We start from the raw sequence: 56613 nt of genomic DNA, 5'->3' as shown, positions 1-56613 counted from the left end.
CACCTGGCGAAGCTGCTGCAGGTGGGCGGTAACGTGCTGCTGCTCGATGAACCAACAAACGACCTGGACATTGAAACCCTGCGCGCGCTGGAAAACGCCCTGCTGGAGTTCCCGGGCTGCGCGATGGTTATCTCGCACGACCGCTGGTTCCTGGACCGTATCGCGACCCACATCCTGGACTACCAGGATGAAGGTAAGGTGGAGTTCTTCGAAGGTAACTTCACCGAATACGAAGAGTACAAGAAACGCACGCTGGGCGCCGACGCGCTGGAGCCGAAGCGTATTAAGTACAAGCGTATTTCGAAATAAAAGCAAAACGGCAACTTCGGTTGCCGTTTTTTATGTTTGTTCCCTCTCCCCGTGGGCTGGGGAATCCCCAGTAATTTTTTACCTGAAGCGATTAACGTTTCTTATGCAAAATTAATGACTTACAGCGACGCCCTGGTCCGGCTGTAAATCGCCGAAGCGTTTCCGGAAGGCCGGGGCGAGGCGCATGGATGCGCCGAGAGGGCGGGCTTTACAGGGACGTTACCTCCGCCCGTCCCCGATAAGCCGGGAGGAATAAGCTGAGGGCACCGCGAAGCGGCGATTTACCGCCGGGAGCCCGGGTCGCCAGGGTGGTGGCGATTGAGCCACCCTGGCACGTTCACCGGTCATGTTGTCACAGAGTAGCAAGGAACATGAAGTGAACGGAATGACCCCCACAGCCGTATGTTCCCCCTCACCCCAGCCCTCTCCCTCAAGGGAGAGGGGGGTCGTCCGTGCAGGTATTATTTTGTGGGGATCCCTCAGCCCCGTGGGAGAGGGCATCAGGCCGCACATAATCACCGCCCCACGTAATACCGCTTCACCTCGTCAAACTGCATCGCAAACTCGATATAGCTCATCAGCGCGGGCGAGTTCAGCTTGCGGCTCGGGTAGGCCAGCCACAGGTCGTTCCCTTCAACGTTCCACTCCGGCAGCACCTGCACCAGCGCGCCCTTTTCAACCTTATCTTCCAGCATAAAGGCGGGCAGCAGCGTGATCCCCGCCCCGGCCATCGCGCACTCGCGGGCGTACACCAGATTATCGGTCATGTGCGCGTTATCAGGCAGGTAGCGGTAATCCTCATTTTCGCTTCGCAGAAGCCACTCCGACCAGGCTCTGTGCGTAATGCTGCGGTGCTCCACCAGCTGACGGGGGTGCGTGAGCGGCGCCCGACGCGCCAGATAGTCCGGCGAGGCCAGCATGTAGCGCGGACAATGCCCGATCATTCGGCCAATCAGGGAGGAGTCCTGCGGCTTGCCGGTACGCAGCGCCACGTCAAAGCCGGACTCGACCAGGTCCACAACGTCATCGGAGATCGACACATCCAGCGATACGTCGGGATAGCGAAGCTGGAACGCGGCATTCATATGCGCCAGCAGCGTCGCCCCAATCCCCGCCGGGCAGGTGATGCGCAGCCGTCCGCTCGGGTTTTCGCGCAGACGCTGAATGGCATACTCCGCCCGCTCGCTGGCCGCCAGCATTTCGCGACAGTGCACCAGATAGTGCTCGCCTGCAAACGTCAGGCTGATTCTGCGGGTCGTGCGGTTGAGCAGGCGTATCCCCACCTGCTGCTCCAGCTGGCTGATGCGCTGGCTTACGCTGGATTTCGGCAGTTCGGCCTTCTGAGCGGCAGCGGTAAAGCTGCCCATCTCTGCCACCAGCGCGAACAGCGCCATATCCTGCAGCTGTTTAAACATGATTGTTCACCCTGTACGAACGCTGAGTTCTTGATTGTCCATCTTATCACGCAGCTGGCCACTTAATAGACTAGCCTCAATAAAACGCATGCCATTGAGGAGCACACCATGTCAGTTAAAGCCATTGCCGTTAATCCTGCGAATCCCAGCACCTTTATTGAAATCACCCCGCCAATGCCGCAGCCCGGCGAGCGCGATCTGCTGGTAGAGGTGAAGGCCGCCTCCGTTAACCCGGTCGATACCAAAGTCCACGCGGGCATTGCTAAAAGCGGTCTGAGCGAGCCGCGCGTGCTCGGGTGGGATGCCAGCGGGATTGTGAAAGCCGTTGGGGCTGGCGTCACCGGATTCAAACCAGGGGATGAAGTGTGGTACGCGGGCGACATCACCCGTCCGGGCAGCAACACCACCCACCAGCTGATCGACGCGCGCATTGTCGGGCACAAGCCTGCCAGCCTCGGCTGGGCGGCGGCGGCGGCGCTGCCGTTGACCGCGCTCACCGCGTGGGAAGGTCTGTTTGAACGGCTGAACATTCAGGATGCCGGGGCGGAGAAGACGCTGCTGATTATCGGCGGCGCGGGCGGCGTGGGTTCGCTGGCGATCCCCTTTGCGAAGCACAACAGCAAGGTGAAGATCGTCGCGACGGCGTCCCGCGAAGATTCCGCGCAGTGGTGCCGCGATCGCGGGGCTGATGTGGTGGTAAATTACCGCGATCTGAAAGGCGAGCTGGCGAAACACGGGCTGACCTTTGTGGATTACATTTTCATCCTCAACGATACCGACGGCCACTGGGATGCGGTCAGCGAGCTGATTGCGCCGCAGGGGCATATCTGCTCCATCGTTGAGAATGAACGTCCGCTGAACCAGGACAAGCTGAAGTCTAAATCCGCCGCCCTGCACTGGGAATTTATGTACACCCGGAGCATGTACCAGACCGCCGACATGGCGCGTCAGGGCGAGATCCTCAATGAGGTGGCGAAGCTGGTGGATAACGGCGTGGTAGAAAGTTCGCTGAGTGAAACCCTGCACGGACTGAGCGTGGAAAGTATTACCGAGGCGCACCGTAAGGTGCTGGACGGGCATATGCGGGGGAAAGTGGTGGTTGCGTTCTGAGTGGCTTGTTCCCCTCACCCTAACCCTCTCCCCATAGGGGAGAGGGGATCGCACGGAGCCGTCTTTAACCCTGCTCCCCCATCATCTCCTTCACCAGCTCGACGCAGCGCAGGAAACGGGAGTCGTAGTCCGACTCTTCCACGTGCATAAACTCCACGTTGTTCTCATTGAGCATATCCACCAGCATGGTCTGGAATTCCCGCCTGTCCACGGAGCTGCCGAGGCTGCGCATGCCGTCGGCCACCCACGGGGTGTTGTTCTCCAGCAGGATCACCAGGTCAAAGCGGTATTCGTCAATCAGCGCCTGCACGAACGGGTGTTCGCGCCCCTCGTATTTCTTACAAAACGCCTGCGTGGTGACGAAATCGGTATCGATAAACGCCACTTTGTTGGCGTACTTCACGGCGAAATCAATGTACTGGGCGTGACCGAGGGCGATTTTGTCGTAGTCGGAATACTGCAGCGCCATCTCGTCGCCGCCGAGGTGCGAGAAGACGTAATCGCGGCCATACTCCCACGCGCTGGTGGTATTGAAGATATTCGCCAGCTTGTTGACCAGCGTGGATTTACCGCTCGACTCGCCGCCCAGGATCGCGACGGTGCGCACGAAGAACGGCTTTACCTCGGTCGGGATGTAATCCCAGTAGCGGAACGGGTTTTCACGGATCTGCGCTCCGCTGATGTTCATAAAGGTACGTTTCGGATCGATCAGCACCGTCTCAATGCCCAGATGCTCGCGGAACTGCGGCGCGTCGGACTCTTCAGAGGTGTAGATCCAGTTGGGCGCTATGCCCTTCTCTTCCATAAACGCTTTGATGCCGTTGCTCCACACGTCCCAGCCGTGCGGATACGGCTCCATGCCCTCTTCGTTAAAGGCATGAATGCGAATATTTTTCTGGTATTTAAAGGTCTGAAGCAGCCAGCGCAGGCGGTCCGGCACGGTCGGCTGCTGCGACATGGCGCTGTCTTCAAACAGCTGACGATCGCGGGTTTCGTCGTAGCCCATGATGATGTGCAGCTCGTCAACCTGGCTACAGGCGCGCTGAATCAGGTAGATGTGTCCGGTATGCAGCGGGTAAAACTTGCCGAACACCACGCCGATGTTCTTTTGCATACGCGGGAACTCCAGCCCCAGAAAGCGGTGCAGCGCTTCAAGCTTTTGCGCGCTGGGGCTTTTGATTTTGGCGTTCAGCAGCTGGCTCAGGTAGCCTTTGGTCATACCGCTGGCGTCCGCCACCTGCTGCAGCGTGCAGCCCTTCTGGCGGATTGCGGTCTTGATGTAGTCAAATGATGACATAAATTACGGTGCCTCCTGCAAAATCCAATACGTAATTATAAGTCGTCAAAGACATTTAACGCATCAGCGAGTTTCTTCACGCCGAAAACCTGCATCCCTTCCGGGATTTTTTTCGGCACGTTGGCCGCGGGCACGATCGCCCGGCGGAAGCCGTGTTTTGCCGCCTCGGAGATACGCTCCTGCCCGCTCGGCACCGGACGGATCTCCCCGGCCAGCCCCACTTCGCCGAAGACGACCAGATCCTGCGGCAGCGGCCTGTCGCGCAGGCTGGAGACCATCGCCAGCAGCAGCGCCAGGTCTGCGCTGGTCTCGGTGACCTTGACGCCGCCGACCACGTTCACGAAGACGTCCTGATCCGCCATCTGCAGTCCGCCGTGGCGGTGCAGCACCGCCAGCAGGATTGCCAGCCGGTTCTGTTCCAGACCGACCGCCACGCGCCGCGGGTTGCCCATCATCGACACGTCCACCAGCGCCTGAATTTCGACAAGCAGGGGGCGCGTCCCTTCCCACAGCACCATCACCGAACTGCCGGAGGTGATCTCATCGCCACGGCTCAGGAAGATGGCCGACGGGTTGCTGACTTCGCGTAGCCCCTGCTCGGTCATGGCGAAAACGCCCAGCTCATTCACCGCACCAAAACGGTTTTTATGGCTGCGCAGGGTGCGGAAGCGCGAGTCCGCGTCGCCGTCGAGCATCACGGAGCAGTCGATACAGTGTTCCAGCACCTTCGGCCCCGCCAGCGAGCCGTCTTTGGTGACGTGGCCGACCATCACAATCGCCACGCCGCGCGTTTTGGCAAAGCGCGTCAGGTAGGCCGCGGTTTCACGCACCTGCGCAACGCTGCCCGGCGAGGACTGGATGTCCGCCATGTGCATCACCTGGATGGAGTCGATCACCATCAGCTTCGGCTGCTCTTCTTCGGCGATCATGCAGATCTGCTCGATGCTGGTTTCGGAGAGCATGTTCAGGTTGCCGGTCGGCAGGCCCAGGCGGTGCGCGCGCATCGCCACCTGCTGGAGTGATTCTTCGCCCGTGACGTACAGGGTTTTCATCTGTTCAGCGAGCCTGCAGAGCGTTTGCAGCAGCAGAGTCGATTTACCCGCCCCCGGGTTACCGCCGATCAGGATCGCGCTGCCCGGCACCACGCCGCCGCCGAGCACGCGGTCAAACTCTTTGAACCCGGTGGAGAAGCGCGGCAGCTCTTCAAGGCTGATGTCTGAAAGCTTTTGCACCTTCGCCACGCCCGCGTTACCGGCATAGCCGCTCAGGCGTTCATTACGGGCCACGCTCGGCGAAGCCGCCACGCCACGCACTTCGGTGATGGTGTTCCAGGCATGACAGGCGCTGCATTGCCCCTGCCAGCGCGGATAGTCCGCACCACATTCATTACAGACAAATGCGCGTTTTGGAGCTTTCGCCACGGTTTACCTCGTTATTTCTGTGCGGCCTGCGTGCCGGGTGCCGCTTACGCTTACCCGGGCTACAAGGCAGACCGTTATTTCTGATTAAGGCTGCCGGAGAGAATGCAGAACACCCCCATCAGGTCAGCGTGACGGATAGTCACTTCCGTCTTTTCATTCACTTTTGGCTTAGCGTGGTAGGCAATGCCCAGCCCGGCTACTTTGATCATCGGCAGGTCGTTCGCGCCGTCCCCGATGGCGACGGTCTGCACGACCGGGATTTCATATTTTTCTGCCAGACGGGTCAGCGTATTGGCTTTGTACTGGGCATCAACGATGTCGCCAATCACCTGTCCGGTCAGCTTGCCGTCCATGATCTCCAGCTCGTTGGCGACCACGGTAGTCAGATGCAGCTTCTCGCGCAGATAATCCGCGAAGAAGGTGAAGCCGCCGGAGGCGATCGCCACCTTCCAGCCGAGGGACTGCAGCTTTAGCACTAGCTGCGTCAGCCCCGGCATCAGCGGCAGCACGTCGCGCACCTGGCGCAGAATGTTGGCATCGGCCCCTTTCAGGGTCGCTACGCGCTGTCTCAGGCTGGCGGTGAAGTCCAGCTCGCCGCGCATCGCACGCTCGGTGACTTCCGCCACCAGCTCGCCGCTGCCCGCCAGTTTCGCAATCTCGTCAATACACTCGATCTGAATGGCGGTTGAGTCCATGTCCATCACCAGCAGGCCCGGCGTTTTCAGGTGCGGAATTTTCCCCAGCGGCGCAACGTCCAGCCCGGCGTCATGCGCCAGGCGCGTGGCGCGCTGCGTCAGGGAGCCCGCCAGGCGGATAACCTGATAGTCTTCCACGCACCAGGCGGCGACGATGACCATCGCCGCGCCCAGCTTGCTTTGATACTGGGTCAGGCGTTGCTTATCCAGGCCGCGTCCGTAGAGGAGCCAGCCGCTACGACCGGCGTGGTAATCCAGAGGCATCACCTCATCGCCACTTAACGAGAGCGGCAATCCTGGCCATAAAGAGACATCCGTTGGCAGGTCACACCAGGTAATGTTCGGCATTAAAGCTCCTGTAATTTCGTTCGCGCCGGAAGGTTGCAGAGGGAAAATAACGCATCAGGCTACCCTGTAACCATCACTTCTGGCAACATTAAGCCGTAAATTTTCAGCAGGTGGAATATGGCTCGCGCAAAACTGAAATTCCGGCTCCATCGCGCCGTGATTGTCCTTTCCTGTCTCGCACTATTAGTGGTGCTGATGCAAGGGGCATCGTGGTTTAGCCAGAATCACCAACGGCAACGCAACCCGCAGTTTGAAGAGCTGGCCCGCACGCTGGCACGCCAGGTGACGCTCAACGTCGCGCCGTCCATGCGTACCGAAACGCCGGACGATAAGCGTATAGGCCAGGTTTTACGCCTGCTTACGGAGAACAGCCGCATACTTGATGCCGGCGTCTATGATGAGCAAGGCAACCTGATTGCCCGCGCGGGTGAGCACGTCGACGTGCGCGACAGGCTGGCGCTGGACGGCAAAAAAGCTGGCGGCTATTTTAACCAGCAGATCGTCGAACCTATTCAGGGTAAAAATGGCCCGCTGGGCTATCTGCGCCTCACCCTCGATACCCACACCCTGCCAACCGAGGCCAAACAGGTTGATAATACCACCAACATTCTGCGCCTGATGCTGCTGCTTTCGCTCGCCATCGGCGTGGTGCTGGCGCGCACCCTGCTTCGCGGCAAGCGCTCGCGCTGGCAGCAATCCCCGTTCCTGCTGACCGCCAGCCGGTCGGTCCCGGAAGACGAAGAGAGCGAGAAGAAAGAATAGTGATAAAGTAGGCGAACGATTCGGAAAAGGAACTTTGCCATGACGACGTTACGCCTGCTTATCTCTGACTCTTACGATCCCTGGTTTAATCTCGCGGTAGAAGAGTGCATTTTCCGCCAGATGCCCGCCACCCAGCGCGTCCTCTTTCTCTGGCGTAACGCCGATACGGTGGTGATTGGCCGCGCGCAAAACCCGTGGAAAGAGTGCAATACGCGGCGCATGGAGGAGGACAACGTCCGCCTCGCGCGCCGGAGCAGCGGCGGCGGCGCGGTGTTTCACGATCTGGGCAATACCTGCTTTACCTTTATGGCAGGCAAACCGGAATACGACAAAACCATCTCCACCTCAATTGTGCTCAACGCGCTGAATTCGCTCGGCGTGACGGCAGAAGCGTCCGGACGTAACGATCTGGTGGTGAAAACCCCCGAGGGCGACCGGAAGGTCTCCGGCTCCGCCTATCGCGAAACGATGGATCGCGGATTCCATCACGGTACCCTGCTGCTGAACGCCGATCTGAGCCGTCTGGCGAACTACCTGAATCCCGATAAGAAAAAGCTCCAGGCTAAGGGCATTACCTCCGTACGCGGACGCGTGGCAAATCTGGTGGAGCTGCTGCCGGGGATTACTCACGAGCAGATCTGCGATGCGATCCGTGATGCTTTCTTTGCACATTACGGCGAGCGCGTGGAAGCAGAAGTCATCTCCCCTGACCAAACCCCGGACCTGCCCAACTTTGCGGAAACCTTCGCCCGCCAGAGCAGCTGGGAGTGGAACTTCGGTCAGGCTCCGGCGTTTTCTCATCTGCTGGACGAGCGTTTTACCTGGGGCGGCGTGGAGCTGCACTTTGACGTGGAGAAAGGGCATATCACCCGCACGCAAATTTTTACGGATAGTCTCAACCCGGCACCGCTGGAAGCGTTGGCGTCACGCCTGCAGGGCTGCGTCTATCGCTCCGATATATTGCAACAGGCGTGTGAGACGTTGCTGGACCGTTTCCCTGAACAAGCGCGGGAATTGCGTGAATTATCGGCGTGGATCGCCCGATCGACAAAATAATCATCGCCCCAGATTAATAAGGGGAAATAGTTTATTCTGCTCTCAGTCTGCTGAAATGTGTAAATACACCAATGAATGTATTTACACATTTTAATAAAACTCAATTCAGAGATTAGAAATACTCATTACAGTAATAACGATAACCATTAATAGAATCCCTGCACTTGCATTTCAGCAAGTTAATGACTTCACAATATTTTATTCATTTCATTTATTAATGGTTAAGGAATAACAATGAAAAAGCTTCTTCTCGCAACGCTGATTGCGATGACCTCTTCGGCTGCCTTCGCAGACGGCAGCATCGTAATGAAAGTTCAGGGCAAGATGAACCATGCATCCTGCACGCCGGAATTAAGCAACGGCGGATCGATTGATTTTGGCACTATCGCGCTGGATCAGCTTTCGCCAACCCAGACCAACCAGATGGGCCATAAGGAAATGTCCCTGACCATCAACTGCCCGTCAGCGACCAAAGTGGCCTGGAGTATTGCCGATAACAAAGAAGATTCCAATGCGGCGAACAACCTGAGCTCCAGCGAGTTTTACATTCGCGACGCGACCGACACCGGTGGGGATGTTTACGGTGCAGGTACCACCTACGGCGTAGGCACCACCGCGGCTGGGGATAAAATTGGCGCCTATGCGATCAGCACCCGCGTCAATGAAATCACCGCTAACGGCATTCCTGCTCAGGCTATTTTTGCGCCAAACTTCGTCAACAGCAAAGGCGAATATCTGTGGCGTAACCTGGGCACCGGCGTGATTGCCAACGGTAACGCCGAGATCATGACCGCGACCAGACCGGGTTATACCGCACCGCTGGCCATCACCAACGTTGTTTTCCCGTTCAAGGTTTCTCTGGCAATTGTTAACACCAACCGTCTGTCCACCACAGACGAAGCACAGCTGAGCGGCGAAACCACCATCACTCTGGTTTATCTGTAATAGATATAAATGTATTACTCAACGGCGGATTTATCCGCCGTTTTTCCCTGAAACATACGTTCAGAAATGTGTAATCGACATTATTAAATCTCAATATTGTCGTAAGAAAAACTAACTACTTAATGCGTTGATTCGTTAATAGAATCGCCCCCGAGTCCTACGCCAAAAATTATCTATTGGCAAGATTCATTTAAACCGAAAATATCTGAATTATCTCTTTCTATGGTTAAGGAATAACAATGAAAAAGAGCCTTCTCGCCTCCGTTCTGATGATGGCGGCGACCGCAGTTTATGCAGAACCGACGGCAATGTTAAAAGTCCACGGTACGCTGACCAGCGCGGGCTGCGTTCCTGAAATTAGCAATGGCGGCGTGGCCGATTTTGGCGAAGTGGGTCTGGACTCACTCTCCTCCGCCGTGGCCTATCAGGCCGGACATAAAGATGTCACTCTGACCATCAAATGCCAGTCCGCAACGCGTGTTGGCTGGACAATTACCGATGACCGCAGAGACTCCAACGCGGGTGCGCATAAATCATCAAGCGAGTTTCACGTGGATAACGGAACCGCAAGCGGCTCGGCGGCATACGGCGATTACCAGCTCAACGGTGTAGGTAAAACCAGCGCTGGCGAAAACATCGGCGCCTACTCGGTTGCAACTTATATGAACGCGGTCACCGCGGATGGCGCAACCGTTCAGCCTATCGCTGCAACCATGTATACCGGGGGCACCATCAGCAGCAGAAGTTGGATCAACCTCTGGGCTACCGGCATCCTCACTAACGACGGTACAGACGTGCTGACCGTTGCCAAAACCGGCGAACGCGCTCCACTGGCCTTCACGACTGCGGCCTTCCCTCTGAAAATCGCGCTGGCAATTGCGCCAAGCAAAAACCTGACCCTGACTGACAGAACCGACCTGGACGGTCAGTCCACAATCACGCTGGTTTATCTGTAACCCGCATTCGCGACGCCAAACTCCCCATGCAGGTGGGGAGTTTTCAACCCACTGTTAAATATAAATATTCATGGAAAGAATTGTGAAAGCTTCCGCTTTGGTGACCGCTCTTTTTCTTACCCTTCCAGCGACAGTCTATGCCGCAGGGATGGTGCCAGAAACCACGCTGCTGATGATTGATGAAGCCAACCGCGGCGGTGTCATGAGCGTGAAAAACACCGACTCCATTCCCACCCTGCTTTATACCTCCATTAACGACATCGAAGGGGAAAACGGGGTCAAGCTTAACGTCACTCAACCGGTGGTACGCCTTGAGCCGGGGCAGGAGCAGCAGGTACGTTTTATTCTTGAAACAAAAGAACCGCTGACCGTGGAGCATTACAAACGCGTAATCTTTGAGGGTATTCCGCCTAAAACCAAAGATAAGAACGTCAAAGTCGGTATCAACCTGCGTCAGGATTTACCGGTATTGATCCACCCTAAAAATCTGCCTGTTGTCACGGATGCATGGAAATTACTGACCTGGTCAGTACAGGGGAAAGAGGTCCAGGTCCGCAATACCTCGGCTTATGTCGTCCGTTTTTCCACGTCGGTGACGCTGCTGCCTTCTCGCACCGAAGGTCTGGTTAATAAAACCTTTATCCTTCCGGGTGAAACCATGAAGGTGCAGACACGTTCACCGATCGGTAGCACCGACAATGCCGTTGAGTTCAGTCCTGCCAGCCGCTACGGGATTGAAGTAGACAAATACACCGCCGCGCTTACTCGCTGATATCACAGGAATACTTTCGGTGATAGAGCTCTCTTTGCGTAACTGGATACGTCGAACGGCAGTGATGGTCGCCTGTCTGCCTTCGTCGGCGCTGCATGCATCCGATCTGGATTTCGATACCGATATCCTGGCCTCGCGGGGTATCAGTACGAACCTCGCCCATTACTTCTCAGATGCACAACGCTATCTGCCCGGCCAGCATGCCGTGCAGGTCAAAATTAACGGCGTTGAAAAGGGAAGCCTGGCCATTCGGGTCGGAGAGGAGGGCCAGCTTTGCATTGATGATGACTTCATCCGCGCGGCGGGTCTTCTGCCGTTAAATATCAGCGAAAAAGAGCAATGTCATAACCTGCTGAAAGATTACCCGTCGGCGACGGTAACCCTTTTACCGAACACCGAATCGCTGGAGATTTTCGTTCCCGCAGAGGCGATGGACAACGGATTTTATGCCGCGAAATATTACGCCCACGGCGGCGCTGCAGGCTTAATCAACTATAGCGCCTTCAGCAATTACAACGAGTACGGCGCGGGCGGGAGCAGTCGTTATACCCAGGGAAATTTAGGGGCAGGCATTAACCTTGCGAACTGGACGCTGCGCAGCAATTACATTTTGACGGATGACAATGGGACTCGCAGTACGGAGAACCTTTACACCTACGCTGAACATGTTTTCGAAGAGCAAAAAATGCGGGCGCAGGTTGGGCAGATCAACGTCAACTCGGCCTTGTTCAGCGGCGCGCAAATTACCGGCCTTCAGCTGATGCCTGAAATCGGCCTTCAGCCCAATATTCAGGCCACTGAGGTGTCGGGGATTGCCCGCACCAATCAGGCTCGCGTTGAGGTTCGCCAGTCGGGACAGATGATCTACTCCTCTCTGGTCAACGCGGGCCCTTTCACCCTGACGGACGTGCCCGTCGTGCGCGGAAATGTCGATCTTGATATCAGCGTGGTCGAAACCGACGGTTCAACTACGCGTTTCACCGTCCCCTCTTCCGCCCTCATCGTACAGGGGAGCAACCGTGCAGAAGGGTTAAACCTCGCTCTCGGGCAGGTTCGCGACAGCGGGGATGTGTCAAGCTCTCCGTGGGTATTTACGCTCTCTGACGGAACCCTGCTTAACACGCACACCTCTGCCGTAGCCGCCGGCGTTCTGGCAGAAAAATATCAGGCTACCGGTGCCAAACTCGACGTTTCCATCAACGAAAACTGGACGATCTCGCCGAGCTTTTTACTGAGCCAGTCCCGCTTTTACGATCCACTGAAGGGCAGCAAGGCTGAACTCAGCAGCAATATCTTGCTGCCCGCCCAGCTTACGCTGGGGGCAAGCGCGTCCCAGTTTAGCGGCGGCTTCCGCGAGCTCACGGAAGCCATGGATAAAGAAGCGCAAACCTATGAAAACAACTGGAACGCCAGCCTCACCTGGAACAATGAGTACATTGGCGCGATCTCGATGCAATACAGCGTGAATTCCGGTGATGAAAGCAGCGGTGATTCACGCTATCTGATGGCCTCATGGAGTAAAAGCCTCGGGCGTACCTCGCTGTCAGCTAACTGGCAGCATGCCATGAGCAATAGCGATACCCAAAACCAGAGCAGCACCAGCCGCAATGACGATCTCTTTTATGTCAGCCTGATCGTTCCTTTTGGCGAGGATCGCGTCAGTACCTACATGCGCGCTCAGGGACAAAAGCAAAACTATGGCATTCAGGACAGCGGCTCTGTTGGGCAAAACCTTAGCTACAACGTCTCTGCCGATCGCGATAATCAGGACAAGAGTAACGCCTTCAATGGCAATATCACCACCAATCTGCACTACACGCAGCTCGGTTTATCGGCCGGACTGAATGACGGTAACCAGCATAACTACAGCGCATCCTTAAACGGGGGGGTGGCGCTGCATCGTCATGGCATCACGTTTTCGCCCTATCCGGTAAAAGAGACCTTCGGCATTGCCAGGTTAAGCGAACCGGAAAGCGGTATTGAAATCACGACCCCCGATGGAACCGTCTGGACAGATCGCTGGGGCCAGGCCGTGGTCTCCGGACTGCGGGAGTGGCAAAAATCGCAAATTGTGATCAATGCCAGCTCGCTTCCTCAAGGGATGGATTTATCGAACGGTATTCAAACCGTCTCCGCCGCATACGGCTCTTTTGCACTGATCGATTTCAACGTGCTGAATACGCGTCGCGTCATGCTGGACGTCAAACGCGCCAACGGGTCCTGGCTGGAAAAAGGACTGAGCGTGGTGGATCGGGACGGTAATTATATTGTCAGCGTGATGGATAACGGCAGCGTATTTATTCCCGATGCGTCAAATTCGCCGGCGCTTTACGTGGTGGATGACAATTTAACCCGACTCTGTCAGATCGCTTACACCCTGAAAGAGGAAAAAGATAAAGACGCGTATTACGAAAAAGCAGAAGGAGTTTGCCAGTGAAAATAGTTAATTCAGCGCTCATCGGTGTGGCATTACTTTTCTCCTCATATGTCGTGGCCGAAGAGTGTCAGATTGCGCTGTCGCAGCCGAACGTCTCGTTTGGCCGATTCAAACAGGATGACATTGTCGCCTCGCGCAAAAACTGGAATCGCATGCCAGCCAAAGAGGTCGCGGTCACCGTTTTTTGCCCGCAGCCAAAGGTGATGGCGCTTTTTCTGCAATCCGCGTCTGGCAGCAACGGGGGCATTCTGTTTGGTCAGAAGAGCCGACTGGTGCTGGCTGCGAATAACGTGACGGTAGATGGCCACCCCTACAACCTGGCGAGAACGACCGACCGGGTCGCGTTCAGCGCGTCGGAAACCCCAAAGGACAAAGCTATTCTCAGGAATAACGAGGGGATCCTTGCGTATCAAAATGGCCTGCCGGTGCGCGGTAAACAAATGAGCGTGACGATAAAAATTATGCCTGTCATTAATGACGATCAGCTGCGCGGTATTTCCGATAATACCGATCTGGAAAGCGCGCTCGCCTGGGAGCTATTAACGACAGAGTAAAGCATTCACAGCCGGATATATTATTCGGGTGAATAGAGAGAAAAATAAACGTAAAACGCGTGGATTCGTCCATTTATTTTAACGACCATTATATCTATGTTAAGGAATAACCATGAAAAAGAGTCTCCTTGCCGCTGCGCTGGCGCTGGCAACGACCTGTGCTCATGCGGGAGATACGGCAGTGCTGAAAGTGAAAGCCTCACTGACCAGCAACTCCTGTACGCCGGAACTCAGCAACAACGGCGTGATTGACTTCGGTACCGTTCAGGTTGGCGATCTCTCGCAAACCCAGACCACGCAGCTGGGCGAAAAGAGTCTTACGCTGACCATCACCTGCCCAACCCCAACCAAGGTGGGCTGGAGTATTGCCGATAACCGCGCGGACTCCAATGCCAGCACCGGCACCAACTCAAACCTGAAGGTCATGAACGCCACCTCAAACGGCGGCGAACTGCGCGGCAGCATGACCACCTTTGGCCTGGGCAAAACGCACGATGGCAAGAATATTGGGGCCTATTCCATCTATACCAGCACGGGTGAAGTGACGGCGAACGGCGCAACGGTTGAACCGATTCGTACGGCGGTTACGGCAGGCGCGGGCATGAGCCGCTGGCAGAAAGCCAATGGCGGCACTATCGCCAATAAAGACCTGGGCCTGATGAGCGTCTCCTCTGCGGGCAAGACCGATCCTATGGCAGTGACCAGCGTCTCTTTCCCGCTGAACATCTCGCTGGCAGTGGAAAACCTGAAGAAACTGTCTCTGAAGGAAGATACCGAGTTTGACGGTCAGGCCACCATCAGCGTGGTGTACCTGTAAGTCACAGAAACCGGGCGGCGAATGCCGCCCGGCAGCACAGCATTACGCTTTATCGCCCAGCAGAACGGATTCCAGCGCGATTTTGATCATGTCGTTGAACGTGGTCTGACGTTCAGCCGCGGTGGTCTGCTCGTGGGTACGGATGTGGTCAGAGACGGTGCAGATGGTCAGCGCCTTCGCACCAAACTCAGCCGCCACGCCGTAGATACCCGCCGCTTCCATTTCCACGCCCAGGATGCCGTATTTTTCCATCACGTCGAACATCTCGCCGCCGTCCGGTGCATAGAACAGGTCAGCAGAGAAGATGTTGCCCACGCGCGCTTCAACGCCCAGCGCTTTTGCTGCGTCAACCGCGTCACGCACCATGCCGAAGTCAGCAATCGCCGCGAAGTCATGGTCTTTAAAACGCATGCGGTTAACTTTTGAGTCGGTGCAGGCACCCATACCGATAACGATGTCGCGCAGCTTAACGTCCATACGCACCGCGCCGCAGGAGCCCACGCGGATGATTTTCTTCACGCCGAAATCGGTGATCAGCTCTTTGGTGTAGATAGAGCAGGATGGGATACCCATACCGTGGCCCATCACGGAGATTTTGCGGCCTTTATAGGTACCGGTGAAGCCCAGCATGCCGCGCACGTTGTTCACTTCACGCACGTCTTCGAGGAAGGTTTCTGCAATGTGCTTCGCGCGCAGCGGGTCGCCCGGCATCAATACGACGTCAGCGAAATCACCCATTTCTGCGTTAATGTGAGGAGTTGCCATCTTCAGTTCCTTTTCATTTGAATTTTTTTGCCCGGTGGCGCTTCGCTTACCGGGCCTACATTCTGTGCTCCCTCTCCCTGTGGGAGAGGGCCGGGGTGAGGGCATCAGACCGCACCCAACATGATTTAGAACATGGCCTTGCCATATTCCATGTCGGACGTACCAAAGTATTTCGCGATAGTCTGCCCGATGTCCGCGAAGGTTTCACGGTGTCCCAGTGAACCTGGTTTGACTTTCGGGCCGTACACCAGCACCGGAATGTGCTCACGGGTGTGGTCAGTACCGGTCCAGGTTGGGTCACAGCCGTGGTCCGCGGTCAGGATCAGAATATCATCTTCACCCACCAGCTCCATCAGCTCCGGCAGACGGCGGTCGAACAGTTCCAGGCCGGCCGCATAGCCCGCCACGTCGCGACGGTGGCCCCAGGAGGAGTCGAAGTCCACGAAGTTGGTGAAGACAATCGTCTTGTCGCCCGCTTCTTTCATCTCTTTGATGGTGGCATCGAACAGCGCATCCAGACCGGTGGCTTTCACTTTTTTGGTGATGCCGCAGTTGGCGTAGATATCCGCGATTTTACCCACGGACACCACGTGACCGTCTTTCTCGTCAACCAGCTTCTGCAGCACGGTCGGTGCCGGTGGCTCAACGGCCAGGTCGTGACGGTTACCGGTACGCTGGAAGTTACCCGCTTTATCGCCGATAAACGGACGCGCGATAACGCGGCCAATGTTGTAGCCGCCTTCGGTCAGCTCTTCACGGGCGATTTCGCACAGCTCGTAGAGTTTATCCAGGCCAAACGTCTCTTCGTGGCAGGCAATCTGGAACACGGAGTCGGCGGAGGTGTAGAAAATCGGCTTTCCGGTTTTCATATGCTCTTCGCCGAGCTGGTCCAGAATCACGGTACCGGAAGAGTGGCAGTTACCGAGGTAGCCCGGCAGGTTGGCACGCTTGACCAGCTTATCGAGCAGCTCCTGCGGGAAGCTGTTTTCATGATCGGAGAAATAACCCCAGTCGAACAGGACCGGTACGCCGGCGATTTCCCAGTGTCCAGACGGGGTGTCTTTACCGGAAGAAAGCTCGTGCGCCCAGCCGTAGGCGCCCACCACTTCCGCGTTGCCGTCCATACCGGCTGCGATTTTACCGGTAGAACCTTCATGCGCTTTCACCAGCCCGAGGCGGGTCAGGTTAGGTAGAGTCAGAGGGCCTTTACGACCGTTGTCCGCTTCGCCTTTCGCACAGGCTTCCGCGATGTGACCCATGGTATCGGAACCCACGTCACCAAAACGTTCTGCATCTTCGGTTGCGCCGATGCCGAATGAGTCCAGCACCATAATAAATGCACGTTTCATAATTGTTCTCCGTACGTAGTGCTTCAAAAATTATCGATCGGATCAGTATACCGCTATTCGGTGATACGGCGATAGACGGTCGGTGTGGTTTCCGGCGCTTTATCGTCAAGCGTGATGGCCGCTTTCACCGCTTTTGCCGCTTCCTGCCAGCTGGCTTCGTCTTTCGCGTGGATCACTGCCAGCGGACGTTGACCGTCAACGCTGTCGCCCAGACGGGCCATATCGGTAAAGCCGACGCTGTAATCAATGGTGTCTGACGCCTGACGACGGCCGCCGCCCATCGAAACCACCGCCATACCCAGCGCACGGGTGTCCATCGCCGAGACAAACCCTTCTCTATCGGCATACACCGCTTTGCTGAGCGTCGCGGTGGGCAGGTATTTCGCGTAGTTTTCGACGAAGTCGGTCGGGCCTTTTTGCGCCGCGACCATACGGCCAAAGATCTCCGCCGCTTTACCGTTGTCCAGCACCGCCTGCAGCTTCGCGCGCGCGTCGGCGTCGTCTTTTGCCAGCTTGCCGGAAATCAGCATCTCCACGCACAGCGCCATGGTGACGTCGAACAGGCGCGGGTTGCGGTATTCGCCCGTCAGGAACTGCACGGCCTCGCGCACTTCGACCGCGTTACCGGCGCTGGAGGCCAGCACCTGGTTCATGTCGGTGAGCAGCGCGGTGGTGCGCACGCCCGCGCCGTTGGAGACGCCAACGATCGCTTCGGCCAGTGCCTCAGAGAGTTCATAGGTTGGCATAAACGCGCCGCTGCCCACCTTCACGTCCATCACCAGCGCGTCCAGCCCTTCTGCCAGCTTCTTCGCCAGGATAGAAGCGGTGATCAGCGGGATAGAGTCAACGGTGGCGGTGATGTCGCGGGTCGCGTAGAAACGCTTGTCTGCCGGAGCAAGAGAGCTGGTCTGGCCGATAATCGCCACACCAACGTCTTTAATAATGTCGCGGAAGCGGTTGTCATCCGGGAAGATATCGAAGCCCGGAATGGCTTCCAGCTTGTCGAGCGTGCCGCCGGTGTGGCCCAGGCCGCGCCCGGAAATCATCGGGATGTAACCGCCGCAGGCGGCCACCATTGGGCCAAGCATCAGGGAGGTCACGTCGCCCACGCCGCCGGTGGAGTGCTTATCGACAATCGGGCCGTTAAGGTTGAGGCTTTTCCAGTCCAGAACGGTTCCTGAATCTCGCATCGCCATGGTCAGCGACACGCGCTCGGGCATCGACATATCGTGGAAGAAAATGGTCATCGCCAGAGCCGCAATCTGCCCTTCAGAGACGGTGTTATCACGAATGCCGTTGATGAAGAAGCGGATCTCTTCGTCGCTTAATGCATGACCATCACGTTTTTTACGAATAATTTCTTGTGCGAGAAACACGGTAACCTCCATGCGGAATCGGGGGAGTTGTGGCGGGTAGCGCGATGCTTACCCGCCCTACGATCCTGTAGGCCGGATAAGCGAAGCGTCATCCGGCGTTGTCTGGCAATCAGTAGCTGCTTGCGCTCTTACCGTCGCCGTGGCCCAGCGCTTTCAGCAGGCTGGCCAGCAGGCTGGACGCACCGAAGCGGTAGTGACGGGAATCAGCCCAGTCGGCGCCGAACAGCTCGTCGGCAATCGCCAGGAACTGCTGCGCGTCTTCGGCAGTACGTACACCGCCCGCAGGTTTGAAACCAACGGTTTTGGACACGCCCATGTCGCGGATCACTTCCATCATGATGCGCGCGCTTTCCGGGGTCGCGTTCACCGGCACTTTACCGGTTGAGGTTTTAATGAAATCCGCACCGGCTTTGATGGAGATTTCAGAGGCTTTACGAATCAGCGCTTCTTCTTTCAGCTCGCCGGTTTCGATAATCACTTTCAGCAGCACGTTTGCCGCCGCGCACGCGTCTTTACAGGCCTTCACCAGGTCGAAGCCAACCTGCTCGTTGCCGGCGATCAGCGCGCGGTACGGGAATACCACGTCAACTTCGTCCGCGCCGTACGCAATGGCCGCGCGGGTTTCTGCCAGCGCAATCTCGATATCGTCGTTGCCGTGCGGGAAGTTAGTTACGGTTGCAATGCGCACGTCCGGCGTGCCCTGCTCGTTCAGCGTTTTACGGGCAATCGGGATAAAGCGCGGGTAGATACAGACGGCTGCGGTGTTACCCACTGGCGTTTTCGCCTGATGGCACAGGGCGATGACTTTCTCATTGGTGTCGTCATCGTTCAGGGTGGTCAGGTCCATCAGCTTCAACGCGCGCAGGCTGCTTGCAGTTAAATCGGTCATAACATTCTCCAACGGCAGTGCCGTATAAATTTTACCTTGCGGGTCTGTGAGTATTTTAACATCCACCCGCATCCACACCTCGACATTCATCACAGTTAATGAAAACTGCGTACAAATTTGCATTACTGTAATGAGATCTTCTTCAAATTTTAGCGCGCTTATTGCCGACTAAAGCCGCGATACCCCCTGCGGGATCAAAAGCCCCACCAGGCTGGCTTTCTACAATTCGTTCATCATCCGCAGAACACTCAAGGAAGCGAACATGCCCCATGCCCTGCAGCAACGTTGCCAGCACATTGTGACAAGCCCGGTGTTAACCCCGGAACAAAAGCGTCATTTTCTGGCGCTGGAAGCGGAAAACAACCTTCCTTATCCGGCACTTCCTGAGGCCGCCCGCGCCGCGCTGGACGAGGGGTTCATCTGCGACATGTTCGAAGGCCATGCGCCTTACAAACCGCGCTACGTCCTGCCGGATTACGCAAAATTCCTCGCTAACGGCTCAGAATGGCTGGAGCTGGAAGGGGCAAACGATCTCGACGACGCCCTCTCGCTGTTAACCATCCTGTACCATCATGTTCCGTCCGTCACATCGATGCCGGTCTATCTGGGGCACCTTGATGCGATATTAACCCCATATGTTAGAATTCTAACACAAGAAGAAATCGATAGCCGAATAAAACGTTTCTGGCGCTACCTTGACCGTACGCTGCCGGATGCGTTTATGCACGCCAACATCGGGCCCGCTGATGGCCCCATCACCCGCGCCATTCTGCGCGCCGATGCCGAGCTGAAGCAGGTCGCGCCGAATCTGACCTTTATTTACGATCCTGAAATTACCCCGGACGATTTGCTGCTTGAGGTGGCGAAAAACATATGTGAATGCAGCAAACCGCATATTTCTAACGGTCCGGTGAATGATAAAATTTTCACAAAAGGCCGTTTTGGGGTGGTGAGCTGTTACAACTCCCTGCCGCTGGCCGGCGGTGGCAGCACTCTGGTGCGCCTGAACCTCAAAGCCGTTGCTGAACACAGCACCTCCATTGACGACTTCTTCACCCGCACGCTTCCGCACTACTGCCAGCAGCAAATCGCCATCATTGATGCCCGCTGCGATTTCCTCTATCAACAATCAGGCTTCTTTGAGAATAGCTTCCTGGTAAAAGAAGGGCTGATTGATGCCGATCGGTTTGTGCCGATGTTTGGCATGTACGGCCTGGCGGAAGCGGTAAACGCGCTCCGCGAGAAAGCAGGCATCGCGGGACGTTACGGCAAAGATGAGCAGGCCAACGCGCTGGGTTATCGCATCAGCGAACAGCTTGCGGCGTTCGTGGAAAACACGCCGGTGAAGCACGGCTGGAAGCATCGCGCGATGCTCCACGCGCAGTCTGGCATCAGCTCTGATTCAGGCACCACGCCGGGAGCGCGTCTGCCCTACGGCGACGAGCCGGATCCCATCAGCCATCTGCTGGCCGTTGCGCCACACCACAGACACTATCACTCCGGTATCAGCGATATTTTAACGCTGGATGAGACGGTAAAACGCAATCCGCAGGCGGTGGTGCAGCTTTGCCTGGGCGCGTTCCGGGCGGGCATGCGTGAATTTACCGCCAACGTGGCGGGTAACGATCTGGTCCGCGTCACGGGTTACATGGTGCGCCTGTCGGATCTGGAAAAATACCGCGAAGCCGGATCGCGCACCAATACCACGTGGCTGGGTGAAGAAGCCGCACGTAATACCCGGATTCTGGAACGTCAGCCGCGCGTGATTAGCCATGAACAGCAGATGCGCTTTAGTTAGTCAGGTTATTCCGTTCTCCTGCGTCGACGGGCCGGGCAGCCGCCTGGCCCTGTTCCTGCAGGGCTGCAACCTGCGCTGTAAAACCTGCCACAATCCGTGGACGATTGGCCGCTGCAACGACTGCGGAGACTGCGTGCCCCGCTGCCCGCACGACGCGCTGACCCTCCAGGCCGGACGCGTCTGGTGGCAGGAGAGCGACTGCCGGCAGTGCGACACCTGCCTGCAGCTGTGCCCGCAGCAGGCAACGCCCATGGCGCACCGCCTGAGCGTGGAAGAGATCCTCGCGCAGGTCCGCAAATCCGCACCGTTTATCGAAGGGATCACGGTGAGCGGCGGCGAGGCCACGACGCAGCTGCCGTTTTTGATCGCTCTTTTTCGCGCGATCAAAGCCGATCCCGAGCTGCAGCATTTATCCTGCCTCGTAGACAGCAACGGGCTGCTAGGCGAAACCGGGTGGAAGAAGCTGCTGCCGGTACTGGATGGCGCGATGCTTGATCTGAAGGCGTGGGGGAACACGCATCATCGTTTTCTGACCGGGCGCGACAACCCGCAGATCAAGCAGAGCATCCGCTGGCTGGCCGATCGTCGCCGTTTAACGGAGCTCCGCCTGCTGGTGATTCCGGAGCAGTGTGACTATCTGGAACATCTCAAGCCGCTCACGACGTTTATCCACGGGCTGGGAAATGTGCCGGTGCGCATCAACGCGTTTCATGCGCAGGGGGTTTACGGCGAGGCGGCGTCATGGCGCAGCGCCACGCCGGAAGACGTTGAACCGCTGGCGCGGGCGCTGGAAAAACAGAAGATAACGGTGATCCGTCCGGCGCTTTACCTATAGCGTGATGCCAAATACCGCACGGGTATTTTCGAGTAACGCATCGGCAATCGCCTCTTCAGGCTCCGTTCGCAGCTCACACAGGGTGGTAAACACGCGCGCCGCCTGCTCCGGACGATTCGGCTGCCCCTGAAAACCGTTCAGCGGCATATCCGGGGCGTCGGTTTCCAGCAGGAGCGCCGACAGCGGCAGCTGCGCCATTACGTCCCGGGTTTTACTGGCGCGCGGATAGGTAATGGTGCCACCGACCCCGATCTTATAGCCCAGCTCGATAAAACGCTGCGCCTGCTGCAGGCTGCCGGAAAAACCGTGCACCACGCCTCTACGCGGCAGATCGATGCGTTTCAGGTGCATCGCCAGCTTATCGTGCGTGCGTCTTGAATGGAGGATCACAGGCAGATCGTGGCGCTTCGCCAGCCTGAGCTGCGCGTCGAGGATCGTCTGCTGGCGCTCGAACTGGGGATCCTCACGATAGAGATCGAGGCCGATCTCGCCGATGGCGACAAGCTTCTCGCCTGCGGTCTGCAGGACCTCATCCAGCCTCTCAATATGCTCATCACGATGCCGCTCAATCACAATCGGATGCAGGCCGAGCGCGGCATAGATCGCGGGGTGCCGTGCTGAAAGCGCCAGCACGCGGGAAAAGTAAGCCGCTTCCACTGACGGCACGATGATGGCCTGAACGCCCGCGCTGGCCGCTTTCGCGATGCTTTGCGCTTCGTCCCCGGTAAACGGCGGGAAATCAAAGTGGCAGTGGGTATCAACAAAGCGGTGCGTCACGCCAGATCCTCGTTATCCAGTAAAGCATCATTCGCCTGCGGAATATCCACCAGCGGCACCGTCAGGGCGTCGTTGGCGACAACGGCAGGCGGCGTAATAATGCGCTTATGCCGATGAAGCGGCGGTTGCTCCGCCAGCATTTTCCCCACCGTCGCCAGGAAGTAGCGACCGCAAAGCCGCCCCGTTTTGTAATCCATGCGCAGCGCAGGGACGCGGCTGCCCAGCGCCATGCTCAGCAGCGGCTTAGGCGGATAGATTTCAAAAATACGCAGCTTGCCCGGGGGTTTTTCAATAAAGCGCTGCATCGCGCCGTAGGTGGTTTCATGCTGCTTCGCGATGTTCACCAGCGGCTGCAGGCTGCTGTCGCCCAGCCAGCGCTCCATCCGTTTGAACCACTGCGGGGTGTAATACATCTGCGACGGTACGGTACGGATCACCACAATGGTTTTCGCCCCGCGCCGGGCGGCTTCCTGCACCGGCACCGCGTCACTGATCCCGCCGTCCAGATAGCTGATACCGTCCAGCAGAGCGCCGGTACGATAAAAGCCTGGGATCGCGCTGGAGGCGCGAATGATGTCCAGCCAGTTCTCCTTCTGCGGAGAAAAATAGCCCGGCGAATAGTCATCGCCCCGGCTGGCGCACATCCAGAATTCTTTACCGCTATCAAACAGACGGGCGGCGGTGTCCATGGCCAGCGGCATCTGGCTGGAGGTCGACTCCAGCAGCCAGTCGAGATCGATCAGGTTGCCGCCGCGCACAAAGCGCACCGGGTTAAAAAATTCTTTCGCCGTGGTGTAGCGCATGATGACCTTGCGCGCGTAGCCGGGCTGGTTGCAAACGTAGGCGGAGAGGTTCTGCGCCCCGGCGGACGTGCCGAAGTAAAGGTCAAACGGGTTAAACTGCGCGCGCATAAATTCGTCCAGCACGCCAGCGGTGAAAATGCCGCGCTGTCCGCCACCCTCGCAAACCAGCGCGAGTTGACCTGCGCGAAACGGTTTTAACGTCAGCGGCGCAATATTGCCGAGCGTAACGGGAATTCGTTGCCCCACCTCTGCTTTCCTGTTTTGATTATTTTATAACACCACAGTAACGCACCCGGCCTGCAACGCAAATAAGAAAAAAGCCAGTCGCTATGACTGGCTTTTTTTTGTTGAAGGAATATTGCGTTTGCTATGGACGTCGACGCCCCGTAAACAGGCTGACCAGGAACAGAATAATACCCACAACGAAGACAATTTTAGCTGCCCATGCTGCAGTACCTGCCAGTCCACCAAAGCCCAATGCGGCGGCAATTAACGCGATAACCAGAAATATAATGCCCCAACGAAACATAAGCTTCTCCTTTACCATAGTTAATGTCGGCCGCTAAACGTGAGCGCTCAGGCCACTCACCGGCGTTTTTCCAGAATCGTTCTTATATCGCCCGCCGGTATTAACCAGACGGGCGAAGGGTCCAGACTTACTTCGTTTTCAGATCGTTTTTAACGCTTTTCACACCATCAATCGCTTTCGCGATGGACTCGGCACGTTCACTTTGCGCCTGGGAATCTACCGTACCGGAAAGCTGAACCACGCCATCGGTGGTTTCCACCTTCACCTTACGGGACGGCACGATGTCATCTGCTAAGAGTTTAGCTTTGATTTCGCTGGTCGTAGCGGCATCACCGGCATAACCTTTCACCGACGCGTTTTTGCCGTCACGCACGTGCAGTTTGTCGCTAACGGAGGCGACGCCTTCGACGCCTTTCGCCACTTTCACCGCCTGTTCAGCCTGAGCCTGACTTTCAACAAACCCGCTCAGGGTGACCACTTTCTTGTCGGTCTTAACGGAAATATCGGTGCTCTTGATGGCTTCATCATCCACCAGTGCGGCTTTCACTTTTGCTGTGATTGAGCTGTCATCCATAAAATTGCCGACTTTATTCATAGAGCTATCGATTTTTTGCCCTGCGCTATCGGCCGTGGACTGTGCTTTATCCATGGTGCTGCTTTCCGCAAGGGCGGAGCCGCTCACCAGAACGCTACCCAGAGTGACTGCCAGCAGAGTTTTCGAAATCTTCAGTCTTGTCATATTCATCGATCTATTCCTGTGTTGACCCGTTATTCGGGCTACATACTTCCTTAGTAGTTATATATATTGCGAATAAACACGCGGGCGAAATGGATAACCTAAAGCCATGCATTGAACAGTTAATTTATCCACGCCCGGTGTTAAACACTGAGTTAAATATAGATCACTCTGACAGAGCCGCTTTCAGAATTGGGTAAAAAACGCGCGAATAGCGTGAAATTGCGTTGAATTAAGAACATTCCGCAAGGGATTAATAAGACAGGAATTAAAGAAGAGCACGGCGACAGCCGTGCTCTGAGAGGGGATTAGTGCTCGCGCGTTTTGCGGAACTGAACGTCAGGATAGCGTTCCTGGGTCAGGTTCAGGTTCACCATGGTTGGGGCGATATAGGTCAGGTTATCGCCACCGTCCAGCGCCAGCTGAATTTCGTTCTTGCGCTTAAATTCTTCGAATTTCTTCACGTCAGAACACTCAACCCAGCGCGCGGTCGCGACGTTCACAGACTCGTAAATCGCTTCCACGTTGTATTCGCTCTTCAGACGCGCGACGACCACGTCAAACTGCAGCACGCCGACCGCGCCCACGATCAGATCGTTGTTCGCGATTGGACGGAACACCTGCACGGCGCCCTCTTCGGAAAGCTGAACCAGGCCTTTCAGCAGCTGTTTCTGCTTCAGCGGATCGCGCAGACGAATGCGGCGGAACAGCTCCGGCGCGAAGTTCGGAATACCGGTGAACTTCATCATTTCGCCCTGGGTGAAGGTATCGCCGATCTGGATCGTGCCGTGGTTGTGCAGACCGATGATGTCGCCCGGATAGGCTTCTTCAACGTGCGAACGGTCGCCCGCCATAAAGGTCAGCGCGTCGGAGATCACCACGTCTTTGCCGATACGCACCTGGCGCAGCTTCATGCCCTTTTCATATTTACCGGACACCACGCGCATAAAGGCCACGCGGTCACGGTGTTTCGGGTCCATGTTGGCCTGAATTTTGAACACGAAGCCGGTGAACTTCTCTTCCTGCGCTTCCACTTCACGGGTGTCGGTTTTACGCGGCATCGGACGCGGCGCCCACTCCACCAGACCGTCCAGCATATGGTCAACGCCGAAGTTACCCAGCGCGGTACCGAAGAAGACCGGGGTGATTTCACCGCTCAGGAACAGCTCTTTGTCGAACTCGTGAGACGCGCCCTTCACCAGCTCCAGCTCGTCGCGCAGCTGCGCGGCCAGCTCTTCGCCGACGGCGACGTCCAGATCCGGGTTGTCCAGACCTTTAACAATGCGCACTTCCTGAATGGTGTGGCCTTTACCGGTCTGATACAGGTAGGTTTCGTCTTTATAGAGGTGGTAAACGCCTTTGAACAGCTTACCGCAGCCAATCGGCCAGGTGATGGGCGCACAGGCGATCTTCAGCTCGTTTTCCACTTCATCCATCAGCTCCATCGGATCGCGGATGTCACGGTCGAGTTTGTTCATAAAGGTGAGGATCGGCGTATCGCGCAGACGGGTCACTTCCATCAGCTTACGGGTACGATCTTCTACCCCTTTCGCGGCGTCGATCACCATCAGGCAGCAGTCCACCGCCGTCAGGGTACGATAGGTATCTTCGGAGAAGTCTTCGTGGCCCGGGGTGTCCAGCAGGTTCACCAGGCAGTCATGATACGGGAACTGCATCACGGAGGTGGTAATCGAAATACCACGCTGCTTTTCCATTTCCATCCAGTCAGATTTTGCATGCTGGCTGGAGCCACGGCCTTTTACGGTACCCGCAGTCTGGATCGCCTGTCCGAACAGCAGCACCTTCTCGGTGATGGTCGTTTTACCGGCATCCGGGTGCGAGATAATGGCAAAAGTGCGGCGCTTGGCCACCTCTTGCAGATAAGGAGACAACGTCATAATTAAATCTTCTTTTATAAGCGCGGCAGCACGCCACGCATCATGGAATACAAAATTGCGGCTATTTTACCCATCAATGGGGGGCAGGCAATCATTGTTTACACAGGAGTTGCTCCAGTTCGTTCAACGACGTCACGGTCCAGGTCGGCTCGATGCCTTCAGGCTTCTCGCGGCCATGGGCATTAAGCCACACGGTTGACAGGCCGGCCTTCATGCCGCCCAGAATATCTGACTCTGCCGTATCCCCCACCATCAGGACGCGATCGCGGTCGGGATGGCCGGCCTGCGCCAGCGCGTAGTCGAAAATTCGCGGATCCGGCTTCGGCACGCCAACCTCTTCCGAGATCACCAGCGCGTCAAAATGATCGCGCAGGCCGGTGCGCTCGAGGCGGATCTGCTGCAGGGCGGTAAAACCGTTGGTGATGATCCCCAGTTTCACCTTGCCTTTCAACGCATTCAGCAGGGAGACCGCGCCCGGCAGTGGCGCACAGATATCGGCCATCGCGTTCAGGAACGCCTCGTTCAGCGTCCCCGGACTCACCTTTAACCGTTCCGCCCAGACGTCAAAGCGCTGGTGCTGAAGCTGTAACGCGGTGATGGCACCGTTCTGGTAATCCACCCACAGCGGCTTGTTGACCGCCTGATAGTCCTGAAAATCTTCAGCGGTGAAGGTCACGCTATAGTCGAGAAACATCCGCTGTAGCCCGCCGAACGCGTCGAACGTAAACAGCGTTTCGTCGGCATCAAAGAAAATCCAGTCCCATTTCATCGTTACAACCTTATCTTTATTATCCAATCGGCAGAGCCATTATGATGGCGTCTTCACGTCCCTCTGCGGTGGGGTAGTAGTTACAGCGGATTGTCGCCTCGTTAAAGCCTAAGCTTTCATAGAGCGCGATGGCGGCGACATTCGACGCGCGCACCTCCAGCCACAGGGTGAAAACGTCACGGGTTTCGAGCTCACGAATGAGGTGCTCGAGCAGTTCTCTTCCCAGCCCACGGCGCTGGAACGCGGGATCAACCGCGATATTAAACAGCGTCGCCTCATCAAGAACAACCTGCGTGATGGCGAAGGCGGCCATGGTGCCGTCAACGTCCAGACGGTAGTTCAGATACCGTTCGCCCTGATTGCTGGCGAAGGTTTTTTCGCTCCACGGAAACGCGTGGGCGCGTGTTTCAATCGCGAACGCGGCGGTCAGGTCAGGCGTCGTGAGGGAAGAAATCGTGTTCATATTCGCAGATTTGTTGCCATAGCGCGCTGCGCGCTTTTGGGTTGGCCTTCAGTTCGTCCAGCGCTGGCGAGCAGATCTGGCTCCCCTTGAGGGGGATCTCGTTTGTCTCTCCGATACGCCAGCTGTTACAGCGGCTATCAGGAGGAAGCATCGCGACACGCTCTGGCGTCAGCGGTAAAACCTGGTCGGCGGTCATCTTCAGGCTGCGAAGGACATCATCGATCAGGGGGTCATTCAGGGCAGGCAGTTCTTCCGCCACCATCACCAGGCGAACGTGCGCCGGGATGGAGATGGCGATTTCGCCCTGCAACGCCGTCGGGCGACGCAAAGCCCACTGGGTAATGCCCAGCTGCTGCAACTGCCAGTCTCGTCGGGATGTCATAGGGAAACTCCTGTCTCTCAGGCGCGCAAATATAGCAAATGTGTCGAAACTGCGCCATCTACCTACTATAATCCCCGCCTGAGTTTATTGAGGAACAATTCATGTCTGCATTTACCCCGGCAAGTGAAGTCTTGCTGCGTCACAGTGATGATTTCGAAGAGAGCCGTATTCTGTTTGCCGGAGATATGCAGGATGACCTGCCCGCGCGTTTCGACTGTGCTGAAAGCCGTGCCCACACCCAATACTACCACCACTGGCAGGTGCTGAGCCGCCAGATGGGCGAGCGCGCGCGCTTTAGCCTGGTGGCGGAGCAGAGCGATATCGCCGACTGCGATACGCTGATCTACTACTGGCCGAAGAATAAACCGGAAGCCCAGTTCCAGCTGATGAACCTGCTCTCCCTGCTGCCGGTCGGCTGCGATATTTTCGTGGTAGGCGAGAACCGCAGCGGCGTGCGTAGCGCGGAACAGATGCTGGAAGGGTACGCGCCGCTGAATAAGGTCGACAGCGCTCGCCGCTGTGGCCTGTACCATGGCCGTCTGGAAAAACAGACAACGTTTGATGCGCAGGCATACTGGGACGAATACCAGCTTGACGGTCTGACCATCAAAACGCTGCCGGGCGTGTTCAGCCGTGACGCGCTGGATACGGGCAGCAAGCTGCTGCTTTCTACCCTGACGCCTCACACCAAAGGCAAAGTGCTGGACGTGGGCTGCGGTGCGGGCGTGCTCTCTACCGTGCTCGCCAGCCATTCTCCAAAAGTGCGCTTAACCCTGTGTGACGTAAGCGCCCCGGCGGTAGAGGCCAGCCGCGCAACGCTTGCCGCAAACGGCATTGAAGGTGAGGTTATTGCCAGCAACGTCTTCTCTGACATCACCGGTCGCTTCGACATGATCATCTCTAACCCGCCGTTCCACGACGGTATGGAGACCAGCCTGGAAGCGGCACAAACGCTGATCCGTGGCGCAGTCCGTCACCTTAACAGCGGCGGCGAGCTGCGTATTGTCGCCAACGCCTTCCTGGCATACCCGAAAGTACTGGACGAAACCTTTGGCTTCCACGAAGTCATCGCCCAGACCGGCCGCTTTAAGGTCTACCGCACCGTGATGACGCGTCAGGCCAAAAAGTAATCGCCGCCCCTGTAGGCCGGATATGCGAAAGCGCCATCCGGCTATACACGGCGCGTCCATCGGCCATTTTTGCATCAATCAAGGCATCACGCGCACTTTTCTGTTGACGTAAAGCTGAAAACATCTAGAATGCGCCTCCGTGGTTACGATACTTTTACAGTATCGATGGTATGCGAAGGTGGCGGAATTGGTAGACGCGCTAGCTTCAGGTGTTAGTGTCCTTACGGATGTGGGGGTTCGAGTCCCCCCCCTCGCACCAACGAGGCGATATCAATAGAGTAATGATGTAAAGAGTAAGATGACTGTGCGAAGGTGGCGGAATTGGTAGACGCGCTAGCTTCAGGTGTTAGTGTCCTTAGGATGTGGGGGTTCGAGTCCCCCCCCTCGCACCAATTATCTTACATCCCCTCTGATGTTCCTCTCGTTTTCCCTGTTATTTCAAACTCATCAGTATCACCAGAATTCCACTGACCAGTGCTACACAAGATGGCAGTAACACAAAGTGGCGTAATTGCTTATGCCAGATCATGCCTGACGTAACTAACAGTCCTGCAACAATGATCGCTTTCCAGGTTTCAAGAGAGAGATCGGCAAACATCAAACCGCCGAGGATGGCACCCGGTAGCAATACACCCCAACCACTTCCCAGCGCCCTGTTCAACATGATCCGCCCTCTTACAGTGATAATGATAACCAATATCATATGACAGACATTATCATTTGTCAGCTGAATGAATCAAAATCCCTCGACCTTTACCTTTCCCGTAATGACAGGAATTGCCGAAGGTGATAAATTGCACACCTGTTAACACCATCTAAAGATTTTCTGATAATTACTTTTTGTAGTTTTTTGCATTTTTTATTGCGAAACAACACCTACTTATTTGTTTTAATTAAATTTTAATAAAAACGCACGACTATGACATCACAATCCTGGCGGTCTTTGGTTCACAGAAAATATCAATTGTCGTTACGTTTGTTTTTATTTCTGAACGCAACCTCGGCAGTGTTCTCGGTAACAAACCCGCTCAATTCTGTTCGCCTGTTCTCCGCCCCTCTTATTGCTATTTTCTGCATTAGCACCGGGCTGTTCGTCTGGCACTGGAGAAAGAAGGCGCGGAGAATAAATATTCCTGTCGTTTCAGCGATCTTCGGTATTTTGTGGGCCTGGCAAATTGTGTCTAAATTCGCCTTAATTACCCACGACCATGCGACGTATTTGTTAATCGCCCTATTAACGGTGCTTTTTATCGGAACGCTGGCATTCGCCAGTAATATCAAAGCATTTACGCTGCACTCCTTGCCCACCTTTATTGTCTGCCTGTGGCTAAGCGATCACGATATATGGCTGAGAATGACCTATTCTTTCGCACTTCCTGTGGTGGCAATTGCTATTCATAACATTTTGCAAAGACGCAACGACCGTTTCGCTCAGGAGCTGCTCTCTCGCCTTCTGGAAGAACGAGAAACCCTTACCGATCTCAGCATGATGGACCCGCTTACCGGGCTCTATAATCGTCGCGGTCTGCAAAGCCGTCTGGAGAATCTGCCCACGGTAGAAAATGGCGAGCACTTTGTTCTGCTGATGGATATCGACCACTTCAAAGCCTATAACGACCATTATGGCCATATGATGGGCGACCAGGCGCTGAAGCGCGTCTCTGCGGCAATCCGCGACGCCGTGCGTTCTCGCGATATTGTGGCGCGTTTTGGTGGGGAAGAGTTTATGGTGCTGCTGACCAACATTTCACTCGAACACGCCCGCCAGACGGCCGAGCGGATCCGTCAGAAAGTCTATGATTTGAAAATCCCGCATCTGTTTAACGAAAGCGTCGCGACAAACGTCACCATCAGCATTGGCATTGCCATCTTCGGGGATGAAGACGTGGAAAGCGCGCTGGAAAAAGCGGACAAAGCGCTTTACGAAGCAAAGCATATGGGGCGCAATAACATTCTGTTGAGTGAAGAGTTGCAGACGGCGTAAACATCACGGCGATGACACCGGGACAAAAGTCTTGCCATTGGTATGAGCAATAGTTAGGATTGGCAATCATTATCATTTAGATTTCTATCTATACTATGGCCACGCATACCGCACACATCGTCGAACCCCTTCTCTGGCGAGCGCCCCTCACCAGCGGGAATGCTTCGCTTGCGGATGCCATACGGGATAAGATTGCGGAAACGCGCGCCCACCTGCTGGACTTTATCCGGCTTGATGAAGCGCCCCCCGCCCACGCCATGACGCTCTCGGAATGGCGACAGCCGTCAAAACTGCAGTCGCTGCTGGCCGCCTATTCCGACCATATCTATCGCAATCAGCCCACCCTGACGCGGGAAAATAAACCACTGCTCTCTCTCTGGGCGCAGTGGTATATCGGGCTGATGGTGCCGCCCCTCATGCTGGCGTTACTCACGCAAAAGAGCATGCTGGAACTCTCGCCGGATAATTTCCACGTCGAGTTTCACGAAACCGGGCGCGCGGCCTGTTTCTGGATCGATCTCCACGAAGATCAGAACGGTGAACGCCTGACGGCTCAGGAACGTATGGAGCAGCTCATCACTCATACTCTGATCCCGGTGGTGGAAGCGCTGGAAGCGACAGGAGAGATTAATGGGAAGCTTATCTGGAGCAATACGGGCTATTTAATCCACTGGTATTTAACGGAAATGAAGCCGCTGCTCGGTGATGAGAATGTGGATGCCCTGCGTCAGTCCTGTTTCTTTGCAAAACAGCTTTCCGATGGCCGTGACAACCCTTTATTCCGTACCGTTGTGCTCCGTGACGGGCTTCTGGTTCGCCGCACCTGCTGCCAGCGCTATCGCCTGCCGGACGTTAAGCAGTGCGGGGATTGCACGCTGAAGTAGTGCGGTGAATTGCCCGGTGGCGCGACGCTTACCGGGCCTACAAAAACGGGCCCGGCCTGATGCCCTCACCCTGACCCTCTCCCACGGGGAGAGGGAATAAACACTAAGAACGGCAACGTGCGTTGCCGTTTTGTTTTTATCTAAGCTACCTGCTGATTGTCCTCTTCCGCGTTACGCTGCGCTTCTTCCGCTTCCTGCTCCAGCAGCTGCTTCTCGTACACTTTGAAGAACGGGTAGTAGATGATGGCCGATACGCAGGCCAGCACCACAACCAGAATAGCCGCGCGGAAATCCCAGCCCAGGGCCCACGCTGCGCCTATTGGCGCCGGTGCGGTCCAGGGAACGACAGAGATGACGCGGCCAATCAGATCAAACGTCATCGCCGCCCAGGCCAGCACGGCATTAACCATCGGTGCCAGCAGGAACGGAATAAAGAACACCGGGTTCATCACAATCGGCGTACCGAAAATGACGGGTTCGTTGATGTTAAAGAAGCTGGGCACCACGCTCAAACGCCCAATAGAGCGTAAATGTGCGGAACGGCTGCGCAGATAGCAAATCACCAGCCCCATCGTCGCGCCCGACCCGCCAATCACGATAAAGAACGTCCAGAACGCCTCCATAAAAATATGCGGCAGAGGCTGGCTGGCGGCCAGCGCGGTCTGGTTAGCGCCCAGGTTAGTCAGCCAGAACATCTGCAGCATCCCGGAGACGATGGCTGCGCCGTGGATCCCGGCGAACCACAGCAGATGGCCAATCAACACGGCCAGCAGGATCGCAGGCAGGGAATCCGCAGCGGAAACAAGAGGTTTAAAGACCGACATAATGGCCTGCGGGATCAGCATGCCAAACTGAGACTGAATGAACAGACTCAGAGGATAGAGCGTCAACACCACCACCAGCACCGGAATCAGCAGATCAAAAGAGTTTTTGATCATCGGAGGGACCTGGTCCGGCAGACGAATACCGATGTTATGCGCCTTGAGGAAACGCATCATCTCAACGCAGTAGATCGCCACCAGAATCGCGGTAAAAATACCCGTCCCCCCCAGGCTATCGACAGGAAGCGTGCCTTTGGTTTTCGGGGCAGCGACCAGCAGAAACGCCATCAGCGACAGCATGGCGCACATAAACGGGTCTAGCTGGTGCGATTTAACATAGTGCTTGCCCAGGTTATAGGCAATGGCCGCACAGATATAGATGGACATAATGCCCATCGTCATATCAAACGGCGTCAGGATCTGGCCTTCAAACTGCTTCGCCATATCCAGCCAGGCGCGGGCGAACCCCCAGGTCGTATCAGGTGAAAAAGGTGGGTAAGCGAACACTAACAAGAATGAACCCACGATCATAAACGGCATCGCGGAGATGAATCCGTCGCGAATAGCCATGACATGACGCTGGGAGGAGATCCGCCCGGCGATCGGGCTGACGTAATTTTCTACGAAACGGAATATCAGGTTAAACGCAGCATGGTTGGCAGACATGGCAGCACTCCTGTCAAATATTTGTTACGGGCACGTTCGCGCCGCACGTTGTTCCATAAATCAGCTTCACAACCTTGCTGGCTTGTGTACCAGTGGTACTGCTCAGACGAAATGGTTTCATAATTTGCTCTTATTATTGGATACAGGGGACGTTACGTACTCAGTATTAATCGACGCATCACGCTCTGCAACCGGTTACTGTAACCGGTTTCCGTGATTGTGAAGAGGATCCAGAAATCAGCCGTTCAGGATATTTGTTACCGAAGAGATATTTACAGAGCATAAATTCTTATGACAGATTACGCAGGATATTTGTCAGGAGGAAACAATGAGTTTGCAGTCTGTACAGCAGTTTTTTGCCGACAACGCGCCGGATATAGACGTCATTGAACTTAGCCAGAGTACCGCTACCGTTGCGTTGGCTGCTGCCGCCCATCGCGTTGAGCCGGGACAAATCGCTAAGACCCTGTCACTAAAGGTGAAAAATGAGGTGATCCTGGTGGTGGCGAAAGGCGATGCGCGCCTGGATAACAAAAAGCTGAAAGACACGTTTGGTGCAAAAGCGCGCATGCTCAGCAGTGATGAAGTGGTGACCATCACCGGTCATCCCGTTGGCGGCGTGTGCCCGTTCGGACTGGAAAACCCGCTCGCGGTTTACTGCGATATCTCTTTAAAGGAGTACGCCGAAGTTCTTCCCGCGGCAGGGGCCATTCATAGTGCCGTGCGTATTTCACCCGACAGAATGGCGGAACTGACCTCCGCAAAGTGGGTGGATGTTTGCATCTGATTGACGCGCCAGAGCCTTCTGGCGCGTCACAGGCCATTTATAAAAAAGTCGGCTTGCTGAGTACCGAACCTCGCGGTTCTCTTGCCGGAAGGTGAGTAATAATATCCGCCGCATCGAGCAGCCCCACATCAGAATTCACTCCCAGCTTCACCATCGCATTAAACTTATGCGCCCGGATGGTCTTAATATTACGCTCAAGCTGTGCCGCAATTTGAGGAATGGAATAGCCGCATGACATATAACGCAATATTGCCCGTTCCGTTGGGCTTAACATTCTGTTTTGACTCCGATACCAGTGATTCATCATATTGTCATTAATGCGCTGCGTTTCGCTCAGCAATACCATGAGCTCCTGCTGCAGGTGCTCAAGCGTCAGCGATTTACTGACCACTCCGTGCAGGCGTGACGGCGAAAGATGACTAATTAAGCGCGCTTCCGTCTCATCCGCGACCAGAATAATGCGCTGGATATGACCATGCGTAAACGCGAGGTCCCGCAGGTGCGCCAGACAGTTACGACGTTCCTCTCGCGCATCGGAAAGCGAATAGATCAGCGAGAAAAAATTGACGTGCTGAAGTGCTTTCTTAAAACTGTCAAATTCGCTAAACAGATGCAGCTGGTAATGATTCAGGTTGGGCATCGCAAAAAGATGCTGTAACCCAACGGCACTCATCGTGCAATTTTCGACGATGGCGATATGTCTTGTTGAATCGGTTTTTTCCATTCCTCGAACTCTCCATAGGCTGACATCAAACTCAGCTCTCTCATTCCCTGCGTACTGTTGATCCAGGCGTACATATCGGCATTACTGCGTAAAGACAGCCGTCGCATCGCACTGTTTTTCTGCGCACTGATGGTTTTATTGCTCTTCTTGAGCAGGGTGGCGATTTGGTTAATCCCCCATCCTTTACCTAACAGACGCAGTACCTTACGTTCGGAGTGCGTGAGCGCGATAATGTGTTCGTCTTCATCCTCCGTACTTTGAGGTTCCGGCGTTAATAACGTCTGGCTTATGCGCTCTGCCCGCTCGCTACCTGCACGAATAGCGTTAACCACGCCTTCAATAGGCTCCATATCAGAAAGCAACGTGCTTTCCGGGCGCATAAGCAGCTCAACCGCGATAGGATAAAGCGGCCGCGAAACTAAAAAGATCCAGTGAATATCCCGGTATTGATTCAATAAACCGTAATACTCTTCGAGTGTGCCCCGAGGATTCCTGTATTCACCTGAAACATCAGCAATAATGACATCTGCGCGGCGTAGCTGGAGCAGCGTCAGCTCCTGCAGTGAGCGGCAATAGGTCAATTCAAAATCCGGGAAATGGCGTGCCATCACGCCCCCTAACCCGTTTTGCATCACGGGTATTCGGCTAATGACAACGCAATGCTTGCCATGCAATGACAACATAGACCCTCCGTGTCCATTCTTCATTTGATGTGTAACGTTAAAACGTATCAATTTATGAGTTTTTTCGTCCCTGAGTGTAAAACTGATAATACAAGCAGAAGATGAGATATGTTCTTAGTTTAAGAAACGCCTAAGACATCGGTAATATCTCATAAAGCGCAAATAAATTTAATTGCGAAGCCGTTAAAATAACGACAATATAAAATTAGAATAACTAAATACAAATATTCTATATTTCCATATTAATAATTCACCGTATTAATAAATTACCCCCCACTCTCGTTCGCGACACGGGCTGAAACTGTTTGCATAAACCTTGATCTGGCCCAGAGCAAGAGACACGGCACTTTGTGCTAAAAGTAATCACTATGGTTCAACCGGCAACTTTCCATCTCTTCGGGACAATACATGCAGGCAGATCGGTCAACGCAGCGTGCTATCACGCGGCTATGTATTCAGTGCGGTCTTTTTCTGCTCCAGCACGGCGCGGAAAGCGCGCTGGTGGAGGAGCTTTCCACCCGGCTGGGACGGGCGCTGGGTATGGATAGCGTTGAAAGCGCGATCTCATCCAACGCCATTGTGCTGACCACGATCAAGGACGGCCAGTGCCTGACCTCCACCCGCAAAAACCATGACCGCGGCATTAACATGCACGTCGTAACCGAAGTGCAGCACATCGTCATCCTGGCTGAACATAAGCTTCTCGATCTCCATGAAATTGAAAAACGGTTCAACCAGATCAAGCCATTACGTTATCCGCGCTGGCTCGTCGTGTTGATGGTGGGGCTCTCTTGCGCCTGCTTTTGCAAGCTCAATAAAGGCGGCTGGGATGGTGCAATCGTCACCTTTTTCGCCAGCAGTATCGCCATGTACGTTCGCCAGCTGCTGACGCACCGGCAGATGCACCCGCAAATTAACTTCTGCATTACCGCGTTTGTTGCCACCACGGTTTCCGGCCTGCTGCTGCGCCTGCCGCAGTTTGCCAATACCCCGACGATTGCCATGGCCGCCAGCGTGCTGCTGCTGGTCCCGGGCTTTCCGCTGATTAACGCCGTCGCCGACATGTTTAAAGGGCACATCAATACCGGTCTGGCACGCTGGGCTATCGCCAGCCTGCTGACGCTGGCGACCTGCATCGGCGTCGTCATGGCTATGACACTCTGGGGGCTACGCGGATGGGCGTGATCGACTTTTTGCTGGCGCTGGCGCAGGACATGCTTCTGGCCGCCATTCCTGCCGTCGGCTTTGCGATGGTGTTTAACGTCCCGCAACGCGCGCTGCCGTGGTGTGCGCTGCTGGGTGCGATTGGCCATGGCTCGCGGATGGTGATGATGACCGCGGGTTTTAACATCGAATGGTCAACGTTCATGGCCTCCATGCTGGTCGGCAGTATCGGCATCCAGTGGTCGCGCTGGTATCTTGCGCACCCGAAAGTGTTCACCGTTGCCGCCGTTATCCCGATGTTCCCGGGCATTTCTGCCTACACGGCGATGATTTCCGCAGTGAAAATCAGCCATTTTGGCTACACCGAGCCTCAGATGATCCTCCTTCTGAGCAACTTTCTTAAGGCGTCGTCCATCGTCGGCGCGCTCTCTATCGGGCTATCGATTCCCGGACTGTGGCTGTACCGCAAACGCCCGCGCGTTTGATATTTGTGTTATTTCGCCGCCATGGAGATAATCTTTCTGTTCCGTTTGGTCAAAATAAGGAAAGGATGTGGCTAACCCTGGCAGCGAACACCCTGAGCACGGTGAAGAATCCAGCCTGAAAGAGAAAATTTTTCAGAGCGCCATCGCGCTTTTTGCCGAGTATGGATTAAACGGTGCCCGCATGGAGCAGATCGCGGAAAAAGCGGGTACCACCAAACGCATGGTGGTTTACCATTTCAAGAACAAAGAGAATCTCTATCTTCTGGTTCTGGAACATGTTTACACACAAATTCGCGCCAGTGAAAAAGCGCTAAGCCTGGCGGGAATGCCGCCCGTCGAAGCGCTGGTCAACCTGGTCGAAACCACGTTTGACTATCATGCGGACCACCCTGACTACATCCGTATTATCTGCATGGAAAACATGCAGCGCGGCCGCTTCATGCAGCAGTCGAGCTATCTTCGCCAGGTCAACCGCAGCGCGCTCGACCTGCTGGAGGGTATCCTTCACCGAGGGAAAGAAAAACAGCTCTTCAGCCAGACGGTTGACGCCCGCGATCTTCACCGCCTGATCAGCAGCTTCAGCTTTCACTACGTGGCCAACAGCTACACCTTCACGCTCCTGTTTGAAGACGGTGCGGACGAACAGGCCCAGCGCCAGCACTACCGCAAAATGGCCGTTCAGGTCGCGCTCCGTTATACCTGCCCATAAAATTGCTTGCAATTATATCGTGCACTATCTATATTCATTTCATGAACGCGAAAACGAACGACGCAACCGCTGCGCTCAAGCTGGATAACCAGCTCTGCTTTGCCCTCTATTCGGCAAACCTGGCGCTTAACAAGCTGTACCGGCAACTGCTGGCGCCGCTGAACCTGACCTACCCGCAATATCTGGTGATGCTCGTGCTGTGGGAGCAGGATGATATGACGGTCTCGGACATCGGTGAACGGCTGTTTCTGGACTCTGCGACCCTGACGCCCCTCCTGAAGCGGCTGGAAAGCGCCGGGCTCATCAACCGCCACCGTTCTCGCAAAGACGAACGCCAGGTCGCCGTCACCCTGACTGACGCGGGACGTGAGCTTCAGCAGCAGGCATTGGGTATCCCCCAGGCGGTGGGTTGCGCCGCGCAGTGTGATACCGACACCCTGCTGTCGCTTAAACAGCAGCTCGAACTTTTGCGACAACAGCTACACCGCGCGTAAAGCTATACTTTACGCGTGATTATCACCCATATATATCGCACGCTATTTAATAGCACACACAAATCAAAATGAGGAACCTGCCATGTCTTTAGAAAAAGTCGTTTATACCGCCAAAGCCAAAGCAACCGGTGGCCGTGACGGTCGCGCCACCTCCTCCGACGGCGTACTGGACGTAAAGCTGGGCGTGCCAAAAGAGATGGGCGGCATGGGCGGCGAAGTGACGAACCCTGAGCAGTTGTTTGCTGCGGGCTACTCTGCCTGCTTCCTGGGCGCGATGAAGTTTGTGGCCGCGCGCGACAAATTTACCCTGCCAAAAGAGGCCTTTATCGAAGGTGAAGTGGGTATTGGCCCGCTGCCGACGGGCTTTGGTATCGAAGCAAAACTGAACATCCACGTGGAAGGTATGGATCCAGCGGAAGCCAAAAAGCTGGTGGACGCGGCGCACATTGTTTGCCCGTACTCTAACGCGACCCGCGGCAACATCGACGTGACGCTGAACATCATCGCGTGATAACTGCCTGATGGCGCTGCGCTTATCAGGCCTACTACCATAGCCCCGGTAAGCGCAGCGCCACCGGGGAAATCCCCTCCTTCCCTTTCCCCTCTCTGTGCTACCATAAGCCCATATCACGCCCGTAGTAATCAGTAGAGTAAGCGTTATGTCCTCCAGAATTTTGACCACCAGCATTGCTGGCATTGATGCCTTTATGCGCGACCCGCGCGGTGTATTGAGCCACGCCGAAGGCGGCACGGTTGCGGTTTTTGCCGACAACGCGCCGGCGTTTTACGCCATCACGCCGGAACGTCTGGCACGGCTTCTGGAGATCGAAGCGCAACTGTCACGCCCGGCGAGCGACGTCACGCTGGACAACCAGTTCTTTGACGAACCGGTTAACCTCCCCGCGACCGTACCGATGGGCAAATTTGCCCTGTACGCGGGCTGGCAGCCGGATGCCGATTTCCAGCGGCAGGCCGCGCTGTGGGGCATTGCGTTAACCCAACCGGCCACCGCGGAAGAGCTTGCCGCGTTCACCGCCTGGTGGCAGGCAGAAGGTAAAGTCTTCACCCATATTCAGTGGCAGCAAAAGCTCGCGCGACATCTGCAGATCGCTCGCGCCAGCAACAACGGCCAGCCCAAGCGCGATATCAACGCGTTTTCAGAACCGGATAAACAGATCCCCAGCGGATTCCGAGGTGCGAAATGAAGAACGTCGGCGACCTGATGAAACGTCTGCAAAAAATGATGCCTGCTAACGTGAAGCCCGCTTTCACCACGGGCGAAGAGCTGCTGGCGTGGCAAAAGGAGCAAGGCGAGATCCGCGCCGCCGCGCTCGCCCGGGAAAACCGGGCGATGAAAATGCAGCGCACCTTTAACCGCTCCGGTATTCGCCCCCTGCACCAGAACTGCTCGTTCGATAACTATAAAATTGAGACCACGGGGCAGATGAACGCGCTGGCCGCCGCGCGGCAGTACGTGGACGAATTCGACGGCAATATCGCCAGCTTCATCTTCAGCGGTAAGCCGGGCACCGGAAAAAACCACCTTGCAGCCGCTATCTGTAATGAACTGCTTCTGCGGGGTAAATCGGTTCTTATCATCACCGTGGCCGATATCATGTCCGCGATGAAAGACACCTTCAGCAACCGCGAAACCAGCGAAGAGCAGCTGCTTAACGATTTGAGCAATGTCGACCTGCTTGTCATCGACGAGATTGGCGTGCAGACAGAATCCCGCTATGAAAAAGTGATCATCAACCAGATTGTCGATCGCCGCTCCTCGTCCAAACGTCCCACCGGCATGCTGACGAACCACAACATCGACGAGATGACCCGCTTACTGGGGGAACGCGTCATGGACCGCATGAAGCTGGGTAACAGCCTGTACGTCATCTTCGACTGGGAAAGTTACCGCAGCCGCGTTACCGGCAAAGAGTATTAAGACAGTTCCAGGAATCGCCAGCGGGACACAGGTATATACTGGAACCCTTCGGCCCAAAACGGACCTTTTTGAGAGAGCCATGATGAAAAAACAGATTCTAATCAGCACCTTTTTAGGCGCTCTGCTGGTGACCGGCGCAGCGCAAGCGGCGTCGTGGCAAGATTCCCTCTCGAGTGCAGCAAACCAGCTGACCAAAGAGAGCGGCAGTTCTCAGGGCGGGCTTTCCGCTTCTTCCCTCACTGGCCTGCTGGGCAACAGCTCCCAGAGCCTCAGCGCGGGAACGATGAACAACGCGGCGGGGATTCTGGAATATTGCGCAAAGCAAAAGCTGGCCTCCGTGACCGACGCGCAAAACGTCAAAAACCAGGTGTTGGGTAAACTGGGTCTGGATACCCAGGAGCAGAAAGCGGACACCAACTATATGGACGGCATTCAGGGCCTGCTTAACGCGCAAAACGGCCAGCAGCTTAACCTGAGCACCCTCGGCAACTCCTCTCTGGCAAAACAGGTGAAAACCAAAGCCTGCGATCTGGTGCTGAAACAAGGCGTTAATTTCCTCTCCTGATCCATCCCATTTTCTGCCACAACACGCCGCGTTTAATGCGATAGTCTTGCAACGCGGCGCTAAATGAGCGTTTTTCCTGCCTGCCACCGTCTCAGCGTCCGTTTGTCAGGATGTGCACGTCTTCATAAAAACGATTTTCTAAACCAAATCCTAACAACAGCACACTTTCGTGACACTAAAATTGCAGCTTAACGACATCGCAATTACATTGTATGACCCAAAAAATAAACAGTTAGCCAGCGAAGCATCTGGCGTCACGAGGATATGCTGTTGTCTGAATTTTTGTCTCTTATCCTTTTTCTGGCTTCCGTCGGCGTTTACGCCTCCAAAGCCGGCCGTCACACCTGGTGGTTTATCGCCACGCTGGTGGTGCTCGGCATTTTTATTATTTTAAACATTACCTTATACGCCAGCGATTACTTTACCGGTGACGGTATTAACGATGCGGTGCTCTACACGCTGACGAACAGCCTGACGGGCGCGGGGGTGGGCAAGTACATTCTTCCGGGGATCGGCCTTATCGTCGCGCTGGTGACGATTTTTGGCGCGCTGGCCTGGGTGCTGCGTCGACGTCGCCATCATCCGCATCATCATGGCTACAGCCTGCTGGCGTTATTTCTGGCGCTGGCCTCCGTCGACGCCAGTCCGGCGTTCCATCAGATCGCCGAGCTGGTGAAATCCCAGTCTCGCGACGGCGATCCTGATTTCGCGGCTTACTATAAAGAGCCGTCGAAAACGATCGCCAACCCGAAGCTCAATCTGGTCTATATCTACGGTGAAAGCCTGGAACGCACGTACTTTGATAACGATGCGTTCCCTGACCTGACGCCAGACCTGGGGGCGCTGAAAAATGAAGGGCTCGATTTCAGCCACACCATGCAGCTGCCCGGTACGGATTATACGATTGCCGGGATGGTTGCCTCCCAGTGCGGCATCCCGCTGTTCGCGCCTTTCGAAGGTAACGCCTCCGCCTCGATGTCGACGTTCTTCCCCCAAAACGTTTGCCTCGGCGATATCCTGAAAAACTCCGGCTACGAAAACTATTTTGTGCAGGGCGCAAATCTGCGCTTCGCCGGAAAAGACGTGTTCCTGAAATCCCACGGTTTTGACCACCTGTATGGCTCAGAAGAGTTAAAAACGACGGTTGCCGATCCGAGCTACCGCAACGACTGGGGCTTTTATGACGATACGGTACTCGACGAAACCTGGAAGAAATTCGAAGAACTTTCCCGCGAGGGCAAGCGCTTCTCCCTCTTTGCGCTGACGGTGGATACCCACCATCCGGACGGTTTTGTCTCGCGCACCTGCAAGCGCAAAAGCTATGAGATTGAGGGCAAAAACAACAAGTCTTTCAGCGCCGTCACCTGCAGTCAGGAGCATATCGCCGCGCTGGTCGAGAAAATCAAAGCCTCGCCCTGGTTTAAAAACACCGTCATCGTCGTCTCGTCTGACCATCTGGCGATGAAAAACAGCGCCTGGGACCAGCTCAACAAGCAGGATCGCAGCAACCTGTTCTTCGTCCTGCGCGGCGACCAGCCGCAGCAGGAGACGATCGCCACCAAACGCAACTCCATGGATAACGGCGCCACCGTGCTCGACATTCTGGGTGGTGACAACTTTATCGGCCTGGGCCGCAGCACGCTGTCGGGGCAATCCCTGTCGGAAGTGTTCCTCAACATGAAGGAAAAAATCCTCGGCTGGAAGCCAGACATCATCCGCCTGTGGAACTTCCCGAAAGAGATGAAGGATTTCACCGTCGATCGGGATAAAAACACGATTGCCTTCTCGGGGAGCAAATTCCGTCTGCCGCTGCTGGTGCGCGTGTCGGAGGGTCGCGTTGAGCCGCTGCCGGAAAGCGAGTATTCCGCGCCGCTGCGCTATCAGCTGGCCGATTTTGCGCCACGCGATAATTTCGTCTGGGTCGACAGATGTTACAAAATGGGCCAGCTCTGGTCGCAGCCGCTGGCGCTTTCTACCGACTGGTGCGTCTCTCAGGGCCAGCTTGGCGGGGAGCAAACCGTGCAGCACGTCGATAGCGCCCAGTGGAAAGGCAAAACCGCGTTTAACGATACGGTCATTGATACCACGCGCTATCAGCACAATGTCGACATGCTGAAAACCGTCGATAACGATATTCGCTACAAGGCGGACAGCTTTATCTTTAACGTGGCCGGCGCGCCCGAAGAGGTGAAGCAGTTTAGCGGCATCTCGCGTCCGGAGTCCTGGGGACGCTGGTCCAACGCGCAGCTGGGCAACGAGGTGAAAATTGAGTACACCCATCCCCTGCCGGAACAATTTGACCTCGTGATCACGGCCAGAGCGTACGGGCCCAACGCCAACAAGCCCGTACCGGTGCGCGTGGGCGATCGGGAGCAGACCCTGACGCTTGGAAACGACGTGTCCACGCACACGCTGCATTTTGAAAACCCATCCCGCAGCAATACGCTGGTGATTGTGCCGCCTGACCCGCAGGCGACGAATGAAGGGAATATTCTTGGGCATTCACCGCGCGAGCTCGGGATTGGCATGGTCGAAATCAAAATCGTCAGTACTCAAGGGTAACGCGCATGTGCCCGGCAATCTGCCGGGCACTTATGAAAATAAATAATTCTATATAATCATTATAAATTAGATGGAAATGCTTTATATAAGCCATTTTAATTTATAAATATCCCGCCAAAAACCCAATCTATAAAATGTGCGGCTCCTGAAATCACCACGGAGCGTTACGCACTTTTATCATGCTAACCGGCTATAAGTTCGAATCCATCCGGGCACTGCGCAGTGAAAATGTGATTGCCTGGGAGGTATTGTCCACGGCAAAGCCCCACGTCAATCTCGAAGACTACTTTGACTCAATGCCCCTGATGCAGCGTAAAGCACACTTCTTTGCGCAGCTTCGTCATGCCATGTTTTGCGAGGAGAGCGACAAGTTTTATCTCAACGCGACGTCGGATTTACTGCTGGAAACGGACTTCCTCGACAGGCTCAAAGAAGAGACACCCTGCCCGGCGAGGCTTGCTATTGAGATAACGGATCTCCACGCGCTGGTGCAGCTCAACGGCACGCAAAGCCAGGCGTTGCGGATATGCATCACAACGCTCCACCAGTGGGGGATTGAAGTGTGGGCTGACGACGTCTGCGAAGACATTCTTCCCGATCTCCTGACCAGCCAGATCCGCTTCTGCGGCGTCAAAATTGACAAGCATACCTTCTGGAGCGGACGCACCGAGCAGGCGAAATTCCTGGATCTCACCCGCCAGTGCAAGCGCGTCGCCAGCAAGGTACTGATAGAAGGCATTGAAACTGCGGGTGATTTCGCGCTCGCCCGTGCCAGCGTGGCCGACTATGGCCAGGGTTATCTGTGGGGCAGAAAATGACGCCCTTCATTCCGAACGCTGGATATCAGGCTATCGTCCTGAGCGGCAATGCGTTTTTATGGCTTGGCCTCAGCTCGATGATTTCAGCCGCCGTTATCCCCTGCCCGGAGATGCACTGGATTGATGACGTTACTCCGCAAGGGCTTCTGCGCCTGCAGACGCTGCTGCGCGATACGCACGTCGGGCAGAACTGGCTGGTATTTACGGATGCCGCGCGGGTCTGCGACGTTAACGCCTGCCTGCGCAACGAGCGGGTCAGAGTGGTGGCGGATAACCTCTCTCTTGCGCAGCTGAGCCGCTGTTTTAGCGACACGACATTCGCCTTCGAAAACGCCGTCACGCTCTCGTATCAGGAGATGCGGGTATGCATGCTGCTGCACAAAGGATTCAGTCCGGTCCGCATCGCAAAAATCCTCAATAAGTCACCTAAAACGATCTACACCCACAAGCGTAACGCGATGAACAAATTTTGCTGTCACAGCCTGGCGGATTTCCATCGAAAACTCTGCCTGCTGGACGCTCGGTCATTTGCTTTGTAATTGCACTGTTACTCACGTCAGGAAATACGATCATGAAAATTATCACCGCTGCTGTATGTTGTTCCGCTCTCCTGCTTCCTGTTGCCGCAATCGCCGCAGACAGCACCGCAAGCGCGACGATGCACGTCTCACTTGAGGTCGTGAAGTCGTGCACGCTCAAAGCCAACGACCTCAACTTCTCGCGCCATGGCTCGGATGAATCGAGCGAAATCCAGGCCAGCACGCAGGTTGATATCGTCTGTACCAACGGTACCCCGTTCACCCTTTCCGCCACCAGCAGCGATAGCAGTGATAGCGGCACCTTCTGGCTGAAGCCGGAAAACGGCGAAACGGGCGCACAGAAGATTGCCTGGAAACTCTTTGCGGATGAAGGCAAACAGACGCAAATCACCAGCACCGATGGGCTCACCGACACCGGCAACGGCCAGGAGCAGAAAGAGACGCTCTATGGCGTGATTGACGCAGGTGCCCTGACGACCGCGCAGGCGGGTGCCTATAGCGACGACATCACCTTAAACCTGGTGTACTGATCGTGCGTCGCTATCTTCCTTGCTTCATTCTGTGGCTTATGCTGCTGGCGCTGCTGTCACGCTACGCGCTGGCCGCCACGCTGCAGGTGGCGCCCGTTACGCTCGATCTGCATGGCGGTCAAAGAGCAACGGCGGTCACCCTGACCAACAGTGGAAAAGCGGCCATTCACGCGCAGATACGGGTGTACGAATGGACCCAAAAAAACGGTCAGGACGTTTTAACCGCTACCGATGAGGTCGTCAGCAGCCCGGCGATGACCGCGCTTTCGCCGGGCCAGCAGCAGTTGGTCCGCATCATCGTCATGCAGCCGAACATCCGTGAACGGGAGCAAAGCTACCGGCTGGTCATTGACGAGCTGCCGGACACGCTTTCCCGTGCGGCCAATCCTAACGGCGTGCACTTCCTGCTGCGCTATTCGATTCCGGTGTTTATTGCCGGAGACCAGAATACCCCCATCGGCCACGATGCCCTGAGCTGTGAACAGGCAGACGGCGCGGCGGCAATCCGCTGCTATAACGGCGGAAAAAGCCATATTCGCCTGAGCCATCTTGAGGCCCTGACGGCCAGTGGGCAGGTTGCGGGATCGGTTAAAGGCCTGGCGGGCTATGTCCTGCCCGGACAGACCGCTCTTGTGAAACTTAAGCAAGCATCACGCCATACGCTCAGCGCGTTGCGCGTCTACCTCAACGATGACCATCATGCCAGCCAGATACCCCTGCGCCCGCTCGCTTCTCGCGCTCCTGCTTTGGCTACCGTTGATGCTGTCAGCCCGCACTGAAGGCCACGCCGACACCGTCCAATGGCTGGCCATCACCGTGAATCACGCCCCGCGAGGGGATCTGTGGGCCTGCCGGGTGGAGGACGATGCGCTGTGGATGAGCCGCAGCGACGTTAAAAAACTGGGCCTTCACGCCCCGGATGACCGCGGCGGATGGGTGGAACTCACGGCCCTGCCGGGGCTAAAGGTGGATATTGACCTGCTTGCCCAGCAGGTGTCGATTATGGCCGAGGCGAAGGCGCTCGGGGGACAGCAACACCTGACGCTCGATAAATCGTCCCCGCAGTACGTCTATCCCGAGGCCCGGCCCATCGGCGCGTTGACCCTCGGCTATACCCTCTACGCCAGCGATGCGCAGGGTAAACGCCAGCTGAACGCCCAGACCCAGCTGACCGCGTCCGGCGTGCTGCCCGGGACGCTCAGCAGCAGCTTTTCAAGCCATGCCGGGGAGGAAAACAGCGCCGCCCGGCCCACCCATACGCGCCTGGAAACCCGCTGGCAGTGGGACAACACCGATTCGCTGACCACCCTGGCGCTGGGAGACAGCATCACCACGGGCGCGCGCTGGAGCCGACAGGTTCGCTTTGGCGGCCTGCACTGGGCGCGAAATTTTGAACTCGATCCCCAGCTCAACACCGAACCGCGTAGCCGCTATAGCGATACGGCGGTTCTGCCTTCAACGGTTGATTTGTACATCGATGGACTTAAGCAGGGCAGCAAGCGCGTCACGCCGGGAGAATTCATGCTTGATACCCTGCCCTCCTTCACCGGAAGCGGGCAGGCGCAGGTGGTCATTACCGACATCAACGGCCAGCGGCGCACCGTTCAGCTCGACGTGTACGGGGCACCGGGAATGCTGGCCGAAGGGCTCAGCAGCGGCTCGCTGGATATCGGCTGGATGCGGCAAAACTACGCCCAGCGTTCCGACGACTATGCCGCGTCGCCGCTGCTCGACGCCGGCTGGCGCTATGGGGTCAATAACCACCTGACGCTGGCGCTGCATACGGAGCAGCAGCGCAAACTGCGCAACGTCGGGACCGGGGTTGACTGGCTGATATCCCCCGACGCCGGCATTGTCAGCCAGCACGTCGCGGTGAGCGACAGTCCCTACGGCCAGGGAACGCAGTGGGGCCTGGGCTGGCAATGGAACGGCGGCGGGACGGGTATATCTGCCAGCACCGTGCGTACCGATGCGGCGTTCGCCGACAATGCCCGCATGAGCGGTGCCGCGCCCGTCAGGCGTAGCGACAGCGTCTGGCTGAGCCATTCATTCTCCCACCTGGGCACGCCCGGCGTGGGCTGGGTAGAACAGGACATTCAGGGCAACAAACAACGCTATCTCAACGCCTCGTGGTCCGTTTTGTTACCGGCGCATCTCTCCGCCACGCTGAGCTATACCCGCTCGTTTACGGACGCGTCGAGCAACGTTCAGCTTTTGCTCTCGCTCCCGCTGGGGCGGCAGGATAGCCTCTCGCTCCAGGCAAATCAGGATTCGCCGCGTATGGACTATCGCCACCAGCCAGACGACCAGACCGGCGGCTGGTCATGGCAGCTGGGGCAAAGCGTTGGCGAACACCGGGAAAAGTATGCAGACGTAGGCTATCTGGGCCACGCCGGTGAGTGGCACGCTGGGCTGGAGCAGGGCGCTAACGCGCGCAATCAGTATGCCTCAGCCGAAGGTAGCCTGACGCTGCTGGATAACAGCCTGCACGCCCTGCGCTACAGCGAGCAGGGCCTGGCGCTGGTCTCAACGCGCGGTATCGGGCACGTGCCGGTGATGCTGGAAAACCGCCCGGCAGGCGAAACCGATGAGGAGGGATACCTTCTGCTGACCGACCTGCCGCGCTACCACAACAGCAAAGTCACCATCGATCCGCTGGATCTGCCTTCCGATGTGATTGCCTCCGTCACCGACATGTATGCCAGACCGGGTAACGGCAGCGCGGTAAAAGTCGATTTCAACATCCATCACGCCGTGACGGTTCAGGCCAGGCTGGTCGACAGCCGCGGCGCGCCGCTCCCGCTGGGCAGCATCGTCTCAACGCCTCGCGGCGCCACCATCGTGGGACGCGACGGGTTTATCTGGCTTGAGGACCCGCCCCTGCCGGGTGAACTGCTGGTGAAAACCGGTGAGGGGGAGTGCCGGGTCACGCTTCCGGCCCCGCGCACCGCATCATCTATACAGAATATCGGAGAACAACCGTGTCGCTAAGAGCGCCGTTATTATTGCTGCTCGTCCTGTCCGTGAAGGCGATGGCGGCAGCCTGCTGGATCACCTCCACGCCCGCCATTAACTTTGGCAACGTCGCGGCGGGCAATGCCGCCTCCGTCAACACCGAGGTAAAATTTAGCTGCCAGGCGGATAACCTCGGGACGACAGAGTACATCAGCGTCTGCCTGAGCAGCATCGACGCCCCGCCCTTTCAGATGATCTCCCCGGGAGACCCGGAGGGTAAGCAATACACCTTGCTTTTTCGTCTTCTTAACGGCGTCGCCCGCTCTCAGGAGCTGGGGCCTGCCGGCAGCTGGAACCTGATTCAGCAGACCCTGGCCGCGGAAAGCAACGCCAACGTCAGCGGTACCTTTCCGCTGATCGCCACCCTACCCGCAGGGCAAAGCCAGCTTCCGGCCTACCACTATTACAACTACAACATGAATCTGCGGATTGCATGGCACAGCGCCTCCCGTCAGGATGCCCTTCAGAACTGTTCAGACGGCTCCGCCGAAGGTGAACAGGTGCAGGGCGGCACCAGTGCGCAGGCCGAAATCAGCCAGGGATGCTTCATCGAGCGCGTCACCCCGCTTAATTTCGGCACCCTGACCAGCACGGCCACGCTGCGCCCGACGCGCTCGACGGCAACCCTTACCACGCGCTGCCCGGCCGATACCGCATTCACGCTCGCGATGGGAAATGGCAATCATGCCAGCGGCAACCAGCGGCAGCTATGCAACGAGGGAGGCCAGTGCCTGCGCTATGGCCTCTGGCAGGATGCGGGGGCCACGCAGCGCTGGGGCGACCAAAGCAGCGGCGACGCGATGCAGGTCACTCACCCCGCTGGCGGCACGCAAAATTACACCGTCTACGGCGACGTCCCGGCGCAGCCTCTGACCGGCACGGGGGAGTTCAGCGATGACGTGATCGTTACGCTGACTTATTAAACAGCGCAAAATCCTGCCTGGATCAATGTTATCGGTAACAATGGCGCTAAAATAGCCAACAGCTCTGCTTAATCAGGCGAAAGGCCTGTCCTTACATTCATTATCTCTGTCTGTATTACAACAACTTATGAAATACCTGCTTGCTGACGCCCTCGTCTACAACGACGAGGACGGTTCTCTTTCTCTTATCAATGCACCGGAGGAGGATGTGCAGCTCCTCACCTGCACGGCCAATACCCTCATGAAGCTGCTGGTGCAGCATCATGGGAACGTGGTCGAACGAGAAACGCTTCTGCATGAAGTCTGGGACAGCCGCGGGCTGCAGGGGTCGAACAATTCGCTAAACCAGTACATCAGCATTTTGCGCAAGCTGCTGGCAAGCCTGCTTCCCGACGCGCTGTTTATCGTCACCGTGCCTAAAACGGGCTTTATGCTCAGCGCAGAGGTCACGGTCACCGCGCTGGAGGAGCCATGCCCGGCGGCCAGGACGGCGACATCCGTAAGGCGCGTTCGACCGGACGTGCTGTTCTGCGTTGCGCTGACGCTGGCGGTCGTAGCGCTGTGCATCTGGATAACGGCAATCAGGCCGACAGGCCATCAGCGGGAGATCCACCTGCTAACCCATATTGGCACGTGTCCGGTCTACACCTTTACGCCGCTGGCGGACGTGTTCCATGAGCGGGCGATCGGGCTGGCCAAAGCGCTCCAGCAGGACGGTCATCTCCCGTGCCTGAAAAATTCCATCTTCTACATGCACATTCAGAGAACGCTTTTCTACGGCCACGAAGGGCGGCTGGTGCTCTCCCAATGTTCCCTCACGCAGGGTAAAGCCAGCGCCTGCCGGACGCTTTACTATTATGAGTGGTGATATGAGACACAAAAAAGTTTGGCTAATCCTCATCTTCAACCTGCTGATGCTGGGCGCCGCGCTGGCGTGGTACTTTCACACGCCCCCGCTGTCGGTGGCCTGCGACGGAAACCTGACCTTTTCCGACCGGCGCGACAGCCACGATTTCACCTTTGACGGCGAGATCATTATGCGGTTTCACCCCGACAAAACGGGGTACATCACGCTAAACGGCAGCGTGGTGAATGCGCCGCGCAGCTGGGAGGTTTCCCGCCAGGAGATGTTCAAATGGCGCCACGTAGAGGGCGAACTGTATGAGATTACCATTCAAAAAGTGGAGCGTTTTAGCCACGACGCCATGCCGCCCGGGGTCTTTGAAAAATACGTCGCGGGCCTGACGCTGGGCAATAAAAGGCTCCTGACGATAGAGCGCACGCCGGAAGACGCGCTGGTGATCAGCAATTTTTACTCACCGGTGCTGATCTGCTCGGAATAATGTCGACGGCTCAGGCTATACTTGCCGCCATGCACATTCATATCCGCCCCACCACCCCTCGCGACGTTACCGCCCTGCCCGCCATTGAACGCGCGGCGGGCGCGCGCTTTCGTGAAGACCCGACGCTCGCCTGGCTTGCCGATGGGGAGGTCATTTCCGCTGAGCAGCACCTTGCGTACGCCGATCGTGGGCTAAGCTGGCTTGCGCTGGCAGATAACCGCCCCGTCGGGTTTATCCTCGCCGAAGCGCATCCGTCTTCACTGTTTATTGTCGAACTCTCGGTTGATCTGGACCGGCAGGGAAATGGGATCGGCAGGCAGCTTATCGCCCGCGTGGCAGACCATGCTCGTAAAAAGGGGCTGACAGCGCTGACCTTGACGACGTTCCGGGACGTCCCGTGGAATGCGCCGTTCTATGCGCGGCTGGGATTTGAATACGTCACTGAACTCACGCCTGAACTGCGTCAGAAAAGAGAAGAAGAGACAGCGCACGGTTTCACGTATGAAGCGCGCTGCGCCATGCGTCTACCTCTGTAATACCGCCCGGTGGCGCTGCGCTTACCGGGCCTACAAAACCGCGAACCGTAGGCCGGGTAAGGCGCAGCCGCCACCCGGCACAACGCGCACAGGACTAGAACGTTTCCCAGTTATCGCCTGCGTCAGCGGTAACCGTTTTACGCGCCATCGCCGGCGCGGAAACCGCTTTAGCCGCAGCGAACTCGCGCGCTTTCATCTGCTCCTGCTGAATGCGGAACACCGCCACGGCCTGCGTCAGACGGCTCGCCTGCTCTTCCAGTGCGGCCGCCGCCGCGGCTGATTCCTCAACCAGCGAGGCGTTCTGCTGGGTCACGCGATCCATCTCGGCGACCGCCAGACCCACCTGGTCGATACCGCGGCTCTGCTCGTCAGACGCAGAGGCGATCTCACCCATAATGTCCGTTACGCGGGTTACCGCGTTCACGATCTCACCCATGGTTTCACCGGCGCTTTCTACCAGCGTTGAGCCCACTTCCACGCGGCCCACGGAGTCTTCGATCAGGCTCTTGATCTCGCGTGCCGCCTGGGCGCTGCGCTGGGCCAGGTTACGCACTTCACCTGCCACCACCGCAAAACCACGACCCTGCTCGCCCGCGCGCGCCGCTTCTACCGCCGCGTTCAGTGCAAGGATGTTGGTCTGGAAAGCAATCCCGTCGATCACGCTAATAATGTCGGCAATCTTCTGCGAACTGCCGGCGATATCGCGCATGGTCTGCACCACGTTATCCACCACTTTGCCGCCCTTCTGCGCGGTCTCGGACGCGCTCAGCGCAAGATGGCTCGCCTGACGGGCGTTCTCGGCGTTCTGCTTCACGGTCGCCGTCAGCTGCTCCATGCTGGCAGCGGTCTCTTCCAGGGAAGCGGCCTGCTGTTCAGTACGGGAGGAGAGATCGTTGTTGCCCATCGCGATTTCGCTCGCGCCGCTGTAGATCGCATTCGCGCCGTTACGCACGTCGCCAACGGTACGCACCAGCTCGCCCTGCATATGGCGCAGCGAGTCGGCCAGTTCACCCATCTCGTTAGTGCCCTGAACCTCAATGCGCTTCACCAGGTCGCCGCTGGCGATATGGCGAATATTGTCGATCAGTCGATTGAGCGGGGAGATCAGCGTCTGCTTGATGTTCAGCCAGACGGCCACAATCACCACCAGCACCGCAATCAGGACGCCGATCAGCACCCAGATAGCCTGGCTGTAGGAGCTGTTGCTGTCTTCGACCGCCGTCTGGTAGAGCTTGTCGTTCTGCTGCAGGTAGCTCACGTACTGCTTCTCAAAACCGTCCTGGTAACTCTGGGTCGGCTGGTCGAAGAAGGCGTTAATTTTGCCCGCGCCCAGAAGCTGGATCAGCTCCGCCAGCGCGCCGTGGTAAATATCATAGTTACGCTTAATCTCCATCGCGTCCGCATCGCTTTGACGCGGATCGCGCGGCAGGGCTTCATAGGCCGCCCAGTTCTTTTCCGCCTGCTTCAGAGACACAGACGCGATTTGCATCAAGTCGTTCACGGTCGCGCCGCTGCCGATATTGCTCTGATCCATCATGTAGCGGATACCCGCGCGGTTCAGGGTATTACGGGTTTGCAGCAACGCTACCCAGCTGCCGTTCAGCGTGGACTGCTGCTGGCGAATGGTTTGTAGGACGGTGAAATTCTCTTTGTCATTCTTCAGAGCATTAAAGAAAAGACCACCGGATGTGAGTTGTAAAAGGCCAAATATCGCTAAAACCAGCATTAAGCTGGTGACAATCTTGATACGGTTTAACATGTTTTCTCTTTCCTCAGACAGATACAGAATTTTCGGCCTGGAAAGGGAAAACTTTACGAAAATCATCCTGGAATTTGTGGTTTTTACTCTTCTTCCCGCGCTGCGTTATGCCGGTTTCCGAGTTCAATAAACTCTTCCAGCAGCGCCGTCAGCTGTTTCATCTTCTCCGGCGTGTATTCCGCCTCGATCTGCTGGTACGCCTCTTCCACCTGCGCCTGGGCGTGCTCATACAGCGCATTGCCCTCTTTGGTCAGCGACACGTACAGCTTGCGCTGGTCGTTCACCGGCTTTAAGCGCAGCACCAGGCCGTCGCGCTCCATGCGCGTCAGAATGCCGGTCAGGCTGGGGCGCAAAATACAGGTGCGAAACGCCAGATCGTGAAAATCCATCGACGGATGTTCCGCCAGCACGCGCACAATCCGCCACTGCTGCTCGGTCAGGTTATGTCGCTTCACAATGGGTCGGAAGTACGACATCGCCGCTTCCCGCGCCTGTAGCAGCGCGATGGTTAATGAATCATGCATAGCCTCTCCCCGCCCTTCATTAACAAGTAAACAATTCATAAAAGATGTTTTTATAAACAACACGTTTTCTGCCAAAAAGTCTAACAGAAACCCGCCAATTTTGTTAACACGCTGATTTTAATCAATATAAAAACCAGTATGTAAATTTATTGTTATTCATATCACAAATCCTTCACTTCTGATTGCGAAATAAACAGCAAAAGCATAAAACCAGATCATTAACATATTAATGAAATCCAAACCGGACATCCGGCCTGAGGAGTATGTGAATGAAAGGTACCGTTTTTGCCGTCGCCCTCAACCATCTAAGCCAGCGCGACGCCTGGGCTGAGGCGTTTGAAAAAGCCCCCTACAGCACGCCGCCGAAAACGGCGGTGTGGTTCATCAAACCGCATAACACCATGAGCCGCGCAGGCGATCCCATTCCCTTCCCGCAGGGGGAAACGGTGCTGAGCGGCGCGACGGTGGCGCTGGTGGTGGGCAAAACGGCCAGCAGGGTGCGCGTGGAGGACGCGGCGGCGTACATTGCCGGGTATGCGCTGGCCAACGAGGTGAGCCTGCCGGAAGAGAGCTTCTACCGCCCGGCGATCAAGGCCAAATGCCGGGACGGATTCTGCCCGCTGGGCGAGCTGGTCAACGTTGATAACGTGGACAACCTGACCCTCATCACCGAGATTAACGGCCGCGAGGCGGACCACTGGAACACGGCCGATCTGCAGCGTAACGCCGCCGAGCTGCTGAGCGCCCTGAGCGAGTTCGCGACCCTCAATCCCGGCGATGCGATATTGCTCGGCACCCCGCATAGCCGCGTTGAGATCCGCCCCGGAGACCGGGTACGCATTCTGGCAAAAGGGTTTCCGCCGCTGGAAAACCCGGTGGTGGACGAACGCGACGTCCCTGTCGCTCGCCGCACGCCGCCGCACGCCACGCTGTTTGCCCTCGGCCTGAACTACGCCGACCACGCCAGCGAGCTGGACTTCAGGCCGCCCACCGAGCCGCTGGTCTTTATCAAAGCGCCAAACACCTTTAACGGCGACAACCAGACCTCGGTGCGCCCGAACAACGTCGAGTACATGCACTACGAAGCGGAGCTGGTTGTGGTCATCGGCAAAACCGCGCGCAAGGTGAGCGAAGCCGAAGCGATGGACTATGTTGCGGGCTACACGGTCTGCAACGACTACGCCATCCGCGACTATCTCGAGAACTACTACCGCCCGAACCTGCGGGTGAAAAGCCGCGACGGGCTGACCCCCATTTCCCCAAACGTCGTGCCAAAAGAGGCTATTCCCGACCCGCACAACCTCGCCCTGCGCACCTTCGTCAACGGCGAGCTGCGACAGCTTGGTACCACGGCGGATCTGATCTTCAGCATTCCGTTCCTGATCGCGTATCTGAGCGATTTTATGACCCTGCAGCCGGGCGACATGATTGCCACCGGCACGCCGAAGGGGCTGTCCGACGTGGTGCCGGGGGATGAAGTGGTGGTGGAAGTGGAGGGCGTCGGACGCCTGGTGAACCGAATTGTGAGTGAGGAGACGGCAAAATGAAAAAGATTAACCACTGGATCAACGGTAAAAACGTCGCGGGCAGCGACTACTTCCACACCACCAACCCGGCCTCCGGCGAGGTGCTGGCTGAAGTGGCTTCCGGCGGAGAAGCGGAAATCCATCAGGCCGTCGCCGCCGCCAAAGAGGCGTTCCCGAAGTGGGCTAACCTGCCGATGAAGGAGCGCGCGCGCCTGATGCGCCGTCTGGGCGATCTGATCGACCAGAACGTTCCGGAGATCGCCGCCATGGAGACCGCCGACACCGGCCTGCCGATCCACCAGACCAAAAACGTGCTGATCCCGCGCGCCTCGCACAACTTCGAGTTCTTCGCCGAGGTGTGCCAGCAGATGAACGGCAAAACCTACCCGGTCGACGACAAGATGCTCAACTACACCCTGGTGCAGCCGGTGGGCGTCTGCGCGCTGGTGTCGCCGTGGAACGTGCCGTTTATGACCGCCACCTGGAAGGTCGCGCCGTGCCTGGCGCTCGGCAACACCGCGGTGCTGAAGATGTCTGAACTCTCGCCGCTGACCGCCGACCGCCTGGGCGAGCTGGCCCTCGAAGCGGGCATTCCGGCGGGCGTGCTGAACGTGGTGCAGGGCTACGGCGCGACGGCGGGCGACGCGCTGGTGCGCCATCACGACGTGCGCGCCGTGTCGTTTACCGGCGGCACCGCCACCGGGCGCAACATCATGAAAAACGCCGGGCTGAAGAAGTACTCCATGGAGCTGGGCGGCAAATCCCCGGTGCTGATTTTTGAGGATGCCGACCTCGAGCGCGCGCTGGACGCCGCCCTGTTCACCATCTTCTCCATCAACGGCGAGCGCTGCACCGCGGGCTCGCGCATCTTCATCCAGCAGAGCATCTACCCGGAATTCGTGAAGCGCTTTGCCGAGCGCGCCGGCCGCCTGCGCGTGGGCGACCCGACCGATCCGAACACCCACGTTGGCGCGCTCATCAGCCAGCAGCACTGGGAAAAAGTTTCCGGCTACATCCGCCTCGGCATCGAAGAGGGCGCGACCCTGCTGGCGGGCGGCCCGGACAAACCTGCCGATCTGCCTGCGCACCTTCGCGGCGGCAACTTCCTGCGCCCGACCGTGCTGGCGGACGTCGACAACCGCATGCGCGTGGCGCAGGAGGAGATCTTCGGGCCGGTGGCCTGCCTGCTGCCGTTTAAGGATGAAGCGGAAGGCCTGCGCCTGGCCAACGACGTGGAGTA

The 56613-nt window shown here is 56.6% G+C and carries 58 protein-coding genes and 2 tRNA genes (2 of these 60 cut by a window edge); 38 read left to right on the top strand and 22 right to left on the bottom strand.

All coding sequences use genetic code 11. The annotated features are described in order from the left end of the window. On the top strand, window positions 1-309 hold the 3' end of the coding sequence (gene ettA, locus L6R44_RS09805) for an energy-dependent translational throttle protein EttA (protein ID WP_047060206.1). 1359 nt of this gene lie to the left of the window's left edge; 309 of the gene's 1668 nt are visible here — the last part of the coding sequence; the start codon falls outside the window, past its left edge; it ends in the stop codon at window positions 307-309. A gap of 515 nt (window positions 310-824) precedes the next feature. Here ettA and L6R44_RS09800 read toward each other — a convergent pair. Next, window positions 825-1724, bottom strand: a complete 900-nt coding sequence (locus tag L6R44_RS09800) for a LysR family transcriptional regulator (RefSeq protein WP_237424018.1) — start codon at window positions 1722-1724, stop codon at window positions 825-827. A 108-nt stretch (window positions 1725-1832) separates the two neighbouring features. On the opposite strand from L6R44_RS09800, the gene L6R44_RS09795 reads away from it, so the two are divergent. Beyond that, window positions 1833-2834 carry a zinc-binding alcohol dehydrogenase family protein gene (locus L6R44_RS09795; protein ID WP_237424017.1) on the top strand — a complete coding sequence of 334 codons (1002 nt, stop codon included), beginning with the start codon at window positions 1833-1835 and terminating at the stop codon, window positions 2832-2834. Between the two features lie 64 nt (window positions 2835-2898). Here the strand turns inward: L6R44_RS09795 and nadR are convergent, their stop codons facing one another. From nadR to serB, 3 genes are all read right to left on the bottom strand, one after another. After that, window positions 2899-4131 carry a multifunctional transcriptional regulator/nicotinamide-nucleotide adenylyltransferase/ribosylnicotinamide kinase NadR gene (gene nadR / locus L6R44_RS09790; protein WP_237424016.1) on the bottom strand — a complete coding sequence of 411 codons (1233 nt, stop codon included), beginning with the start codon at window positions 4129-4131 and terminating at the stop codon, window positions 2899-2901. Window positions 4132-4166: 35 nt separating this feature from the next. Beyond that, complete coding sequence (radA, locus tag L6R44_RS09785) at window positions 4167-5552, bottom strand: DNA repair protein RadA (protein ID WP_023310326.1); 1386 nt, start codon at window positions 5550-5552, stop codon at window positions 4167-4169. Between the two features lie 74 nt (window positions 5553-5626). After that, window positions 5627-6595, bottom strand: coding sequence for a phosphoserine phosphatase (gene serB, locus L6R44_RS09780; protein WP_032643996.1), 969 nt, complete (start codon window positions 6593-6595; stop codon window positions 5627-5629). Window positions 6596-6712: 117 nt separating this feature from the next. On the opposite strand from serB, the gene L6R44_RS09775 reads away from it, so the two are divergent. The 8 genes from L6R44_RS09775 to L6R44_RS09740 all read left to right on the top strand — a co-directional run bounded on the left by L6R44_RS09775 (window position 6713) and on the right by L6R44_RS09740 (window position 14894). Beyond that, complete coding sequence (locus tag L6R44_RS09775) at window positions 6713-7357, top strand: YtjB family periplasmic protein (protein WP_032643995.1); 645 nt, start codon at window positions 6713-6715, stop codon at window positions 7355-7357. Between the two features lie 39 nt (window positions 7358-7396). Next, window positions 7397-8413 (top strand): lipoate--protein ligase LplA, encoded by a 1017-nt coding sequence (lplA, locus tag L6R44_RS09770; RefSeq protein WP_032643994.1) that lies wholly within the window; start codon window positions 7397-7399, stop codon window positions 8411-8413. 234 nt (window positions 8414-8647) lie between these two features. Continuing rightward, on the top strand, window positions 8648-9358 hold the full coding sequence (locus L6R44_RS09765; RefSeq protein ID WP_032643993.1) for a DUF1120 domain-containing protein: 711 nt from the start codon (window positions 8648-8650) through the stop codon (window positions 9356-9358). A 239-nt stretch (window positions 9359-9597) separates the two neighbouring features. After that, on the top strand, window positions 9598-10314 hold the full coding sequence (locus L6R44_RS09760; RefSeq protein ID WP_237424015.1) for a DUF1120 domain-containing protein: 717 nt from the start codon (window positions 9598-9600) through the stop codon (window positions 10312-10314). Between the two features lie 70 nt (window positions 10315-10384). Further along, complete coding sequence (locus L6R44_RS09755; protein ID WP_237424014.1) at window positions 10385-11086, top strand: fimbria/pilus chaperone family protein; 702 nt, start codon at window positions 10385-10387, stop codon at window positions 11084-11086. A 19-nt stretch (window positions 11087-11105) separates the two neighbouring features. Then, window positions 11106-13523, top strand: coding sequence for a fimbrial biogenesis usher protein (locus tag L6R44_RS09750; protein ID WP_032643990.1), 2418 nt, complete (start codon window positions 11106-11108; stop codon window positions 13521-13523). Further along, entirely contained in the window at window positions 13520-14077 is a 558-nt protein-coding gene (locus L6R44_RS09745) for a hypothetical protein (RefSeq protein WP_237424013.1), read from the top strand. The genes L6R44_RS09750 and L6R44_RS09745 overlap by 4 nt, the downstream gene beginning before the upstream one ends. Window positions 14078-14189: 112 nt before the next feature. Continuing rightward, window positions 14190-14894 carry a DUF1120 domain-containing protein gene (locus L6R44_RS09740; RefSeq protein ID WP_237424012.1) on the top strand — a complete coding sequence of 235 codons (705 nt, stop codon included), beginning with the start codon at window positions 14190-14192 and terminating at the stop codon, window positions 14892-14894. A 42-nt stretch (window positions 14895-14936) separates the two neighbouring features. On the opposite strand, the gene deoD is transcribed toward L6R44_RS09740, so the two are convergent. The 4 genes from deoD to deoC form a co-directional block, all read right to left on the bottom strand. Beyond that, window positions 14937-15659 carry a purine-nucleoside phosphorylase gene (gene deoD / locus L6R44_RS09735; protein WP_032643987.1) on the bottom strand — a complete coding sequence of 241 codons (723 nt, stop codon included), beginning with the start codon at window positions 15657-15659 and terminating at the stop codon, window positions 14937-14939. Window positions 15660-15784: 125 nt separating this feature from the next. Then, window positions 15785-17008 carry a phosphopentomutase gene (gene deoB, locus L6R44_RS09730; protein WP_024908262.1) on the bottom strand — a complete coding sequence of 408 codons (1224 nt, stop codon included), beginning with the start codon at window positions 17006-17008 and terminating at the stop codon, window positions 15785-15787. 53 nt (window positions 17009-17061) lie between these two features. Continuing rightward, window positions 17062-18384 (bottom strand): thymidine phosphorylase, encoded by a 1323-nt coding sequence (gene deoA / locus L6R44_RS09725; RefSeq protein WP_032644169.1) that lies wholly within the window; start codon window positions 18382-18384, stop codon window positions 17062-17064. A 109-nt stretch (window positions 18385-18493) separates the two neighbouring features. Next, entirely contained in the window at window positions 18494-19273 is a 780-nt protein-coding gene (deoC, locus tag L6R44_RS09720) for a deoxyribose-phosphate aldolase (protein WP_023293328.1), read from the bottom strand. Window positions 19274-19535: 262 nt separating this feature from the next. Here deoC and L6R44_RS09715 point away from each other — a divergent pair, with 262 nt between their 5' ends. Then, on the top strand, window positions 19536-21071 hold the full coding sequence (locus tag L6R44_RS09715) for a YjjI family glycine radical enzyme (protein ID WP_237424011.1): 1536 nt from the start codon (window positions 19536-19538) through the stop codon (window positions 21069-21071). Next, window positions 21046-21906 carry a YjjW family glycine radical enzyme activase gene (locus tag L6R44_RS09710; RefSeq protein ID WP_237424010.1) on the top strand — a complete coding sequence of 287 codons (861 nt, stop codon included), beginning with the start codon at window positions 21046-21048 and terminating at the stop codon, window positions 21904-21906. The genes L6R44_RS09715 and L6R44_RS09710 overlap by 26 nt, the downstream gene beginning before the upstream one ends. On the opposite strand, the gene L6R44_RS09705 is transcribed toward L6R44_RS09710, so the two are convergent. The 8 genes from L6R44_RS09705 to L6R44_RS09670 form a co-directional block, all read right to left on the bottom strand. Beyond that, window positions 21901-22683, bottom strand: a complete 783-nt coding sequence (locus tag L6R44_RS09705) for a TatD family hydrolase (RefSeq protein ID WP_237424009.1) — start codon at window positions 22681-22683, stop codon at window positions 21901-21903. The genes L6R44_RS09710 and L6R44_RS09705 overlap by 6 nt on opposite strands. Then, complete coding sequence (locus tag L6R44_RS09700) at window positions 22680-23732, bottom strand: patatin-like phospholipase family protein (protein ID WP_058654236.1); 1053 nt, start codon at window positions 23730-23732, stop codon at window positions 22680-22682. The genes L6R44_RS09705 and L6R44_RS09700 overlap by 4 nt, the downstream gene beginning before the upstream one ends. A gap of 121 nt (window positions 23733-23853) precedes the next feature. Beyond that, the gene (locus L6R44_RS09695) at window positions 23854-24015 is read right to left on the bottom strand and encodes a DUF1328 domain-containing protein (RefSeq protein ID WP_003856556.1); all 162 of its coding nucleotides are present in this window, start codon (window positions 24013-24015) and stop codon (window positions 23854-23856) included. Between the two features lie 127 nt (window positions 24016-24142). Continuing rightward, on the bottom strand, window positions 24143-24760 hold the full coding sequence (gene osmY / locus L6R44_RS09690; RefSeq protein WP_008502075.1) for a molecular chaperone OsmY: 618 nt from the start codon (window positions 24758-24760) through the stop codon (window positions 24143-24145). 299 nt (window positions 24761-25059) lie between these two features. After that, window positions 25060-26649: a peptide chain release factor 3 gene (prfC, locus tag L6R44_RS09685; RefSeq protein WP_032643981.1), complete on the bottom strand. Its 1590-nt coding sequence runs from the start codon at window positions 26647-26649 to the stop codon at window positions 25060-25062. A 91-nt stretch (window positions 26650-26740) separates the two neighbouring features. Continuing rightward, entirely contained in the window at window positions 26741-27418 is a 678-nt protein-coding gene (yjjG, locus tag L6R44_RS09680; RefSeq protein WP_032643980.1) for a pyrimidine 5'-nucleotidase, read from the bottom strand. Window positions 27419-27437: 19 nt separating this feature from the next. After that, window positions 27438-27881: a ribosomal protein S18-alanine N-acetyltransferase gene (gene rimI, locus L6R44_RS09675; protein WP_237424008.1), complete on the bottom strand. Its 444-nt coding sequence runs from the start codon at window positions 27879-27881 to the stop codon at window positions 27438-27440. Beyond that, window positions 27850-28263 (bottom strand): DNA polymerase III subunit psi, encoded by a 414-nt coding sequence (locus tag L6R44_RS09670; RefSeq protein WP_032643979.1) that lies wholly within the window; start codon window positions 28261-28263, stop codon window positions 27850-27852. Before L6R44_RS09670 ends, rimI begins: the two co-directional genes overlap by 32 nt. A gap of 101 nt (window positions 28264-28364) precedes the next feature. On the opposite strand from L6R44_RS09670, the gene rsmC reads away from it, so the two are divergent. The 3 genes from rsmC to L6R44_RS09655 all read left to right on the top strand — a co-directional run bounded on the left by rsmC (window position 28365) and on the right by L6R44_RS09655 (window position 29785). Then, window positions 28365-29393: a 16S rRNA (guanine(1207)-N(2))-methyltransferase RsmC gene (rsmC, locus tag L6R44_RS09665; RefSeq protein WP_126328887.1), complete on the top strand. Its 1029-nt coding sequence runs from the start codon at window positions 28365-28367 to the stop codon at window positions 29391-29393. Window positions 29394-29565: 172 nt separating this feature from the next. Continuing rightward, a tRNA-Leu gene (locus tag L6R44_RS09660) sits at window positions 29566-29652 on the top strand. 47 nt (window positions 29653-29699) lie between these two features. Continuing rightward, window positions 29700-29785: transfer RNA gene (locus L6R44_RS09655), tRNA-Leu, on the top strand. 41 nt (window positions 29786-29826) lie between these two features. On the opposite strand, the gene L6R44_RS09650 is transcribed toward L6R44_RS09655, so the two are convergent. After that, window positions 29827-30096, bottom strand: coding sequence for a DUF1435 domain-containing protein (locus L6R44_RS09650; protein ID WP_237424007.1), 270 nt, complete (start codon window positions 30094-30096; stop codon window positions 29827-29829). A gap of 216 nt (window positions 30097-30312) precedes the next feature. On the opposite strand from L6R44_RS09650, the gene L6R44_RS09645 reads away from it, so the two are divergent. Together L6R44_RS09645 and fhuF are read left to right on the top strand one after the other, a co-directional pair. Continuing rightward, on the top strand, window positions 30313-31377 hold the full coding sequence (locus tag L6R44_RS09645) for a GGDEF domain-containing protein (protein ID WP_237424006.1): 1065 nt from the start codon (window positions 30313-30315) through the stop codon (window positions 31375-31377). 95 nt (window positions 31378-31472) lie between these two features. Beyond that, on the top strand, window positions 31473-32261 hold the full coding sequence (fhuF, locus tag L6R44_RS09640) for a siderophore-iron reductase FhuF (protein ID WP_237424005.1): 789 nt from the start codon (window positions 31473-31475) through the stop codon (window positions 32259-32261). Window positions 32262-32401: 140 nt separating this feature from the next. On the opposite strand, the gene L6R44_RS09635 is transcribed toward fhuF, so the two are convergent. Further along, a complete protein-coding gene (locus L6R44_RS09635; protein WP_032643973.1) occupies window positions 32402-33748 on the bottom strand; it encodes a PTS sugar transporter subunit IIC in 1347 nt (448 codons plus the stop codon). A gap of 328 nt (window positions 33749-34076) precedes the next feature. Here L6R44_RS09635 and L6R44_RS09630 point away from each other — a divergent pair, with 328 nt between their 5' ends. Continuing rightward, entirely contained in the window at window positions 34077-34535 is a 459-nt protein-coding gene (locus tag L6R44_RS09630) for a YbaK/EbsC family protein (protein ID WP_032643972.1), read from the top strand. Between the two features lie 37 nt (window positions 34536-34572). On the opposite strand, the gene bglJ is transcribed toward L6R44_RS09630, so the two are convergent. Further along, window positions 34573-35208: a DNA-binding transcriptional activator BglJ gene (bglJ, locus tag L6R44_RS09625; RefSeq protein WP_237424084.1), complete on the bottom strand. Its 636-nt coding sequence runs from the start codon at window positions 35206-35208 to the stop codon at window positions 34573-34575. Next, entirely contained in the window at window positions 35205-35942 is a 738-nt protein-coding gene (locus L6R44_RS09620; RefSeq protein WP_032643970.1) for a helix-turn-helix transcriptional regulator, read from the bottom strand. Before L6R44_RS09620 ends, bglJ begins: the two co-directional genes overlap by 4 nt. 408 nt (window positions 35943-36350) lie before the next feature. Here L6R44_RS09620 and L6R44_RS09615 point away from each other — a divergent pair, with 408 nt between their 5' ends. The 18 genes from L6R44_RS09615 to L6R44_RS09530 all read left to right on the top strand — a co-directional run bounded on the left by L6R44_RS09615 (window position 36351) and on the right by L6R44_RS09530 (window position 51564). Next, window positions 36351-37127, top strand: coding sequence for a threonine/serine ThrE exporter family protein (locus L6R44_RS09615; protein ID WP_077064149.1), 777 nt, complete (start codon window positions 36351-36353; stop codon window positions 37125-37127). Continuing rightward, the gene (locus L6R44_RS09610; RefSeq protein ID WP_020885295.1) at window positions 37118-37591 is read left to right on the top strand and encodes a threonine/serine exporter; all 474 of its coding nucleotides are present in this window, start codon (window positions 37118-37120) and stop codon (window positions 37589-37591) included. Before L6R44_RS09615 ends, L6R44_RS09610 begins: the two co-directional genes overlap by 10 nt. Before the next feature lie 67 nt (window positions 37592-37658). Further along, the gene (locus tag L6R44_RS09605; protein WP_045327560.1) at window positions 37659-38300 is read left to right on the top strand and encodes a TetR family transcriptional regulator; all 642 of its coding nucleotides are present in this window, start codon (window positions 37659-37661) and stop codon (window positions 38298-38300) included. Between the two features lie 41 nt (window positions 38301-38341). Beyond that, window positions 38342-38794, top strand: a complete 453-nt coding sequence (locus L6R44_RS09600) for a MarR family winged helix-turn-helix transcriptional regulator (RefSeq protein WP_032643967.1) — start codon at window positions 38342-38344, stop codon at window positions 38792-38794. Between the two features lie 82 nt (window positions 38795-38876). Next, window positions 38877-39305, top strand: coding sequence for an organic hydroperoxide resistance protein (locus L6R44_RS09595; protein ID WP_013095463.1), 429 nt, complete (start codon window positions 38877-38879; stop codon window positions 39303-39305). A gap of 148 nt (window positions 39306-39453) precedes the next feature. Next, a complete protein-coding gene (gene dnaT, locus L6R44_RS09590; RefSeq protein ID WP_237424004.1) occupies window positions 39454-39999 on the top strand; it encodes a primosomal protein DnaT in 546 nt (181 codons plus the stop codon). Continuing rightward, window positions 39996-40733: a DNA replication protein DnaC gene (gene dnaC, locus L6R44_RS09585; RefSeq protein ID WP_032643964.1), complete on the top strand. Its 738-nt coding sequence runs from the start codon at window positions 39996-39998 to the stop codon at window positions 40731-40733. The genes dnaT and dnaC overlap by 4 nt, the downstream gene beginning before the upstream one ends. 82 nt (window positions 40734-40815) lie before the next feature. Beyond that, window positions 40816-41298, top strand: coding sequence for a DUF2501 domain-containing protein (locus L6R44_RS09580; protein ID WP_237424083.1), 483 nt, complete (start codon window positions 40816-40818; stop codon window positions 41296-41298). A gap of 270 nt (window positions 41299-41568) precedes the next feature. Further along, window positions 41569-43860, top strand: coding sequence for a phosphatidylglycerol--membrane-oligosaccharide glycerophosphotransferase (opgB, locus tag L6R44_RS09575; RefSeq protein WP_237424003.1), 2292 nt, complete (start codon window positions 41569-41571; stop codon window positions 43858-43860). Window positions 43861-44039: 179 nt separating this feature from the next. Then, on the top strand, window positions 44040-44678 hold the full coding sequence (locus L6R44_RS09570; protein WP_237424002.1) for an EAL domain-containing protein: 639 nt from the start codon (window positions 44040-44042) through the stop codon (window positions 44676-44678). Next, on the top strand, window positions 44675-45217 hold the full coding sequence (locus tag L6R44_RS09565) for a helix-turn-helix transcriptional regulator (protein ID WP_237424001.1): 543 nt from the start codon (window positions 44675-44677) through the stop codon (window positions 45215-45217). Before L6R44_RS09570 ends, L6R44_RS09565 begins: the two co-directional genes overlap by 4 nt. A 32-nt stretch (window positions 45218-45249) precedes the next feature. After that, on the top strand, window positions 45250-45747 hold the full coding sequence (locus tag L6R44_RS09560) for a Csu type fimbrial protein (protein WP_032643960.1): 498 nt from the start codon (window positions 45250-45252) through the stop codon (window positions 45745-45747). 2 nt (window positions 45748-45749) lie between these two features. After that, window positions 45750-46526 carry a fimbrial biogenesis chaperone gene (locus L6R44_RS09555; protein WP_237424000.1) on the top strand — a complete coding sequence of 259 codons (777 nt, stop codon included), beginning with the start codon at window positions 45750-45752 and terminating at the stop codon, window positions 46524-46526. Further along, complete coding sequence (locus L6R44_RS09550) at window positions 46447-48738, top strand: fimbria/pilus outer membrane usher protein (RefSeq protein ID WP_237423999.1); 2292 nt, start codon at window positions 46447-46449, stop codon at window positions 48736-48738. Before L6R44_RS09555 ends, L6R44_RS09550 begins: the two co-directional genes overlap by 80 nt. Next, the gene (locus L6R44_RS09545) at window positions 48729-49685 is read left to right on the top strand and encodes a Csu type fimbrial protein (protein WP_237423998.1); all 957 of its coding nucleotides are present in this window, start codon (window positions 48729-48731) and stop codon (window positions 49683-49685) included. Before L6R44_RS09550 ends, L6R44_RS09545 begins: the two co-directional genes overlap by 10 nt. Window positions 49686-49812: 127 nt before the next feature. Further along, entirely contained in the window at window positions 49813-50553 is a 741-nt protein-coding gene (locus L6R44_RS09540; protein WP_237423997.1) for a winged helix-turn-helix domain-containing protein, read from the top strand. A 1-nt stretch (window position 50554) separates the two neighbouring features. Continuing rightward, complete coding sequence (locus tag L6R44_RS09535) at window positions 50555-51028, top strand: hypothetical protein (RefSeq protein WP_237423996.1); 474 nt, start codon at window positions 50555-50557, stop codon at window positions 51026-51028. 29 nt (window positions 51029-51057) lie between these two features. Further along, window positions 51058-51564, top strand: a complete 507-nt coding sequence (locus L6R44_RS09530; protein ID WP_237423995.1) for a GNAT family N-acetyltransferase — start codon at window positions 51058-51060, stop codon at window positions 51562-51564. Window positions 51565-51658: 94 nt separating this feature from the next. Here L6R44_RS09530 and tsr read toward each other — a convergent pair whose 3' ends face one another. Both tsr and hpaR read right to left on the bottom strand, forming a co-directional pair. Then, window positions 51659-53323: a methyl-accepting chemotaxis protein gene (gene tsr, locus L6R44_RS09525; protein ID WP_237423994.1), complete on the bottom strand. Its 1665-nt coding sequence runs from the start codon at window positions 53321-53323 to the stop codon at window positions 51659-51661. Window positions 53324-53406: 83 nt separating this feature from the next. Further along, window positions 53407-53847, bottom strand: a complete 441-nt coding sequence (gene hpaR / locus L6R44_RS09520; RefSeq protein ID WP_023334396.1) for a homoprotocatechuate degradation operon regulator HpaR — start codon at window positions 53845-53847, stop codon at window positions 53407-53409. A gap of 269 nt (window positions 53848-54116) precedes the next feature. Between hpaR and hpaG the strand changes: the two genes are divergently transcribed. Together hpaG and hpaE are read left to right on the top strand one after the other, a co-directional pair. Then, window positions 54117-55394, top strand: coding sequence for a 4-hydroxyphenylacetate degradation bifunctional isomerase/decarboxylase (hpaG, locus tag L6R44_RS09515; RefSeq protein ID WP_237423993.1), 1278 nt, complete (start codon window positions 54117-54119; stop codon window positions 55392-55394). Then, on the top strand, window positions 55391-56613 hold the 5' portion of the coding sequence (gene hpaE / locus L6R44_RS09510; protein WP_237423992.1) for a 5-carboxymethyl-2-hydroxymuconate semialdehyde dehydrogenase. Its footprint extends 244 nt past the window's final position; only the first 1223 of its 1467 coding nucleotides appear in the window; it begins with the start codon at window positions 55391-55393; the stop codon falls past the right edge of the window. The genes hpaG and hpaE overlap by 4 nt, the downstream gene beginning before the upstream one ends.

This window comes from Enterobacter cloacae complex sp. ECC445, from assembly GCF_021892025.1.
In the GTDB taxonomy this organism is placed as follows: Bacteria; Pseudomonadota; Gammaproteobacteria; order Enterobacterales; family Enterobacteriaceae; genus Enterobacter; species Enterobacter chengduensis.
The sequence above is the reverse complement of the archived record's forward strand: the minus strand, read 5'-3'. Positions and strand labels throughout refer to the sequence as shown.

What these genes read in the sequence shown, in the direction of transcription:
- L6R44_RS09565 (WP_237424001.1), top strand. Translation starts at nt 44,675, where the DNA reads ATGACGCCCTTCATTCCGAACGCTGGATATCAGGCTATCGTCCTGAGC.
- L6R44_RS09800 (WP_237424018.1), bottom strand. Translation starts at nt 1,724, where the DNA reads ATGTTTAAACAGCTGCAGGATATGGCGCTGTTCGCGCTGGTGGCAGAG.
- dnaT (WP_237424004.1), top strand. Translation starts at nt 39,454, where the DNA reads ATGTCCTCCAGAATTTTGACCACCAGCATTGCTGGCATTGATGCCTTT.
- L6R44_RS09600 (WP_032643967.1), top strand. Translation starts at nt 38,342, where the DNA reads ATGAACGCGAAAACGAACGACGCAACCGCTGCGCTCAAGCTGGATAAC.
- L6R44_RS09635 (WP_032643973.1), bottom strand. Translation starts at nt 33,748, where the DNA reads ATGTCTGCCAACCATGCTGCGTTTAACCTGATATTCCGTTTCGTAGAA.
- L6R44_RS09740 (WP_237424012.1), top strand. Translation starts at nt 14,190, where the DNA reads ATGAAAAAGAGTCTCCTTGCCGCTGCGCTGGCGCTGGCAACGACCTGT.
- L6R44_RS09630 (WP_032643972.1), top strand. Translation starts at nt 34,077, where the DNA reads ATGAGTTTGCAGTCTGTACAGCAGTTTTTTGCCGACAACGCGCCGGAT.
- L6R44_RS09560 (WP_032643960.1), top strand. Translation starts at nt 45,250, where the DNA reads ATGAAAATTATCACCGCTGCTGTATGTTGTTCCGCTCTCCTGCTTCCT.
- fhuF (WP_237424005.1), top strand. Translation starts at nt 31,473, where the DNA reads ATGGCCACGCATACCGCACACATCGTCGAACCCCTTCTCTGGCGAGCG.
- L6R44_RS09715 (WP_237424011.1), top strand. Translation starts at nt 19,536, where the DNA reads ATGCCCCATGCCCTGCAGCAACGTTGCCAGCACATTGTGACAAGCCCG.
- L6R44_RS09550 (WP_237423999.1), top strand. Translation starts at nt 46,447, where the DNA reads ATGCCAGCCAGATACCCCTGCGCCCGCTCGCTTCTCGCGCTCCTGCTT.
- hpaG (WP_237423993.1), top strand. Translation starts at nt 54,117, where the DNA reads ATGAAAGGTACCGTTTTTGCCGTCGCCCTCAACCATCTAAGCCAGCGC.
- L6R44_RS09530 (WP_237423995.1), top strand. Translation starts at nt 51,058, where the DNA reads ATGCACATTCATATCCGCCCCACCACCCCTCGCGACGTTACCGCCCTG.
- bglJ (WP_237424084.1), bottom strand. Translation starts at nt 35,208, where the DNA reads ATGAGTGCCGTTGGGTTACAGCATCTTTTTGCGATGCCCAACCTGAAT.
- L6R44_RS09670 (WP_032643979.1), bottom strand. Translation starts at nt 28,263, where the DNA reads ATGACATCCCGACGAGACTGGCAGTTGCAGCAGCTGGGCATTACCCAG.
- lplA (WP_032643994.1), top strand. Translation starts at nt 7,397, where the DNA reads ATGACGACGTTACGCCTGCTTATCTCTGACTCTTACGATCCCTGGTTT.
- yjjG (WP_032643980.1), bottom strand. Translation starts at nt 27,418, where the DNA reads ATGAAATGGGACTGGATTTTCTTTGATGCCGACGAAACGCTGTTTACG.
- L6R44_RS09755 (WP_237424014.1), top strand. Translation starts at nt 10,385, where the DNA reads ATGGAAAGAATTGTGAAAGCTTCCGCTTTGGTGACCGCTCTTTTTCTT.
- L6R44_RS09765 (WP_032643993.1), top strand. Translation starts at nt 8,648, where the DNA reads ATGAAAAAGCTTCTTCTCGCAACGCTGATTGCGATGACCTCTTCGGCT.
- prfC (WP_032643981.1), bottom strand. Translation starts at nt 26,649, where the DNA reads ATGACGTTGTCTCCTTATCTGCAAGAGGTGGCCAAGCGCCGCACTTTT.
- L6R44_RS09760 (WP_237424015.1), top strand. Translation starts at nt 9,598, where the DNA reads ATGAAAAAGAGCCTTCTCGCCTCCGTTCTGATGATGGCGGCGACCGCA.
- deoB (WP_024908262.1), bottom strand. Translation starts at nt 17,008, where the DNA reads ATGAAACGTGCATTTATTATGGTGCTGGACTCATTCGGCATCGGCGCA.
- L6R44_RS09540 (WP_237423997.1), top strand. Translation starts at nt 49,813, where the DNA reads ATGAAATACCTGCTTGCTGACGCCCTCGTCTACAACGACGAGGACGGT.
- L6R44_RS09570 (WP_237424002.1), top strand. Translation starts at nt 44,040, where the DNA reads ATGCTAACCGGCTATAAGTTCGAATCCATCCGGGCACTGCGCAGTGAA.
- hpaR (WP_023334396.1), bottom strand. Translation starts at nt 53,847, where the DNA reads ATGCATGATTCATTAACCATCGCGCTGCTACAGGCGCGGGAAGCGGCG.
- L6R44_RS09620 (WP_032643970.1), bottom strand. Translation starts at nt 35,942, where the DNA reads ATGTTGTCATTGCATGGCAAGCATTGCGTTGTCATTAGCCGAATACCC.
- L6R44_RS09795 (WP_237424017.1), top strand. Translation starts at nt 1,833, where the DNA reads ATGTCAGTTAAAGCCATTGCCGTTAATCCTGCGAATCCCAGCACCTTT.
- serB (WP_032643996.1), bottom strand. Translation starts at nt 6,595, where the DNA reads ATGCCGAACATTACCTGGTGTGACCTGCCAACGGATGTCTCTTTATGG.
- L6R44_RS09535 (WP_237423996.1), top strand. Translation starts at nt 50,555, where the DNA reads ATGAGACACAAAAAAGTTTGGCTAATCCTCATCTTCAACCTGCTGATG.
- deoC (WP_023293328.1), bottom strand. Translation starts at nt 19,273, where the DNA reads ATGACCGATTTAACTGCAAGCAGCCTGCGCGCGTTGAAGCTGATGGAC.
- L6R44_RS09610 (WP_020885295.1), top strand. Translation starts at nt 37,118, where the DNA reads ATGGGCGTGATCGACTTTTTGCTGGCGCTGGCGCAGGACATGCTTCTG.
- L6R44_RS09595 (WP_013095463.1), top strand. Translation starts at nt 38,877, where the DNA reads ATGTCTTTAGAAAAAGTCGTTTATACCGCCAAAGCCAAAGCAACCGGT.
- L6R44_RS09615 (WP_077064149.1), top strand. Translation starts at nt 36,351, where the DNA reads ATGCAGGCAGATCGGTCAACGCAGCGTGCTATCACGCGGCTATGTATT.
- L6R44_RS09695 (WP_003856556.1), bottom strand. Translation starts at nt 24,015, where the DNA reads ATGTTTCGTTGGGGCATTATATTTCTGGTTATCGCGTTAATTGCCGCC.
- L6R44_RS09645 (WP_237424006.1), top strand. Translation starts at nt 30,313, where the DNA reads ATGACATCACAATCCTGGCGGTCTTTGGTTCACAGAAAATATCAATTG.
- L6R44_RS09580 (WP_237424083.1), top strand. Translation starts at nt 40,816, where the DNA reads ATGAAAAAACAGATTCTAATCAGCACCTTTTTAGGCGCTCTGCTGGTG.
- dnaC (WP_032643964.1), top strand. Translation starts at nt 39,996, where the DNA reads ATGAAGAACGTCGGCGACCTGATGAAACGTCTGCAAAAAATGATGCCT.
- osmY (WP_008502075.1), bottom strand. Translation starts at nt 24,760, where the DNA reads ATGAATATGACAAGACTGAAGATTTCGAAAACTCTGCTGGCAGTCACT.
- deoD (WP_032643987.1), bottom strand. Translation starts at nt 15,659, where the DNA reads ATGGCAACTCCTCACATTAACGCAGAAATGGGTGATTTCGCTGACGTC.
- nadR (WP_237424016.1), bottom strand. Translation starts at nt 4,131, where the DNA reads ATGTCATCATTTGACTACATCAAGACCGCAATCCGCCAGAAGGGCTGC.
- rimI (WP_237424008.1), bottom strand. Translation starts at nt 27,881, where the DNA reads ATGAACACGATTTCTTCCCTCACGACGCCTGACCTGACCGCCGCGTTC.
- rsmC (WP_126328887.1), top strand. Translation starts at nt 28,365, where the DNA reads ATGTCTGCATTTACCCCGGCAAGTGAAGTCTTGCTGCGTCACAGTGAT.
- L6R44_RS09650 (WP_237424007.1), bottom strand. Translation starts at nt 30,096, where the DNA reads ATGATATTGGTTATCATTATCACTGTAAGAGGGCGGATCATGTTGAAC.
- L6R44_RS09775 (WP_032643995.1), top strand. Translation starts at nt 6,713, where the DNA reads ATGGCTCGCGCAAAACTGAAATTCCGGCTCCATCGCGCCGTGATTGTC.
- tsr (WP_237423994.1), bottom strand. Translation starts at nt 53,323, where the DNA reads ATGTTAAACCGTATCAAGATTGTCACCAGCTTAATGCTGGTTTTAGCG.
- L6R44_RS09710 (WP_237424010.1), top strand. Translation starts at nt 21,046, where the DNA reads ATGAACAGCAGATGCGCTTTAGTTAGTCAGGTTATTCCGTTCTCCTGC.